Source organism: Streptomyces sp. NBC_01264, assembly GCF_026340675.1.
Taxonomy (GTDB): domain Bacteria; phylum Actinomycetota; class Actinomycetes; order Streptomycetales; family Streptomycetaceae; genus Streptomyces.
The window spans coordinates 3,135,072-3,192,476 of record NZ_JAPEOX010000001.1; the positions used below are offsets into that span (position 1 = coordinate 3,135,072).

Genomic DNA, 57,405 nt, shown 5'->3' on the forward strand with positions numbered 1-57,405 from the left:
GGCGCTGGTGGTGCAGGACGGCCTTCGTGGTGTCCTGCGGCGGGTAGGCGGGGCGGTCGGTGCGGGCGGGCTCCTTGCCCTGTTCCAGCCAGATCTCGCCGGTCTTCGTCACGTCGATGGTGCGGTCGGCGGCGACGTCCTTGGTGCCGTCCTTGTCGATGACGAGGTAGCCGACGCTGCTCGCGCCGGGCTTCAGCTTGACGTACGCGAAGGCGCCGTAGGCGTCGCGGCCGGTGAAGTCGTGGCCGGCGGGCCAGGGGGTGGTCTCGCCCTCGGCCAAGTCGCCCCAGGCAAAGAGGCGCCAGTTGGTGTAGTCGCCGTCGGGGCGGTTGTAGTGGACGATCGCGTAGTCGCGCTGGGTGGCGGTGGGGACCTCGGCGGGCGGGGTCTGCCCGGTCACGGACGCGGCGAGGGCGCTCGTGGTGCGGCCGGCGGAGTCGACGACCACGGCCTTGTAGCGCAGCGGGGTGCCGGCGGCGGTGGCCGGGTCGATGAACTGGGTGACCTTGTACGGGGCGTGGTCGGCGGAGCCGAGGACCTGCCACTTCTCCGTGCCGGTCTGGGCGGCGAAGACGACCCGGCTCAGGGGGTCGCCGGTGACCTCGGCCGCGAGCTCGACGGTGCCGGTGGCGCCGGGGGCCGGGGCCTTGAGGGTGAGGGCGGGCTTGGTGGTGGGCTTGGCGGCGGGGGTGGTGGCCCGGAGGACCACGGAGCCGAGGGCCGGGAGGGGGACGGTCAGCTTGCCGGTGGCGGAGGAGCGGATCAGTGTGGCCGTGCCGCCGTAGAGGAGGGTGTACTGGACGCCGGCCGGGGCGTCGAGGTCGATGGTGCGGGGCGCGGTGGCGTTGTTGGCCGCGACCAGGTACTCGGTGCGCGTACGGGTGTCGGTGCGGGCGAAGGCATAGGCCGAACCATCGGAGAAACGTTCACTCTGGACGCCGTCCCGGAGGGCCGGGTGCTCCTTCGTCAGCTTCGCGAGAGCACTGATCTGCTTGTAGAGCGGGTGCTCCGGATCGTAAGCATCGTTCGCATGTGTGCGCACTGTTCCGAGCTGGTCGTCGTCCAGGTAGTCGGCCGCCTTGGAGGCGAAGAGGGGCTGTCGGGCGTCCTTGTCCCCGCCCGCGCCGGTGAAGCCCTGCTCGTCGCCGGAGTAGATCACCGGGTTGCCCCGGGAGAGGAACATCAGCTCGTTGGCCAGCCGGTACCGGTCCAGCAGTTCCCGCTCCCCCGCCCCCGGCCGGTCCTGCTTCAGGAAGGTCCCGAAGCGGCCCATGTCGTGGTTCCCGAGGAAGGTGACCTGCTCGTAGGCGTTCGCCCTGTCGGTGGTGTACCGGTAGTCGTCGCCGAAGACGGAGGCCAGCCTCCCGGCCTCCGCGCCCTGGGCGGCGTACGAGCGGATCGCCTCCTGGAGCGGGAAGTCGAGGGTGGCGTCCAGGCGTCCGCGGGTCACGTAGGGGGAGGTGATCGCGGTGTCGGCGGAGTAGACCTCGCCGAACATGAAGAAGTCCTTGCGGCCGTGCCGGGCCGCGTAGGCGTCGAGGGCGGTGGCCCACTGGGTCCAGAACCCGGTGTCGACGTGCTTGACGGTGTCGATGCGGAAGCCGTCGACGTCGAACTCCTCGACCCACTTCTCGTAGATCTTCTCCATCCCCTCCACGACCTCGGGACGCTCGGTCCACAGGTCGTCGAGGCCGAAGAAGTCACCCTGGTCGGAGGATTCGCCGGCGAAGGTGGAGTCGCCCCGGTTGTGGTACATCGTCGGGTCGTTGAGCCAGGCCGGGGACTTCAGGTTCTTCTTCGCCGCGGGGACGAAGGGGGTGCGGGGGAACGAGTCGGTGTCGGTCTTCGGGAACTTCCCCTTCCCCTTCCCCTTCCCCGTCCCCCTCCCCGTCCCCTCGCTGTAATCGGCGTCCTCGAAGGGCTCCCCGTCCTTGGTCAGGTACGGGAAGGCGCCCTTCGACAGGTACCCGTAGGACGCCTCCCGGTAGTCGACGACGTCGGCGGTGTGGTTGGTGATGACGTCGAAGAAGACCTTCATCCCCTTCCCGTGCGCCTTGTCGATCAGCCGCTCCAGATCGGCGTTGGTCCCGAAGTGCGGGTCGACCTGGGTGAAGTCGGTGATCCAGTACCCGTGGTAGCCGGCCGAGGCGTCCTTGCCCGTCCCCTGCACCGGCTGGTTCTTGAAGATCGGCGCCATCCAGATGGCCGTGGTGCCGAGCCCCTTGATGTAGTCCAGCCGGTCGGTGATCCCCTTGAGGTCCCCGCCCTGGTAGAAGCCCTTGTCCGTCGGGTCCAGCCCGGTCTCCAGCCGGGAACCGGTCAGGCCGCCCCGGTCGTTGCGCGGATCGCCGTTCGCGAACCGGTCCGGGAGCACGAAGTAGAACTGCTCCCGGGTCAGGTCGTGCCGCGCGGACTCGGCCGCCAGTCGGGCGTCCGAGGGCGGTGCCGGTGGCGCCTTGGCGGCGTCCGCCGCGGCGGCGGGCAGGGCGGGCAGGAGCGTCACGGCCAGGGTGGCGGCGAGCACTCCCGCGGCGCCGGCGAGGGCGGGGCGTATCAAGGCGGATCTCCTCGGGTACGGGACGGGGTGGGGCGGGTGGGTCAGTTGCGCCAGGTGTCGGTCAGCGTGACCTTGCCGTTGGCGGGGACCGCGGCGGAGCGGTTGGCTCCGCTCTCCCAGGCGACGTTCCCGGCGGCGTCCTTGCGGACGTACTTGTACGCGAAGACCGTGCCGGGCGGGAGCGTGACGTCGAGCTTCCAGACGGGGTAGGCGGCCGGGTCGAGCTTGAGCGCGGCGCCGGTGTTCCAGCTGCCGAGCTCGGCGCGGTCACCGGTGACGTAGATGTTCTGGCCGACGACGGTGGTGGCGTTGACGGCGAAGGAGGCCCCGGCGGTGGCGGTGGGCGTGGGCGTCGGGCTCGGGCTCGGGGTGGAGGTGGCGCCGCAGCCGCGGGCGCCCACGTGCAGGGCGACGGCCGTTCCGGCCGCGAGGGTGGCGGTGAACCGCCCGCCGGAGTCCACGGTCACGGCCCGCCCGCTCTGCACGTCGCAGTAGTCGCCGCCCGCGAGGGAGGTCTGGAACGTCCGGGTCAGGGCCGAGCCCTCGTGGTTGATCGCCACGTACGCCTTGGCGCCGCGCCCGAAGGCGATCTGGTCGCCGCCGTTGTCCCACCAGTCGGTGACGGCCTGGCCGCGCGCGGAGTTGCGGAAGCCGACCATGGAGGAGATCTCCCGCCAGGCGTGCTGGCACTTCCAGCCGTCGGTGTAACAGGAGTTCACGGTGCCGCCGTTGGGCGGTCCGGCGTCGCGGTCGGTCCACTCGTAGCCGGAATGCACGTCCGGGGAGCCGTAGGGCCAGGCGAGCATGAAGACATTGGCGAGCGTGTAGGCGGACCCGTTCTTGTAGCTGAGGGTGTCACCGCCGCGCTCGGTGTCGTGGTTGTCGACGAAGACGGCGGACTGCCCGGCGGGCATGTACCCCCACGCCTCCCCGAAGTTCCTCAGGTTGGCGAGGTTCTCGTTCTGGAAGACCCGCTTGAGGTCCCGCGCGTAGCGGAACTCCTGCACGTCCCCGCTCCCGAGGTACTCGCTCGGCGAGACCGCCTCGCCCGCGCCGTGGATCGCCTCCTGCTTCCAGTAGGCGTTCGGGTTCGTCATCCGGGACTTGATGGTGGCGAGGTCGGCGGCCGGCATGTGCTTGGCGGCGTCGATCCGGAACCCGTCGACGCCGAGCGAGAGCAGGTCGTTGAGGTAGGCGGCGATCCGGCCGCGCACGTAGTCCTCGCCGGTGTCCAGGTCGGCGAGCTGGACGAGCTCGCAGTTCTGCACGTTCCCGCGGTCCTGGTAGTTCGCTATCGAGGACCGGCAGTCGTCCATGTCGGCGCCGGAGTAGATGCCGGGGTAGTTGTACTTCGTGTACGAACTCCCGCCCGTTCCGGTGCCGTCCCCGGCCGCCATGTGGTTGATGACGGAGTCGGCGACGACCTTCACGCCGGCCGCGTGACAGGCATCGACCATGGCCTTGAAGGCGGTACGGTCACCGAGCCGGCCGGCGATCTTGTAGCTGACGGGCTGGTACGAGGTCCACCACTGGCTCCCCTGGATGTGCTCCCGCGGGGGCGACACCTGGACGTAGCCGTACCCGGCGGGCCCGAGGCTCTCCCCGCAGGCCTTCCCGACGGAGTCGAACCGCCACTCGAACATGACGGCGGTGACGTCCTTCTCACCTGGGGCGGCGGCCAGCGCCGGCGGAGCGGTCCCCCCGACGACGGCGAGGGCGGCCACGGCGGTGACGGCGGATACGGACAGCAGCGCGACGGCGGCTCTGACGGCGCGGGTACGGGTTGGCATGCGGGCGTTCCTCCTGGCGGAGAGGCGCAGGACCGGGTGGGGACCGGTCACGGCCGAGTTGGGGATTGCAGCGACCGTAGGTGCCAGGAGGAACGGCTGCAAGACCTTGCGCAAGAGATTGCAGAATTGTTTCGCGGAGGTACCGGCCCCACGCGACCGCGCGCGGGCCGGTCCTGTCGGAGACGGGGCCCGGTCCGGCACGTGGGGTGCCGGACCGGGCCGGTGTTCAGAAGTCCCAGCTCTGGCTGCGTGCGCCGTTGCAGGCCCAGCTGACCAGGAGCTGGCCGTTCTCGGGCCTGCCGGCCAGGATGTCGAGGCACTTTACGTTCACCCGGTTACGGATCTCGCCGCCGTTGCGGAACCACTTCTGGTGGCTGCCGCCGTTGCAGTCCCACAGGCTCACCGAGCCCTGGTCGCCCAGGTGGGGGCCGTAGATCTCCAGGCACTTTCCGTTCAGGCTGGAACGGATCTGCTCCCCGTCCCGGTACCACTGCTGGTTGGTGCCGCCGTGGCAGTCCCACGTCACGGTGGAGGCGCCGTTCTCCTGGTGGAACATGAAGACGTCGGCGCACCGTCTGTTCAAGTTGGACTTGAGGAGGGGCGCCGCGGCCTGCGCGGGTGTGCCCGTCAAGGTGGCGCCGGCCAGCAGCCCGGTGGTCGCCAGCAGAAGCATCAGTCGCCGTAGAGACCGCATGGATTCTCCTTCGTGTTGCCCTTGCGCGGGTTGCGCCGACCCCTTGTCTAGCCACCTGTCGATGTCCGGCGCCGGAACCTGGATTCCGGACATCAACAGCTGGACAAACACCACCCATCACGACTGCGGAAGGCGCAGGAAGGAAAGCCATGCCCCGCCCCGAACGCCCGCTCGACCCGGACACCGGCCCGCTGGCGCGGTTCGCCGCCGACCTTCGAAAACTGCGCGAGAAGGCGGGGCGGCCGCCCTATCGGGCCCTGGCCAAAAGGGCGCACTATTCGTCCACGACACTGTCGGACGCCGCGGGCGGGCACACCTTTCCGAGCCTTGCCGTCACGCTCGCGTACGTCGAGGCGTGCCGGGGCGACCCCCGCGCCTGGGAAGCCCGATGGCACGAGGTCGCCGCCGAGACCGCCGCGAGCGCCCAGGGCGGCGAGTCCGCGGAAGCCGGCCGGCAGGGCGCACCGTACGCGGGGCTGTCGGCGTTCCAACCGGAGGACGCCGACCGGTTCTTCGGGCGCGAGCGGCTGACCGGCGAGGTGGTCGCGAAGGTGCGTGAGCGCCGCTTCCTGGCGGTCTTCGGACCGTCCGGATCGGGAAAGTCCTCGTTGCTGCGGGCGGGGCTCGTCGCCCGCGCGCGGGCGTCGGGGTGGCCGGTGATGCTGTTCACGCCGGGCTCGCGTCCCGTGGAGGAGTGCGCCGTCCAGCTGGCCGCGCGGACGGGCGCCGCTCCCGGCGAGCTCGTCGCCGAGCTGCTCGCCGACCCGGCGGCGCTGCACCTGCGGATCAGGCAGACCGTCATCGACCGCGCACCGGACGTCGACGCGCTGATCGTGGTCGACCAGTTCGAGGAGGTCTTCACCCTCTGCGGGGAGCGGGACGAACGGGACGCGTTCATCGGCATGCTGATCGCGGCCACCACGGCGGCGACCAGCCGGACCCGGGTGGTGCTCGGCGTGCGCGCCGACTTCTACGGACACTGCGTCCAGGACTCCCGGCTGGTCGAGGCGGTGCGCGACGCGCAGATCGCGGTCGGTCCGATGAGCGGCCAGGAGCTACGGGAGGCCGTCACCCGGCCGGCGATGCTCGCCGACTGCACGGTGACCGGCCCGCTGCTGGCCGCCGTGGTCGCGGACGCGACCGGGCAGCCGGGTGCGCTGCCGCTGGTCTCGCACGCGATGGTCGAGACCTGGCGCCGCCGCAGCGGCAACCGCCTGACGCTGGACGGGTATCTGGCGGCCGGCGGCATCCAGCACGCCCTCGCACAGACCGCCGAGGCCGCCTACCGGGAGCTGTCCCCCGTCCAGCAGGACCTCGCCCGGTCACTGTTCCTGCGGCTGACCGCGCTGGGCGACGGTACGGAGGACACCAGGCGCCGCATCACCAGGGACGAGCTGGACCCGACCCCCGACACGCAATCCGTGCTCGAATCGCTCGCCCGGCAGCGGCTGGTGACGCTGGACCAGGGGTGCGTCGAGATCACCCACGAGGCGATCATCCGGTGCTGGCCGAGGCTGCGCGGCTGGCTGACCGAGGACCGGGACCGGCTGCTCCTGCACCGGCAGCTCACCGACGCGACCGCCGGCTGGGAGGCGCACGGCCACGACCCGCACGCCCTCTACCCGGGGGCCCGGCTGGCCGCGGCGCTGGACCTGGACGCCGCGGACGGCAGCCGGCTGACCTCCAGGGAGCGGCGCTTCCTCGACGCCGGCCGGGCGGCGCAGGCCGGCGAGATGGCGGCGGTCCGCAGGCGGACGGTCCGCCTGCGGCAACTCGCCACGCTCCTCACGGTCCTGGTGGTCATCGCGGCGACCTCGGGCGGGCTGGCCGTCGACTCGCGCGACTCGGCCCTCCGGCAGCGCAACGTGGCCATCGCCCGCAAGGCCGCCGCCGACGCGGCCGAGGTGCGGCCGCGGGATCCCGCCCTCTCGGCGCAGCTGCATCTGGCCGCGTACCGGCTGGCGGCCACCGGAGACGTCCGCGATCAGCTCATGAGCGCGTTCCCGACGCCGTACACGAGCCGGCTCACCGGCCACACCTCCGACGTGGTCTCGGTCTCCTTCGCCCCCGGGAGCCCGGTCCTGGCCACCGCGAGCTGGGACCGCACGGCCCGGCTGTGGGACGTACGGGAGCCCCATCACCCCGTACAACTGGCCGTCGTGAACCAGCCGGAGCGGCTGATGTCGGTGGCGTTCGGTGCGGGCGGCCGGGTCCTGGCCACGGCGAGCGAACGCTCGGTGCGGCTGTGGGACGTGACGGACCGGCGGGCGCCCGCCGAGCTGAGCCTGCTGCCGGACCAGGGGTCCGGGCCGACCTGGGTGGCGTACGGCCCGGACGGCATCCTGGCCACCGGCCACGCCGACGGCACGGCGCGCCTGTGGAAGGCGGACGACCCCCGCCACCCCCACCTCCTGGCCACCTTGCCGGGCCACACCCACACGGTCACCTCGGTGACGTTCGGCCCGGACGGCCGCACGCTGGCGACCACCGGCGACACCACCGTCAGGCTGTGGGACGTCACCGACCCCGCGGATCCCCTCCCCCTGGACGTCCTGCGCGGGCACACGGACACGGTGACCTCGGCCGCGTTCAGCCCGGACGGCCGCACCCTGGCCACCGGGAGCTGGGACCGCACCGCGCGGGTATGGGACCTCGCGCGCAAGCAGCCGCGGGCCGTTCTGCCCGTCCATCCGGCGATCGTCTGGTCGGTGGCCTTCGCCCCGGACGGCTCCACCCTCGTCACGGTCGGCGGGGCCACGCAGTTCTGGGACGTCGCCGGCCCGGCGACCCCGAAGCGGACCAGCACGATCCAGGGCGGTTTCTACCAGGCCGCGTTCAGCCCGGACGGGCGCATCCTCGTCACTACCGGCGAGGACGCCGCCGTCCGCGTCTGGGACGTGACCGATCCCCGCACACCGCGCCTGACATCGGTCCTCTCCCCCGGCGGCGGCGAAGTCGGCGGCGCCGGTTTCGCCGCGAACGGCCGCCTGCTGGCCGTCTGGGCCCTGGGCACGGCCGGACTCTGGGATCTGACCGACCCCGCCCGTCCCCGTCGGCTGAGCAGGATCGCCGAGGACGGCCCGGACGTCACCATGGCCTCGTTCCGTCCGGACGGCCGCACGCTGATGACGAGCAGCGGCGACTCCGGCTCCCTGCGCCTGTGGGACATCAGCGATCCGCACAGCCCCCGGGAACGACCGTCCCCGTACCGCTCCGACCCCCTGACCGGCGGCGTGTTCAGCCCCGACAACCGGAGACTGGCCGCCTTCCACCGCACGGACAGAACGGTATGGCTGATGGACATCGACACCGCCGGCCACCCGACCAGGGTGAAGCGGCTGCGCGCATCCGGCTCCTGGCTCTACCGCCTGGCATTCGACGCGGACGGCCGCCGACTGGCCGCCGGCGCCGGGGACGGCAAGGCCCTGCTGTGGGAGGTGAACGGTACGGCCACGCCCACGGTCCTCACCGGTCACGCGAACCCCGTACCGGCGGTGGCCTTCAGCCCGGACGGCGCCACCCTGTCCACCGGCGGCAACGACTTCACGATCCGCCAGTGGGACACCACCCCGGACCGGGTCACCGCCCGCGTCTGCGCCACCGCGTACCCCCGCATCACCAGAGCCCAGTGGACCCACCACTTCACGGCGCTCGCCTTCGCCCCGCCCTGCGGCGCCCACCCGTGAGCCCGGACCCCGGGCCCGGTCAGCTCCGGCGCGTCGCGCGGGTCACGCGGTCGGCCAGGGCGGCCGCGCCGGCCCCGGTGAGGTTGCCGTGGAGGCGCAGGCGGGCCAGGCCGCCGTCGGGGTAGACGTCCAGGCGGGCGTGGGTGGCGGTGGCGGGGACCGCCAGGGGGAGGCGGTGCAGGGCGTCGGGCTGGAGGGCGGTCCGGGGCAGCACCTCGGTCCACTCGGCGGCCTCGCCGTCCTTGACCGACAGGGACACCCAGCCTGCGGCGTTGCCCTTGAGGTTGGCGGTGTCGACCTCCACCGCGCGGATCTCGCTCTGCGCGGCGAGCCGGTACTCGATCCAGTCGTTGCCCTTGTCACGGCGGCGCCTGGTCTCCCAGCCGTCGTCCTGCTTCTGCGAGAGGCCCGGCATGATCGTGTTGCCGGGCGAGGAGTAGAAGCCGTCCGACGCGTCCGTCACGCTGCCGCCGTTCGCGACGCAGGCCACGTCGAAGGTGCCGAGCAGCTCCAGCCACTGCGGGTCGGGGACGACCTCGCCGTGCACACGGAGCCGGGCGATGCCGCCGTCGGGGTGCTGGTTGATCCGCAGGTGCGTCCAGCGCCGGTCCGAGTCGACGGGGAGCGCGTTGGCGGCGTGGCCGCGGACGGGGGTGCGGGGCAGGATGACCTCCCACGCGCCGTCGTCCGCCAGGAGTTCGGCGACGGAGGGCGCGCCCTCGAACGCGGCGGCCTCGACACTGACCTGCTGGGGGAAGTTGCCCCGGAAGTGGGCGGTGTCCACGACGATGCCGCGGATGACTCCGGGGACGCCGAGGCGGACCAGGGCCCAGTCGTGGTCGGCGTCCGTGGGGAAGGGGTGGCCGGCGTCGGCCCCGCGGCGGCGACGGGTCTCCCAGCCGTCCATGACCTTGCCCTTGTTCCCGTAGTCGTGGACGTCGAAGACGGCGGGGGTGCGGGAGAGGAGGTTCTCCCGGTCGGCGAAGAACTCGTCGTTGGCCGCGACGACGCCGGCGCCGAGCCGGCGGTCGGCGAGGTCGGTCAGCCGGGTGAAGGCGGCGTCGGTGCCGCGGTAGTCGGCGTACGGGTCACCGGAGACGTACGGAGCGGCGTAGGCGGACTCGGCGGGAACGGAGTGTTCGGCGGGGGAAGGACGCATGGGTGGGTGACGCCTTTCAGCTGTGTGTGCAAGGGAGTTGGGGTGACTTCGACAACTCTCACAGCTCGTGATCACTCACGTCCATCGACGCTTTTCGATCGTTCCTTTCAGTAATTCCGAACGGTTCCCTTGCTAGCCCGGCCCCTGCCCCGTGGACCCCCGGACCACCAGTTCCGGCTGGAAGACGTACTCCGTGCGCTGGACCGGGGTGCCGGCGACCGCCTCCAGGAGGGCGCCCACCGCGGCCGTGGCCATGGCGCGCACGGGCTGGCGGACCGTGGTCAGCGGGGGGGCCGTGAAGGCGATCAGCGGGGAGTCGTCGAAGCCGACCACCGAGATGTCCTCGGGGACGCGCAGGCCCCGCTCGCGGGCCGCCCGTATGACGCCCAGCGCCATCGGATCGCTGCCGCAGACGATGCCCGTGCAGCCCCGGTCCAGCAGGGCTCCGCCCGCCGCGTGGCCGCCCTCGACGGTGAACAGGGTGCGCTGGATCAGGCCGTCGGCCGCCGCCGAAGGGAGGGCGGCGACGAAGCCCGCCTCCTTGCGGGCCGACGGCACGTAGCGCGTCGGCCCGATGGCCAGGCCGATCCTGCGGTGGCCCAGGTCCTCCAGGTGGCGGACCGCCATCTCCGCCGCCGCGCGGTCGTCCGGGGAGATGAAGGGGGCCTGCACCCGCTCGTTGAACCCGTTGATGAGGACGAAGGGGACCCCCCGGGCCGCGAGCCGCTGGTAGCGGGACGGGTCGGCCGAGGAGTCCGCGTGCAGACCGGACAGGAACACGATGCCGGTGACCCCGCGCTCCTCCAGCTGCTCCACCAGCTCGTCCTCGGTGGCCCCGCCCGGGGTCTGCGTGCACAGCACCGGGGTGTAGCCGTGGCCCGCGAGGGTCTGCTCGATGACCTGCGCGAACGCCGGGAAGATGGGGTTGGTGAGCTCCGGGGTCAGCAGGCCGACCAGGCCGTTGCTGCGCCGGCGCAGCCGGACCGGGCGTTCGTAGCCCAGCAGGTCCATGGCGGCCAGCACCTTGTGCCGGGTGCCGGACGCCACGCCCGCCTTGCCGTTGAGGACGCGGCTGACGGTCGCCTCGCTGACCGCGGCCTGCGCGGCGATGTCCGTCAGCCGCAGCGGGGAGGTCATCCCCGCCACCACACCGCCGTGTCGGCCGGCAGCTCCGACGGGTCGGGCAGGGGCCCGCTCGCCAGCAGTACGGTGCCCGACGCGGGGATCCCTACCGGCGCGTCCGTGGTGTTGACCGTGCAGGTGAAGTCCCCCCGGCGGAAGGCCAGGACGCCCGCCGGGGCCTCCAGCCACTGGACCGCGTCGCCCGCGCCCAGCTCCGGCTGCGAGCGGCGCAGGCGCAGCGCGGCGCGGTAGAGCTCCAGGGTGGAGGCCGGGTCGCCGGTCTGCGCGGCCACGCTCAGACCCGCCCACTCGGCCGGCTGCGGGAGCCAGCTGCCGCCGTCGCCGAAGCCGTACGGGGCTTCGCCGCCCGACCACGGGATCGGCACCCGGCAGCCGTCGCGCAGCCCGTCCTGCCCGGCGCCGCGGGCGAAGGCCGGGTCCTGGCGGGCGGAGTCCGGGAGGTCGGTGACCTCGGGCAGGCCGAGCTCCTCGCCCTGGTAGACGTAGGCCGATCCGGGCAGCGCCAGCATCAGCAGCGCGGCCGCCCGCGCCCGGGCCAGGCCCTGGGCCCCGCCGCCGTAGCGCGTGACGTGGCGCACCACGTCGTGGTTCGACAGCACCCAGGTGGTCGGCGCGCCCACCGGGCGCATCGCGTCCAGGGACTCGTCGATGGTGGCGCGCAGTGCCCGGGCGTCCCATCCGGTGTTCAGGTAGTGGAAGTTGAAGGCCTGGTGCAGTTCGTCGGGCCGCAGGTACATGGCCGTCCGGTCGGCGCTGGGCGTCCAGGCCTCGGCGACGCCGATGCGGTCGCCGGCGTACTCGTCGAGGACCCGGCGCCAGGAGCGGTAGATCTCGTGGACGCCGTCCTGGTCGAAGAAGGGCAGCACCTGGTTGCCGAGCAGCTTGAGCTGTTCGCCGCGGCCGAGGTCGGGCAGGCCGGGGGCCTTGACCAGGCCGTGGGCCACGTCGATGCGGAAGCCGTCGGCGCCTAGGTCGAGCCAGAACCGCAGGATCGAGCGGAACTCGTCCTGGACGGCCGGGTGTTCCCAGTTGAAGTCGGGCTGCTCGGGCGCGAAGAGGTGCAGGTACCACTCCCCGTCGGCGACCCGGGTCCAGGCGGGTCCGCCGAAGATGGACTCCCAGTCGTTGGGGGGCTGCGTGCCGTCCGCACCCCGCCCCGCGCGGAAGTGGAACCGTTCGCGCAGCGGCGTACCGGGTCCTTCGCGCAGCGCCTGCTTGAACCATTCGTGCTGGTCGGAGCAGTGGTTGGGGACCAGGTCCACGATGATCCGCAGGCCCAGCCCGTGCGCCTCGCGGATCACGGCGTCGGCGTCGTGGAGGCTGCCGAACATCGGGTCGATGGCGCGGTAGTCGGCGACGTCGTAGCCCGCGTCGGCCTGCGGGGAGGCGTAGAAGGGGCTGAGCCACACGGCGTCGACGCCGAGGTCCTTGAGGTAGGGCAGCCGGCTGCGAATGCCTTCGAGGTCCCCCATGCCGTCCCCGTTGGAGTCGGCGAAACTGCGCGGATAGACCTGGTAGATCACCGCTTCTCTCCACCAGCCGGGCAGGGTGCCGGTGGAGGTGGGGAGGCCGTCCCACGAGGTTTCGGCGGCGAGGTGCTGGGTCATGTCGTCCTTGAAGAGGTCGGGCCGGGTGGTACGAGGGCGGGGGGCGGGGTGGTCAGCCCTTGGTCGCGCCCGCCGTCATCCCGGCGACGAGGTGACGCTGGGCGAAGAGGAAGAAGAACGCCGCGGGGATGGCGATGAGGATGGAAGCGGCGCTCATCGCACCCCAGTTGGAGGTGTACTGCGTGACGAAGGTCTGCAGGCCGCCGGCCAGCGTGAGGTGCTCGTCGCCGACCATGAAGGCGGAGGCGTAGGCGACCTCGCCCCAGGCGGTGATGAAGGCGTAGAAGCCGGTGACGGCGAGGCCGGGCTTGGCGAGCGGCAGGATCAGGCGCCAGAAGGTGCCGAAGGGGTTGAGCCCGTCGACGCGGCCGGATTCGTCGATCTCGACCGGGATGGTGTCGAAGAAGCCCTTCATCATCCAGGCGCAGAACGGCACGGCGATGGTGAGGTAGGTGATCACCAGGCCGAGCGGCTGGTTCAGCAGCCCCAGGTCTCCCATGAGGTCGTAGAGCGGGACGATGAGGATGGCCATCGGGAACATCTGCGTGATGAGCAGGGTCCACATCAGCGGCTTCATTCCGGGGAACTTGAAGCGGCTGACGGCGTATCCGGTGGTGGCGGCGATGAACACCCCGAGGACGGTGGTGATGCCGGCGACCAGGACGGAGTTGCCGAACCAGGTGAGGAAGGAGGTCGACTCCACCAGGTAGCGGTAGTTGTCGAGGGTCGGTTCCTTGACGAAGTCCGTGGAGATGGCGTGCTTCGCGGGCTTCAGCGAGGTCAGCAGGATCCACAGCACCGGGAACACGGCGATCACGGCGGCGACGGCCAGGGTGCCGTGCAGGCCGGCGGAGGCGAGCCGGGAGCGCTTGCCGCGGGGGCGCCCGGAGGGCACCTTCTCAGAGATCACAGAGTGGGTCGTCACGGTCACCACACCTCTCCCTGCTTGCGCAGCGAGCGCCGGTAGACCAGCGCGAACATCGTGAGCAGCAGGAGGATCAGTACGCCCCAGGTCGCCGAGACGGCGAAGTCGCGCGGGCTGGTCACGAACGCCTCGCGGAAGGCCTGGGTCACCAGGATCTCGGTGGAGTCGCCCGGGCCGCCCCGGGTGAGCAGGAAGATCACCGGGAACATGTTGAAGGTCCAGATGGTGGAGAGCAGGATCACGGTCATGCTGACCGTGCGCAGTCCCGGCAGGGTGATGTGGCGGAACCGCTGCCAGGGGCTCGCCCCGTCCATCTCGGCGGCCTCGTAGAGCTCGCCGGGGATCGACTGCATGCCGCCGAGCAGGGCCACCATCATGAAGGGGACGCCGAGCCAGACGTTGACGGTGATGACCGCGATCTTGGCCCAGGTGGGGTCGTCGAGCCACGGGACGGCGGAGATGCCGCCGCCTTCGAGGATCTTGTTGAGGATGCCGTTGTCGCGGTTGAAGAGGAACCGCCAGGCGAAGACGGAGACGAATCCGGGGACGGCCCAGGGCAGGATGAGCGCCATCCGGTAGGCGGCGCGTCCCTTGAACTCGCGGTTGAGCACGGTGGCGAGGCCGAGGCCCAGCGCGAAGGTGACCGATACGCAGGCGACGGTCCACGTCACCGTCCACACCAGCCGCTGCAGGAACACCGGGTCGGCGAGGACGTCGGCGTAGTTGTCGAGGCCGATGAACTGGTACGTGGCCTCGATGTGGTTCGCGCCGATGGTGCGGCCGACGTTGCGCTCGGTGGCGTCGGTCAGCGACAGGTAGACGCCGCGGACGAGCGGCCAGCCGATGATGACGCCGAGCACGAGCACCACGGGGGTGATCATGGCCCAGGCGTACCAGTGGGTGGCCAGGGCCCGCTTCAGCCCCGGGCGGTTCCTGCTGTCAGTCCTGCGGCTCCGGCCGCGGGCGGCGGGGCCGGCGTCAGGACCGGCCTCGCTGCCCGCGGCCTTCGCCACCGACTGGCTGGTGTGAGCAGCCATGGTTTCTCTACTTCCAGCCCTTGAGGATCTTGCGGAATTCGACGCCGGCCGCCTTGGCCGCGTCCTCCGGGCTCGACGCCCCGGTGATCGCCTTGGTGTATTCGACCTTGAGCGGCTCGAAGAGGGATCCGTTCTCCGGGATCCAGGCGCGCTCGACGGCCTTGTCCACGGCCGGCTTGAAGAACTGCACCATCTCGCTGGACTTGACCTCGGGCTGCTCGTAGGCGGCCGTGCGGGTCGGGAGCAGGCTCAGCTCCTTGGCGGACTGGACCTGCACCTCCTGCGAGGTCATGTAGTCGACGAAGGCGTTCGCGGCGGCGATGTTCTTGGAGCCCGCGTACACGGCGAGGTCGTGGCCGCCCTGCGGGGCGCCCGCCTTGACGGAGCCGGCCGGGACCGCGGCGATGCCGAGGTTGGCCTTGTCCTTGAACTGGTCGCCCGCGTAGCTGTCGGCCACGGCCCAGGGGCCGTTGATCATCATCGCGGCCTCGCCCGACTTGAAGGCGGTCTGCATGTTGGTCCAGCCGTCGGTGGCGTTGGTGATCGCCGCACCCGAGGTGACCAGGTCGCGGGCGGCCTTGAAGGCCTTGACGCCCGCGGCGTTGTCGACGGTGACCGTCTTGGTCTTCGCGTCGACGAGGTCGCCGCCCTCTCCGTAGATGAGGGGGAGGAACCAGTAGGAGTCGTCGCCGCGCAGGTAGAGGCCGGCCTTGCCGGTCTTGGCCTTGATGGCCGCGGCAGCGGTCTTCACCTCTTCCAGCGTCTTGGGGGGCTGGACTCCGGCGTCGGCGAGCATCTTCTTGTTGTAGAAGAGGCCCATGGTGTCGATGACCTGCGGGACGGCGTAGGTCTTGCCCTCGTACTTGCCGCTGGCGGCGGCCTGGGGCAGGAACTCGGCGTCGACCTTCTTGGCCGTGTCGGCGGGGACCTCGGCGAGGTAGCCGAGGGAGGCGAAGTCGGCCACCCAGCCCACGTCGGCGCGGATCACGTCGGGGGCCTCGGAACCGCTGCTGAAGGCGTTCTTGACCTTGTTCTGCGCGTCGCCGTACGGGACGTTGACGTACTTGACGGTCACCTTGGGGTGCTTGGCTGTGAACGCCTCGGCGAGCTTCTGGAAGGACGCCTTCTCGGCGTCGTTCGAGGTGTCCCACCACGTGACCGTGCCGGAGAGCTCCCCGTCGGCCTTGGCGCCTTCGCTGCCGTCCTTGGTGTCACCGCCGCAAGCCGTCGCCGCGAGCGCCAGAGCCGCGACCAGCGCGGTGGCCGCTATGCCACGCCGCATATGAACTCCTTCGATGATCCCGGCCGCGCCTCGCGGTCCCGAGTTGCCGAGAACGTAACAAGCCTGAAAGCCGACCGAAAGACCTTGCGGGAACTTTCTGCAAGAAGGGGTGATCGTTACATCCGTGTGTCCGGACGGTTGCCGCAGCTTGCTGTTAGTTCGAACCCTCTTCGAGTGTCCGGGCCCGCAACCAGGGGGTGCGCACACGCGTTGACCCGATATGACCCACGAGTTGACCGCCTCCCGGCTTGCAAGCGCTTCCAGCAACGCCACCGCGAGCGGCGGCTGGTGGCGCGATGCCGTCATCTACCAGGTGTACGTGCGCTCCTTCGCGGACAGCGACGGCGACGGCATCGGGGACCTGCGCGGGGTCCGCGAGCACCTGCCCCACCTGGCCCGGCTCGGGGTCGACGCGGTGTGGCTGACCCCCTTCTACGTCTCCCCGCAGGCGGACGGCGGCTACGACGTCGCCGACTACCGGGCCGTCGACCCCCTCTTCGGGGACCTCTCCGACGCCGACGACCTCATCCGCGCCGCGCACGCGCTGGGGCTGCGGGTCATCGTGGACGTGGTCCCGAACCACACCTCCGAGCAGCACGTCTGGTTCCGGGCGGCGCTGGCCGGGGAGCCCGGAGCCCGCGAGCGCTACCACTTCCGCTCCGGCCGGGGGCCCGGCGGGGAGCTCCCGCCCAACGACTGGGAGTCGGTCTTCGGCGGACCCGCCTGGACCCGGACCCCGGACGGCGCCTGGTACCTGCACCTCTTCGCCCCCGAGCAGCCCGACCTGAACTGGGAGAACCCGGAGGTCGCCGAGGAGTTCTCCGCCGTCCTGCGGTTCTGGCTCGACCTCGGCGTCGACGGGTTCCGGGTGGACGTCGCCCACGGCATGGTCAAGGCCCCGGGCATGCCGGACATCGGCCGCGGGGCGCAGGCCACCCTGATCGGCACCGAGCCGCTCCCCTTCTTCGACCAGGACGGGGTCCACGAGATCCACCGCTCCTGGCGGCGGCTGCTCGATTCCTACGAGGTCCCGCGCATCGGTGTCGCCGAGGCCTGGGCGCCCAGCTCCGAGCGGCTCGCGCTGTACGTCCGCCCCGACGAACTGCACCAGGCCTTCAACTTCCGCTTCCTGGAATGCCCCTGGGACACCCGGGCGCTGCGCACCGTCATCGACGAGTCCCTGGCCGCCACCGCCTCCGTCGGCGCCCCGACCACCTGGGTGCTGTCCAACCACGACGTCGTACGCCACCGCACCCGCTACGGCAGCCTGGACCGGGCGCGGGCGGCCGCGCTGCTGATGCTGGCCCTGCCCGGATCGGCCTACGTCTACCAGGGCGAGGAGCTCGGCCTGCCCGAGGTCACCGACCTCCCGGACTCCGCCCGCCAGGACCCGGCCTTCGCCCGGAGCGCCGGGCAGGACGGGCTGCGCGACGGCTGCCGGGTGCCGATCCCGTGGTCCGGCCAGGAGCCCCCGTACGACTTCGGGCCGGCCGGGAGCTGGCTCCCGCAGCCGGCGGGCTGGGGCGGGCTCAGCGTCGCCGCGCAGACCGGCGACCCCCACTCCACCCTGGAGCTCTACCGCGCCGCCCTCGAACTGCGCCGCGCGATGCCGGGTCTCGGGGCCGCGGAGGCCGGGGCGGGAACGGGGGTGGAAACGGCCGGGGAGACGGGGGCGGAGACCAGGGCGGAGACGGGGGCCGCGGCGGGGGCCGACGCCTCCCCCGGGGACACCGGGATGCAGTGGCTGCCCGCGCCCGAGGGGGTGCTGCTCTTCACCCGCCCCGGCTTCGCGTGCACGCTCAACACCCGCCCGGTCCCGCTCGAAATGCCCTCGCCCGGACGGCCCGTCCTGTCCAGCGCCCCGGTGGAGACGGACGGCCGCACCGTCCGGCTTCCCCCGGATTCGTGCACGTGGTGGTCATGGTGAACGCGCGACCGGTACAGTCCAATCTCGTGACCGCACGGCTAGCCGACATCGCAGCCCAGGCGGGGGTCAGCGAAGCCACAGTCAGCCGCGTGCTCAACGGCAAGCCCGGTGTGGCCGCAGGCACCCGTGAATCCGTGCTGGCCGCGCTCGACGTGCTCGGGTACGAACGCCCCGTACGGTTGCGCCAGCGCAGCGCGGGACTCGTCGGCCTGATAACCCCCGAGCTCGACAACCCCATCTTCCCGGCGCTCGCCCAGGTCATCGGCCAGGCGCTGACCCGGCAGGGCTACACCCCGGTACTGGCCACGCAGACGCCCGGCGGGTCCACGGAGGACGAGCTGACGGAGATGCTGGTCGACCGCGGGGTCTCCGGGATCATCTTCGTCTCCGGGCTGCACGCGGACACCACGGCCGACATGGGCCGCTACGACCAACTCCGCGGGCAGGGCGTCCCGTACGTCCTCATCAACGGCTTCTCCGACAAGGTGCAGGCCCCCTTCGTCTCCCCCGACGACCGGGCCGCGATGCAGCTCGCCGTGACCCACCTGACCGCGCTCGGGCACACCCGGATCGGGCTGGCCGTCGGACCCAAGCGGTTCGTGCCGGTGCTCCGCAAGATCGAGGGCTTCCGCCTCGGCATGAAGGAGCGGCTCGGACTCGGCGAGGAAGAGGTCGAGGAGCTGATCCAGCACTCCCTCTACACGCTGGAGGGCGGGCAGGCCGCCGCGTCGGCGCTGATCTCGCGCGGCTGCACGGCGGTGGTGTGCGCGAGCGACATGATGGCGCTCGGCGCGATCCGGGCGGCCCGGCAGCAGGGCCTGAAGGTCCCGCAGGACGTGTCGGTGGTCGGCTTCGACGACTCCCCGCTCATAGCGTTCACGGACCCGCCGCTGACGACCATCCGCCAGCCCGTGCAGGCCATGGGCCAGGCCGCGGTACGGACCCTGCTGGAGGAGATCGGCGGTACGCCGGCCCCGCACAGCGAGTTCGTCTTCCTGCCCGAACTGGTCGTCCGCGGCTCGACCGCCTCGGGCCCCCAACAGGGCCGCGGGGCCGCACGCCCCTGAGGGCCGCCCCTGCCGTTCCCCCTAGGGACGCAAGGCCTCCGGTCCTCCCGAAGACGGAGAGGCTGCGGCCAAGACCGTCCCAAGGGATGATCGAAGGCGAGTACGCCATCTGGCAGACTCTTTTCCTATGGGTGAAGCGAGCGTGAAGACACTGGATACCCGGACGGACGTCTCGTCATCCCCCGTGACCGAGAGCCAGGACCGCCCGGAGTCGTCCCAGGGCGCCGGGCTCTCCAAGCTCCGCGTCCCCCGACGACCCCGGATCTGGTTCGAGGTCCTGCTGATCGCGGTCAGCTACTGGACGTACTCGCTGATCCGCAACGCCGTACCCGAGCAGAAGGCGGCCGCGCTCGCGAACGCCGACTGGATCTGGAACGTGGAGCGGTCGCTCGGCATCGCCGTCGAGGAGAGGGTCAACCACGCCGTCAATTCGGTGACCTGGCTCGTGGTGGGCATGAACTACTACTACGCCACGCTCCACTTCGTCCTGACCATCTGCGTGCTGGTCTGGATCTACCGCTTTCATCCCGGGCGTTACGCGGCCACCCGGCTGGTCCTCTTCGCCACCACGGGCGTGGCCCTGGTCGGCTACTACTTCTACCCGCTCGCGCCGCCCCGGCTGATGAACGGGCAGAACTTCATCGACACGGTGCTGGTCCACCACACCTGGGGCTCCATGGCCTCGGGCAACCTCAAGCACATGTCGAACCAGTACGCCGCGATGCCCTCCATGCACATAGGGTGGTCGCTCTGGTGCGGGCTGACGATCTTCGCGGTCGCCTCCGCCCCCTGGGCCCGGATCCTGGGCCTGCTCTACCCGACGGCGACGCTGATCGTGATCGTGTCCACCGCCAACCACTTCTGGCTCGACGCCGTCGGCGGCATGCTCTGCCTGGCCTTCGGCTACGCCGTCTCCCGCGCCTGGTACGGATCGCTCCCGCACCGGCTGCCGCGCCGGCCCGTGGAGACCGGCCGCCACCCGGTGGCGGCGGCCGTCCTGAACCATCCGGCACTGGCCCGCTTCCAGCGCTGAGCCGAACGGCGGATTCCGGCCCCGCTCAGCGGGCCCACCACCTGCGGAGTCCACCCCCCAAGGCCGGTCCCGGATCCACGACGCCCGGCAGCCGCGACGCCACGGTCGAGCCATCCGGATCGATGCGCTCCAGCGCTCCCGTGAGGGTCCTCACGTAGGTCTCGTCAGCAAGGATGCGGACCCCGGCGAAGGGGTGGACCAGCCGTTCTCCCCCGGCCAGGATCCGGCGCAGCAGGGGCGCCACCGAGGCGGCCGGGGCCCCGATCTCCCCGAGGCGAAGGACTGCCTCCTCCGTCGGCAGGGCGGGCCGCCCCGTCCAGGTCGGGTCCACCTCCGCCGACAGCACGGCAATGGCGGGCTCCGGGTCCCCGGTGATCCTCCAGTACGCGTACGCCGCGGCGACCCGGGTCCACGCACCGGGCGATTCCATCAGCTCGCGCACGGTGTCCGCGTGTGCCGTGGCCGCCGGGCCGAGATCGGCGAGGAAGGGCAGGCCGTGGCCACTGCCCCCGGACCTCACGGCGGCTCCGCACACGTCCAGGGCGAGGGTGTCATCGCCCGTGACCCTCCAGTGCGCCCAGGCGGCCAGCCTCGGGTGGTGACGCCCGGCCCCGGGGGCGCGGCCGGTGGCGTACGCGGCCAGCCGGTCCGCGGCGCCGAAGGCCGGGGGGCCGATCCGGCCGAGGACGCGCAGGGCGTCGTAGGTGTGAGGGCTCCCCAGGTACCCGGTCACCTCGGGCACGGCGGGTGCCGCGGCCGGCCCCCAGGCTGCGAGGAGTTCCAGGGCGAAGGTGCTCGCGTGGGACCGCGCGGGCTCCTCCCGCAGGCCGGGCAGCAGCGCGGGGAGCAGCTCCTCGGCGGGCAGCGCGGCCACGATGCGGGCGCGGGCGCGGTCGTGGGGAAGCCCGCCGTCCTTCGCGAGGCGCCGCAGAGCGGGCAGCGCCCGGACGTCGCCCATCCCCGCAAGGGCGAGGGCGAGCACTGCGATGGAGTGCCCGGAAGCCCGTACGAAACCATCGAGCAGCCCGCCGAGCGACTCGGCGATCAGATCGGCGTGCCCCGAGACGGCGGGGCCGGCCTGGGCCGTCGCGGCGTTCGCATCCCAGTTCGCCTCCCCGTCGCAGACGGCCGTGACCACGGCTTCCCAGCACCACGCTGCCGGGCGGCGCTCGTGGAGCACGGCCCGGGCGGCGGAGTTCAGGGTTCTCACGCGCGGATCATGCCATGCGCATGCCCGTGCCCGGCCGGCCGGTGCGGTGGCGGGGGTCCGTCAGCCCGACACCGCCCGGTGGGTGATCCGGCCGCCCGACATCGTGAGCCGGACCGGTGCCCCGGCCAGTTCGTCCGCCGGGGCGGAGACCGGGTCCAGGCCGAAGGCCGTCAGGTCCGCGCGGAAGCCCGGTGCGATCCGGCCCGCTACCGCTCCTTCCCCGGCCGCCAGGGCGGCGTGCGAGGTCATGCCCTCCAGGGCCATCAGCCCGCTCAGGGCCGCCCCGGTCCAGGCTCCCGTACCGGCCGAGGCCGCGCCGCGCGGGTCACGGGCGGTGGCCAGGACCTGGCGGGCGTCGTAGTGGGCGATGGGCCAGTCCGAGCCCAGGGCCAGGATCGCGCCGGCCTCGCGCAGGTCCCGGCAGCGCCAGGCGCGGCCGGCCCGCTCCTCCCCCAGCCGCTTGGACCACTCGTCGCTGTGGTCGGCCCGGGTGTACGCGGTGTGCGGCGGCTGCATCGAGGCGATCACCCCGAGCTCCGCGAACCGCTTCAGCTGGCCGTCCGGGATCGTCTCGATGTGCTCGATCCGGTGCTTCGTCCGGCCCCGCGGGCCCAGGGACTCCACGGTGTCCAGGACGTGCCGGACCGCCGCGTCCCCGATGGCGTGGGTCGCGGTGCGCACCCCGGCCGCGTCGAGGACCCGTACCGCCTCGGCGTAGGCCTGCGGATCGGGCCAGAAGGCGTCGGTGCCCCGGCCGTGGCAGTCGGCGTGCTCCAGCCAGGCCGTGCCGCCCTCGACGGTGCCGTCCATGAAGAACTTCACCCCGCCGACCTTCCAGTGCCGGCCCGCGAGCCGCTGGAGCTCGATCAGTTCCGCCAGGTCCTCGCCGGTGGCGCCGGGCATGCACCAGGGCGAGAGGTTCAGCCGCAGCGGCAGGTCGCCCTCGTACTCGACGGTCGCCAGCAGGGCCGGTACGTCCCCGCCGCCGAGGTCCATGACGTGGGCGCCGGTCAGACCGGTGGCCGCCATGTCGGAGAGCAGCCCGGTGAGGCGTTCCCGGCGCTCGCCGTACGCGGGCTTCGGCGCGAGCGAGCCGACCAGGTCCATCGCGGCGTGTTCGACGAGGTGGCCGGTGGGCCGCCCGTCGGAGTCGCAGACGATCTCGGAACGCTGGGCGAAGGCGCGCGGGCCAGTGATCCCGGCGGCGGCCAGGGCCGCGCCGGAGGCGAGCGCGGAGTGGCCGTCGTAGAGGCGCAGGAAGGCGGGGGCCCCGGCGAGGACCTCCTCGATCAGGGCCTTGTCGACGGGGCGGCCGCCGAAGGCGTTGTGGTCGAGGCCGAAGCCGGTGACCCAGCCGCCGGGGCCCCGGTCGGCGGTGCGCAGCGCTGCGCGGAGCTGGTCGAGGTCGGTGACGGCGGAGAGGTCGGTGCCGGTGGCCATCTCGATGCCCCAGACGGGGTGGCTGTGGGCGTCGGTGAGGCCGGGGGTGAGGGTGGCGCCGCCGAGGTCGACGGTCTCGGTGCCGGGGCCGCGCCAGTCGCGGACGTCGGCCTCGTCGCCGACGGCGACGATCTCGCCGCCGAGGACGGCCACCGCGCGGGCCTCGGGGCGGGCGGGGTCGAGGGTGCGGACGCGGGCTCCGGTGAGGACGGTGTCGGCAGCGGGCACGGCTCTGCTCCTTGCGGGGGTTCGGGCTGGTCGGGCGGGGGGGCGGGTCGGGCTGGTCGGGCAGAAGGGGCTTTACGGTGCTGCGGGCTCTGCGGACGCTACGGGCGCCGCGGACTCCCCGTGCGCCGCGGGTGCCGCGGGTGTCGCGGGTGACGCGGGTGTCGCGGGCGCCGCGGGTGTCGCGGGCGCCGCCGGTGCCGCCGGTGACGCGGGTGTCGCCGGCGCTGAGGCCGCGGCTGCCCCGGTCGGCTCCTCCGCGAAGCGGGCGTAGACCTCGGGCCGACGGGTCTTCAGGCGCTGGGCGAGGGCCAGCCCGGCGAGGAAGACGGCGGGTACGAGGGCCACGAGGACGGTGTTGACGGTGGTGGAGGCCGCGGTGAAGAGGGCCACCTTGGAGACGACCAGGCAGATCGCGACGGCCAGCAGCACCGCGGCGACGACGGGCGCGATCAGGGTCCGCCAGGGCCCCTCGTCGTGCCGGACGCGGCGGAAGTAGACGGGTACGGCGACGGCGGCGAGCAGCATCAGGGCCATGAGGCCGATCATGCCGGGGGTGTTCACCCAGAGCAGCAGCTGCTGGTACGGGTCGGCTCCGGCGAGGGCGAAGCCGAGGACGACCACGGCGCCGAGGGCGGTCTGCGCGGCGCCGGCGAGGTACGGGGAGCCGTGGCGCGGGTGGATCCGGCCGAGGGCGGCGGGCAGGACGCCCTCCTCGGCGAGGGCGAGCGCGTACCGGTTGATGGCGTTGTGGAAGGCGAGGAGGGAGGCGATGACGCTGGTGACGATGAAGACGTGCATCAGGTCGGCCGCCCAGGGGCCCACGTAAGTGGTGATGGCGGTGAAGAAGAGGCCGGCGGGGTCCTCGGAGGCCGCGGCGAGGACTTCCTCGGATCCGAAGGCCTGGATGACGGTCCAGACGATGAAGGCGTAGAAGAGGCCGAGGAAGGCGACGGCGATGTAGGTGGCGCGCGGGATGGTGCGGTCCGGGTCGCGGGCCTCGCGCCGGTAGATGACGGTCGATTCGAAGCCGGTGAACGCGGCGAAGGCGAAGGCCAGGACCGCCGCGGTGCCGGGGACGAGGACCGCGCCGGGGGTGAAGGAGCCGAGGGAGAGGCCGTGGGCGCCGCCCTCCAGCAGGACGCCGCCCGCGAGCAGGACGAGGATTCCGGTCTCGGCGACGAGCAGGACGCCGAGCAGCTTGGCGCCGAAGTCGATGGAGCGGAAGCCGCCGTACCAGATGAGGAGGAGGCCGGCGAGGGAGACGGGCAGCCAGGGGATGTCCAGGCCGGCGAGGGCCCGCCCGGTGTCGGCGGTGGTGGTGCCGAGGAGCCCGTAGACGCCGATCTCCATGCCGTTGTAGCCGATGAGGGCGAGCAGGGCGGCGCCGATGCCGACGCGCTTGCCGAGGCCGCGGGCGATGTAGGCGTAGAAGGCGCCGCCGCTGCGGACGTGGCGGCTCATGGTGGTGAAGCCGACGGCGAAGACCGCGAGGGTGAGGCCGGCGAGGAGGTAGCCGGCGGGGGCGCCGATGCCGCCGAGGAGGATCGCGACGGGGGCGACGCCGGCCATGACGGTGAGCGGGGCCGCGGCGGAGACCACGAAGAAGTTTTGACGTACGGGAAGACCTGACGGCGGGAGAAATACGATGGCGCGGCCGCGCACTCCACTGCTCGACCGGGAGCGGATCGGCGCTGCCGCCCTGCAACTGCTGGCCGAGCAGGGCGAGTTCAGCGTCCCCCAGATCGCCCGGGTGCTCGGGGTGCAAACGGGATCGCTGTATCACCATGTGGACGGCCGGGCCGGGGTGATCGAGCTGATCCGGGAGCGGGTGTGCGCCGGGATCGACGGCGGCCCGCTGTCCTCGGCGGAGCCCTGGGACCGGTCCCTGGAGGCCTGGGCCCGCTCGTACCGGGCCGCCTTCGCCGCCTACCCGCGGGCGATCCCGCTGCTGATGACCACCCCGGTACGGGCCCCCGCGGTGCTCGCGCAGTACGAACGGGCGGTGGCCCTCCTGCTGCGGGCCGGCTTCGCCGCGGAGCGGGTGATGCCGCTGCTCACGGGGCTGGAGAACCTGGTCCTGGGCTCGGCCCTGGACCTCGCGGCCCCGGACGCCATGTGGGAGCCGACCCCGGGCACCCCGCTCCTCGCCCGGGCCCTGGCCGCCCAGGGCCCGGGACGCGCGGAGGCCGCCTTCGAGGTGGGCCTGACGGCGTTCCTCGCGTACGCGCGGGCGCTGCGTACGGCTTGAGCAAGTGCCCCCCGCCCAGGTGAGTATGCGTACTCACGCGCCGGGCCCGGCATGATCAGAGACTGTCCGCATGACCCGAACGCATGGCTCCACCAGCACCTTCGCCCGCTCCTCCCGTCGGCCGCTGCTCCCCGTCGCCCTGACGGCCCTCGCCGTACTGGCACTCGGCGCGTGCGGCACCGCGAAGGCGACCGAGGGCGGCGGCGAGCCGGCGGCGCAGGCCACGGCGTCCGCACCCCCCGCGCCGGCGGCAACCATGGGAAGCCTGTCCTCCCCGGCCCTCGCCGAGATCCAGGCGCACATCGCGCAGTCGTGCCCGGCTGCCGGCACCCGCCAGGAGGGGCCGCCGAGCCCGCAGCCGGCACCGCCCGGCGAGGAGGCGCAGGGCCCGGGAATCGTGCCGATCGCGCCCACGGCGGGGCCCATGGTGGAGTTGGACACCCGCGACTGGTGCGCGGGCGTCAGCCACGAGCAGCAGGTCTACCTGGCCGTCGAGAAGATCGCGAAGCCCACCCCGGTCAAGGTCAGGGCGGCCCTGAACGCCGCCGGCTACCCCGACGAGCGCATCCACGACCTCAAGCAGGCCGGTGCGACCACGCACTTCTCCCTCGACCTCCGCGAGAACGGCGGACGGCTCTGCGTGCGGGGTGCGGTGGGCGGCGGCGAGGAGGCAGTCGTGGACAAGTGCGTCGCCCCGGCGACCGGACCGTTCGCGGCCGGGGGCACGCAGTACTGACCTGCGGGGGCGCGGACACGCGCCGCTCGCCCGGTGGCGGGACAATGGGGGCGGGAAAGGAACGCGTCTGCCCTCGTGGAGAGGCGGGACCCTCGTGGTGGAGTACATAGCCGTGACCGCCCTGAGCCATGTCGGGCTGGTCCGTGCGCACAACGAGGACAGCCTGGTCATCGGACCGTGGACGTTGTGCGGGACCACGACCCGCAGCCCCCAGACGCTGATGTTCCCCCTCGGCCGACCACTGCTGGTCGCGGTCGCGGACGGGCTCGGCGGGCAGCCGGCCGGTGAGGTCGCCAGCGAGCTGGTCGTCCGGGAACTCGCCCTGCTCGGCCCCACGCTGGACGGCGCCGAGGCGGTCGAGGACGCGCTCAACCTCTGCAATCGCGCGGTGCACTCCGCCGCCGAAGGCCGTCCGGAGCTGACCTCGATGGGGACCACGGTCGCCGGGACCCTGGTCATGCCGGAGTCGCTGCTGTCCTTCAACGTCGGCGACAGCAAGGTGTTCCAGGTGACCGCCGACGGACTGCGCCAGGTCAGCGTGGACGACAGCCCGCCGCCACTGCCCGGGCACCGCACGACGTCGGCCGTCACCCAGACCCTCGGCGGAAGCCGCGCCGAACACGTCCTGACCCCGCACGTGGCGACCTTCCCGCTGGCGACGGGCGACCGCTACCTGGTGTGCACCGACGGCCTGACCGACCCGGTGCCCGACGAGGCCATCGACGAGGTGCTGCGGGCGCACGACGACGGCAAGGCCGCCTTCGAGCTGTGGCGGGCCGCCATCGAGGCGGGCGGCCCCGACAACATCACGCTCGCACTGGTGCGCATCGGCGCCTGAGTCGGCCTAGTTCAGGGCGGCCGCGGCCGCCTCCCGGCGCTTCGCCTCGTCGTACGCCTCGCGCGCCCGCTGCACGTCGTCCATCCGCACCCCGGTCCAGTGGGCGAGGGCGCGGACCCGCTCGGCGGCCTCGCGGCCCAGCGGGGTGAGCGAGTAGTCGACGCGGGGCGGGATGACGGGCTTGGCGTCGCGGTGCACGAAACCGTCGCGCTCCAGCGTCTGCAGGGTCTGGGTCAGCATCTTCTCGCTGACCTTGGCGACCGACCCGATCTCCCGGCGCAGTTCGCTGAACCGGTACGAGCGGTCGAGGAGGGCGTCCAGGACCAGGACGCCCCAGCGGCTGGTGACGTGCTCCAGGACGAGCCGGTGCGGGCACAAGGCCTCGGCCTGGACCCACTTCTCGCGCATCTCACTTACTCCCATGCCAGTACCTTACTTCAAAGTGGGTACTGCCGTTTGGTTAGTGTCCCCCGTACGGTGAGTACACAGCCCGGAAAACGGGGAGCAAGGTCCAGATCCAGGAGTGAAGCCGCCATGAGCATCGTCGTCACCGGAGCCACCGGAGCCCTCGGCCGTCTCGTCATCGACGAGCTGCTCGCCCGAGGCGTCCCCGCCGGGGAGATCGCCGCCGTCGTCCGCGACAAGGAGAAGGCCGCCCCGCTCGCCGCGCTGGGCGTCGAACTGCGCATCGCCGACTACAGCGCGCCCGAGACCCTCGCCGGGGCGTTCCGCTCCGGCGACCGCGTCCTGATGATCTCCGGGAGCGAGGTCGGACAGCGGGTGCCCCAGCACGCCGCCGCGATCGACGCGGCGAAGGCGGCCGGGGTGGCGCAGTTCGCGTACACCGGCATCCTGGGCGGTCCCGACGCGGACTTCGACCTGGCCGCCGAGCACCGGGCGACCGAGGAGCTGATCCTCGCCTCCGGCCTGCCGTACACCTTCCTGCGCAACGGCTGGTACACCGAGAACCACACCGGCAACCTGGCCCCGGTGCTCGCGCACGGGGCGGTCCTCTCCAACGCGGGCGAGGGCCGGGTGGCCTCGGCGGCGCGGGCCGACTATGCGGCGGCCGCCGCGGCCGTGGTGACCGGGGAGGGCCACCTCGGCCGGGCGTACGAGCTGAGCGGCGACGTCGCGTGGTCCTTCGCGGAGTACGCGGCGGCGGTGGCGGAGGCCACCGGCCGGGAGATCGCGTACAACGCCGTGACCCCCGAGGCCCACCACGCGGTCCTCACCGGCGCGGGCGTCCCGGCGCCGTTCGCCGCGATCCTGGTCGACGTGGACCTCGCCATCGAGCGCGGCCGCCTGGCCGGCACCTCCGGCGACCTGTCCCGCCTGATCGGCCGCCCGACGACCCCGCTGGCGGTGACGGTCGCGGAGGCGGTGACCGGCGCGCGCAGCGCGGGCTGAAAACTCGCGAGACGCAACGGCTCGCCTCGCGTTACCCTGGCCTCATGGGTTCGTACGCGTACTACTTCTTCCGCTGATCCGCGGCGCGGACGCGGCGTGAGGGGCCTCGGCCCCCGCGCCGCGCGTCCGCGCTGCCCGCATCCAGAAGGAGAACGTGGAAGAAGCGGTACGAGTACCCCGAGGGGATCCCCATGCGCTCGCGCGCCCATCAGCAGTCCCAGCTCACGCTGTCCGGAGTCACCAAGGCCTACGGTGACCGGGTCGTGCTCGACCAGGTGTCGCTGATCGTCCGGCCCGGCGAGAAGGCCGCCGTCATCGGCGAGAACGGCTCCGGCAAGTCCACCCTGCTCCGGCTGCTCGCCGGGGCCGAGGCGCCGGACGGCGGGGAGGTCACCGCCGTCTTCCCCGGCGGCACCGGACACCTCGCCCAGACCCTCGACCTCGCGCCCGGGCTGACCGTCCAGGACGCCGTCGACCTCGCCCTCGCCGATCTGAGGGAGCTGGAGGCCCGCATCCGCGCCGCCGAAACCGCCCTCGGCGGCGTCGTCGGCGAGGGCGGTTCCGGCGGCGAAGGCCGTTCCGGCGGCGGGCCCGACCCCGCGCTCCTCGACGCGTACGGCGACCTCCTGACCGCCTACGAGGAACGCGGCGGCTATCAGGCCGACGCCCGCACCGACGCCGCGCTGCACGGGCTCGGCCTCGGCCACGTCACCCGGGACCGCACCCTCGGCTCGCTCTCCGGCGGCGAGTGCTCCCGGCTCGCGCTGGCCTGCGTACTGGCCGCCGCGCCCGAACTCCTGCTCCTGGACGAGCCGACCAACCACCTCGACCGGCGGGCCGTCGACTGGCTCGCGGAGCGGTTGCGCGCCCACCGGGGCACGCTCGTCGTCGTCACCCACGACCGGGACTTCCTGGAGCGGATCACCAGCACGGTCCTGGAGGTCGACCGGGACCGGCGCACGGTCGTGCGGTACGGGGACGGCTGGGCGGGATACCTCGCGGCGAAGGCCGCCGCGCGCGGCCGCTGGGCGCAGCGGTACGCGGAGTGGCGCGGGGACCTGGCACGCACCGAGGCCCTGGTCTCGGCGGCGGGCCAGCGGCTGGACCGCACCGGCGGGGACCCCGGGCAGGGCTTCGGGAAGCACCGCCGTTCCTCCGAGGCCAAGCTGTCCGGGCAGGTCAGGGCGGCCCGGACGCACCTCGAACAGCTGCGCGCGCAGCCGGTGGCACCGCCACCGGTGCCGCTGCGCTTCGGCGTCGGGATCGCCACTCCCGAAGCCGGCCCCGAAGCCGGCCCGGAAACCGCCCCCGGGCCCGCCCCCGCGGGGCCGCTGCTCCAGCTCTCCGGGATCCGGGTCGGCGACCGGCTCCGGATCGCCGCCCTCACCGTACGGCCGGGGCAGCGGCTGCTGGTGTCGGGGCCGAACGGGGCCGGGAAGACCACCCTGCTGCGCGTCCTGGCCGGCGACCTGACCCCGGACGCGGGCACAGTGCACCGCGCAGCCCACGTACGACTCGGCTATCTGGCACAGGAGTTGCCCCACGCCCCCGTCCGGCTCCCGCTGCTCTCCGCGTTCGCGGCGGGGCTCCCCGGCCTGCCCGAGGAGCACGCGGAGGCCCTGCTGACGCTCGGGCTGTTCCGCGAGGAGGACCTGCCGGTACCGGTCGCGGCCCTGTCCGCCGGGCAGCGGCGGCGCCTCGAACTGGCCCGCCTGGTGACCCGGCCCGCCGACGTGCTCGTGTTGGACGAGCCGACCAACCACGTGTCCCTCGCGCTGGTCGAGGAGGTGGAGCAGGCGCTCGCCGGCTACCCCGGAGCGGTGGTCGCGGTCTCCCACGACCCGCGCTTCCGGGCCGCCTTCGCCGGTGATCGGCTCGAACTGCGGCACGGAACACCGCAGTTCCGGCTGGTCGGCACCGCATGAGGGGCTGACCGGCCGCCCGCCCCCTCGGACACCGGCGCCGGCGGCGCCACCGTACCCGCGAAGATTCGTTCGCCCTCCGGGCAACCGAATCGGGGCGGGTGGTGGTCAAGGGGGCGAGGAGGTGCCGATGCAGGCCGAGGAAGAAGCTCAGTTCGAGTCGTTCGTTGCCGCGCGCTGGGTCCATCTGGTCCGAACCGCCTACCTGTTGACGGGTGATCCGCACGACGCGGAGGACGTGACCCAGGCCGCGCTGGCGAAGGCGTACCGGTCGTGGCGGCGGGTGTCGCGCATGGACAGTCCGGAGGCGTACGTCCGCCGGATGCTGGTCACGTGCAACAGCGACCGGTTCCGCAAGCGCCGGGTCGCCGAGCGACTGACGGACCGGGTGCCGGACACGTCGACGGGCGACCACGCGGGTGCGTGGGCCGAGGAACGTGGCGCGCTGATGGAGGCGCTGGCCCAACTGCCCGCCCGTCAGCGGGCGGTGGTGGTGATGCGGTACTGGGAGGACCTCTCCGAGGCCGAGACCGCCGATGTCCTCGGGTGCTCCCAGGGCACCGTCAAGAGCCAGGCCTCCAAGGCGCTGGCGAAGCTTCGCGCCTGGCCCGGACTGGGCCGGGTCGCGACGAGGAACGAGGGGGCGGTCCTGTGAACGGGCAGGACGACGGCAGGCAGGGCGAGGAGTTCGAGCTGGACCTGCGGGAGTTGATGGCCCGGGGCGCCGAGGCCGTGCGGCCCGCCGCCGTGCCGTATCCGGAGATCGTCCGGCAGGGCCGGGCGGAGCAGCGCCATCGCAGGCTGGCGGCGGCGGGGGCGGCCCTGGTCGCGCTGGCCGTCGTCCCGGTGACGGCCCTGGTCCTCGCCGGGAACGGGCCCGGCGGCGGTCCGGCGGTCGTGCCGGTGGCGGGCGGCGGCGGCCCGAAGCCGAGCGCCGCGCCGCCCACCCCCCAGGCGCCCCCGGGACCGGCGGCGCCCGCGACGCCCGGGCAGCTCGCCGACGGGATCACCTTCGAGGAGGCGGCCGCCGGGCTCGGACTGTGCCTCGCCTACGACCGGGAGCACGCCTCCTCCGATCCGGCGGGATTCCAGCGGACGGACCTGGGCAAGGCTTCCGACTACCGGATCCTGCTCGCGCACCGCAGCACCGGCAACCGCAACTCCCCCGGGGACGGCCGGTACATCGTCGCCGTCAAGGAGGCCCCGCAGCAGATCCGGCTCATCTGCCTCATCAAGAACGGCAGGGCCGAGGGCCTCAACACCTCCAGTGGCGGAGGCGTGGACCCCGAGAGCGGACCCGTCCGGCCCGACATCAACGGGGGCAAGCTCTTCCTCCAGAGGCTGAGCTCCGAGGGCTCCTGGAAGCTGCCCTACCGCTGGGGCAGCATCGGCACGGTCGACCCCGCTGTCACCCGGGTCACCGTCGGCTACGGCGGTGCCACCTTCGAAGGCGCCGTGGACCACGGCTGGTTCGCGGCCACCGGGATCCTGGAGCGGTCCGTCACCAAGGCCCCGCGGGTCAAGGGCTACGACGCCCAGGGCAAGCAGGTCTACGACTCCGACCAGGACAAGGGGTACGAGAAGTCCCTCCCGTAACCGGGAAGGGACGCCGGAAGCGTGGAACCCCGCCGCCGTACAGGGGTCGGCGGCGGGGGTCCCGCCACGCACCGGCCGACGGGCCCGCGGTGTCAGTGGGTCCCTTTACGGTGCCGGTATGACGAGGCACTGGATAGACCGCGCGCTCCCCCACCACCAGGAGACCAACGTCGTCTTCTTCCGTGGCCAGTCCCTGGACGCGCTCACGCGGGGACTGCTCGGCCAGAAGCGGCTGCCGCTCGCGTACGGCAAGGAGACCGGCGGCTGGGGGCTGATGATGCACGACATGTTCAGCTGGGACGGCGGCGACTACCACCTCACCCACTACGAGCTGCTGTGCCCGCAGGGCGGTGAGCTCGTCGTCTTCGTGACGGAGCCCTGTCTGGGGAAGGCCCACGGGCCCTGGTTCGAGTACTACCGCGACGGGAAACTGACCACCGCCTTCAGCTTCGAGGGTCCGGACGACCCGGTGGGCGCGGAGCCCGAGCTGCTGCTGCCCGCCCTCACCGCGGCGCGCCTGGCCGGGCCGGAGGAGGACTTCGACGGTGACGACACCGAGGAACGGATCGTGGCCGCGGTCGCCGGCTTCTTCTCCCTGCCGGAACTCGACCTGTCCTGACGCCGGGCACCGACTCCGGGAGAACTGACGCCGGGAACCGACCGACTGCGGCCCCGGCCGACCGCGGCACCGGCCGGCGGCCGGTCAGCCCGCGTAGAACAGCTCGTCCACCACGCCCCGCGCCCGTCGGGTGATGCGCCGGTAGTCCTCCAGCATGTCGCCGACCGTGCCCTCCGCGTAGCCGAGGTAGCGGCCGACCGCGGCCAGTTCGCGGGCCTCCGAGGGGAAGGTGTCGCCCGCGCGGCCGCGGACCAGCATCACGGCGTTGCGGACCCGGGTGGCCAGGACCCAGGCCTCGTCGAGGATCTGCGCCTCCTCGGTGGGGATCAGGCCGGCCGCGTGCGCGGCGGCCAGGGCCTCGCGGGTCCGGGTGGTGCGCAGGCCCGGTTCCGCCCAGGCGTGCCGCATCTGGATCAGCTGGACGGTCCACTCGACGTCGCTGAGGCCGCCGCGGCCGAGCTTGGTGTGCAGGGTCGGGTCGGCGCCCCTGGGCAGGCGTTCGGATTCCATCCGGGCCTTGAGGCGCCGGATCTCGCGGACGGCGTCCTCGCCGAGGCCTTCCATCGGGTAGCGCAGCGGGTCGATCAGGTCGATGAAGCGCCGGCCCAGGTCGAGGTCGCCGGCCACCGGTTCGGCGCGCAGCAGGGCCTGGGACTCCCAGGTCAGGGACCAGCGGCGGTAGTAGGCGGCGTAGGAGGGCAGGGTGCGGACCAGCGGGCCGGAGCGGCCTTCGGGGCGCAGGTCGGCGTCGATGAGCAGCGGCGGGTCCGCGGTGGGGAGTTGGAGGAGCCTGCGCATTTCGGAGACGACGTGCTGGGCGGCCTTGGCGGCCTCCTGTTCGTCGACGCCCTCGCGCGGCTCGTGGACGAAGAGGACGTCGGCGTCGGAGCCGTAGCCGAGCTCGTGGCCTCCGAAGCGGCCGACGCCGATGACGGCGAAGCGGGTGGGCAGGGTGTCGCCCCAGTGGCCCTGGACGGCAGCGCGCAGGGCTCCGGCGACGGTGGCGGCGGTGAGTTCGGAGACGGCGCGGCCGACCCGGTCGACCAGGGCTCCGTGGTCCTCCTCGGCCGGGTTGTCCTCCGTACCGTAGGAGCCGATGATGTCGGCGGCCGTCGTACGGAACAGCTCGCGGCGGCGGACTCCGCGGGCGGCGGCGACCGCGGCCTCCGGGGTCCCGGCGCGGCCGACGGCGGCGAGCACCTCCTGCTCCAGGGCCTCGTGGGTACGGGGAACCAGGCCTTCGGGGTCGCCCAGCAGGGCCACCGCTTCGGGGGCGCGCATGAGCAGGTCGGGGGCGAGGCGTCCGGCGGAGAGCACGCGGGCGAGGTTCTCCGCGGCGGCGCCTTCGTCGCGCAGCAGGCGCAGGTACCAGGGGGTCTTGCCGAGGGCGTCGGAGACCTTGCGGAAGTTCAGCAGGCCCGCGTCCGGGTCGGCGGAGTCGGCGAACCAGCCGAGGAGCACGGGCAGCAGGGTCCGCTGGATGGCGGCGGCGCGGGTGACGCCGGAGGCCAGGGCTTCGAGGTGGCGCAGGGCGGCGGCCGGATCGGCGTACCCGAGGGCTTCGAGGCGCTGGCCGGCGGCGCGCGGGGAGAGCCGGGTCTCGCCGGGGGCGAGCTGGGCCACGGCGTCGAGCAGCGGCCGGTAGAAGATCTTCTCGTGCAGGCGGCGGACCACGGAGGCGTGCCGGCGCCAGGCCTTGTTGAGTTCGGCGACGGGTTCGGTGCGCAGGCCCAGCGAGCGGCCCAGGCGGCGCAGGTCGGCCTCGTCCTCGGGGACGAGGTGGGTGCGGCGCAGCCGGTAGAGCTGGATGCGGTGCTCCATGGCCCGCAGGAAGCGGTACGCGTCGTGCAGTTGGGCGGCGTCGGCGCGCCCGACGTAGCCGCCGGCGGCGAGGGCGGTGAGCGCGTCGAGGGTGGTGCCGGAGTGCAGGGTGGCGTCGGAGCGGCCGTGCACGAGCTGGAGGAGCTGGACGGCGAACTCGACGTCGCGCAGGCCCCCGGGGCCGAGTTTCAGCTCGCGCTCCACCTGGGCGGCGGGGATGTTGTCCACGACGCGGCGGCGCATCTTCTGCACGTCGGGGACGAAGTTCTCGCGCTCTGCGGCCTGCCAGACGAGGGGAGTTATGGCGGCGATGTACTCGGCGCCGAGCGCCTCGTCGCCGGCGACGGCGCGGGCCTTGAGGAGGGCCTGGAACTCCCAGGTCTTGGCCCAGCGCTGGTAGTAGGCGAGGTGGGAGGCGAGGGTGCGGACGAGCGGACCGTTTCGGCCCTCGGGCCGGAGGTTGGCGTCGACGGGCCAGATGGTGCCTTCGACGGTGGTCTCGGAGCAGATCCGCATGAGGTGGGAGGCGAGCCGGGCGGCGGCCTGGACGGCCTTGCCCTCGTCCGCGCCGGGGGCGGCGTCGCCGACGAAGATGACGTCCACGTCGGAGACGTAGTTCAGCTCGTTGCCGCCGCACTTGCCCATGGCGATGACGGCGAGCCGGCAGAGCGCCACGTCCTCGGGGGCGGCGGCGCTCGCGATGCGCAGGGCCGCGCGGAGGGTGGCAGTGGCCAGGTCGGCGAGCTCGGCGGCGGTCTGGGCCACGTCTATGGTCCCGCAGACGTCGCGGGCGGCGATGGACAGCAGGCAGCGGCGGTAGGCGACGCGCAGCTCGACGGGGTCGTGGGCGCCGGCCAGGCCCTGCTCGAACTCGGGCAGCCCGGGGTGCAGGTCGGCGGCCTCGTAGGTGACGAGGGCCTGCCAGTCCCGGGGGTGGCGGGCGAGGTGGTCGCCGAGGGCTTCGGAGGCGCCGAGCACGCCGAGGAGCCGGTCGCGCAGGGGTTTGGCGCTGACGAGGGTGTCGAGGAGGACGGGCAGCTCCTCGGGGGCCTGCGCCTCGGCGATGCGGACCAGCCCGAGGAGGGCCAGGTCGGGATCGGCGGTGGCCCCGAGGGCGTCGATGAGCACCGGATCGGTGCGTACGGCGGCCAGCACGTCGGTGTCGAGCAGCCGGGCGGCGGCCGAGGGGTCGGTGAACCCGCTGCGCACCAGCCGGCTGAAGGTACTGCTCCTGCGTCCCGGGACTGTCATCCCGCCGCCTCCCGCGTACGTGGGCCTGCCCTTGCCCTGGCCGGGCGGCCGCGCGGGATGCCGCCTCCGGCAGGTGTCTGTCGGCTTCGGCAGGGTCCGCGGTTCCGCCCGGGGAGAGCCTAACCGGAGCGGGCGTTCGACTCACCGCATCCCCGGTGGGGCGTATTGTCGGATTTTTGGCACACTTGTGCCGCAATGGGGCCCGTTCCCCGCCGACCGGCCCGGAGGACCCCGATGCACGACCCCGAACGTCCTGGCGAGGAACCTTCCGCGCGGCGGAACGACGGCCCCGGCGGCGGCCCCGCCGACGGCCTCGGCGCCGGCACCCCGGGCGGCCCTGCCGGAGGCTCGTCCGGAGCCCCCGCCGGAGACCCGTCCGGAGTCCCCGCCGGCCCGGGTGTCCGTACTCGGGGTACCCGCGCCGAGGCCCGTACCCGCCGGGCCCGCGCGGTCGCCGGCAGGCGGCCCGGGCGGCCCGGGCGGCGCGGGCGGGCCGGCAGGGCCGGCAAGGCCCTCGTGGCCGGTGCGGTGGCCGCCGTCGTCGCCGCCGCCGTCGGGGGGACGCTGCTCTGGGGGAACGGGGCCCTCGACGCCCTCACCCACCCCGGCGCCGCCGACCGCAAGGCGGCGGGCTCCACCTCCGGGGACGCCGACCCGGCGGCCCTCACGGGCGCCGGCCGGGTGCTGCAGGTGCTGGCGCACCCCGACGACGACCTCTACTTCATGAACCCGGACCTGCGCTATTCCATAGCGGCGGGCCATCCCGTCACCTCGGTCTACCTCACCTCCGGCGAGGCCGACGGGATCAACGCGCGCGCGGCCGAGGTGGCCGTCACCCCGCCCGACAAGGCCGCCTACGCCGAGGCCCGCCAGAACGGCATCCGCTCCGCCTACGCGCAGATGGCCACCGGCGACAAGGACAGCCCCTGGAAGCGCACCGTCACGGAGACCGCGGGCGGCGGCCACGCCGAGATCGACGTCCTCACGGCGAAGCCGCAGGTCAATCTGGTCTGGCTGCAGATGCGCGAGGCCGGCAACGTCTGGGCGCCCCGGCCCGACAGCCTGCACGGCCTCTGGGACGGCACGGTCCCCCGGCTGGAGTCGATGCTCGCCTCCGGAAGCCCGGTCAAGCAGCCGTTCACGTACACGAAGGACCAGGTCGTACGGACCCTCGTCGACGTCCTGAAGCGGTACGAGCCCACCACCGTCCGCTCCCAGGACCCGACGCCCGGCCGCTACCCCGACGGCGGCAGGCACTACACGGACCATCAGGACCATTTCTACGGGGCCCGCTTCGTCCAGGTCGCGCTCGGCGCCTACGCGAAGGAGGTCAAGGACCGTCCGCACTTCTCCGTGCAGAACTACCTCGGCTACTTCAACGGCTGGCTCCCCAACGCCCTCGCCCCGGACGAGGCCAAGGCCAAACTGGACATCCTGGACACGTACGCCTGGACCGACCGGCAGAACCACTGCGGCAGCGCCGCCGGCTGCGGGGACCTGAAGGTCGCCGACCGCCCGACCGGCAACCACTGGAGCTCGACCATCAACTACGCCCGCGGCACCGCCACCTCCTGGCTGGCCGCCGACAAGGAGCACGGCCTGTGGGCGTTCAGGGTGCTCGACGGGCAGCTCGCCCTCTGGCACCGCACCGGCCTGCTCGGCGCCTGGAGCGGCCCCCGGCTGCTGCCCGAACCCGACGGCACCGTCATGGACCAGGGCATCACCACCGTGACGCTGGCCGACGGCAGGATCGCCGCCTTCGGCACCCGCACCTCCTTCGGCGCCCGGCCCGCCGACTACCGGCGCGAGGTCGTCTACGCCGTGCAGCGGGCGCCCGGCTCCGAGGAGTTCGGGGAGTGGGCGGTGCTCGGCACCCCGGAGACCTCCGACGACAACTGGACCTCCGACATCAGCGCGCCCGCGGTGGCCCTCGACGGCTCCGGGCAGCTCGCGGTCTACGTGCGCGACGGCGCGTACACGCTGCGCGGGCGGGTGCAGTCCCCGACCGGCGCCTGGGGGCCGTGGAACCGGTACGGCGGCTCCGACCTGCACGGCAGCCCGGTCGCCGCGACCGACGCCACCGGCCGGCGCGTGGTCCTCGCCGCGACCACCAAGACCGTGCTGGGCTGGGCCCAGCCGAAGGCCGGCGCCCCGCTCGGCCCCGCCACCGCGACCGGGCTGCCGGCGCCGGCGCTGCCCATCACGGCGCAGAGCCGGGAGGACGGCGTACGGCTGTGGTTCCGCAAGCCGGACTCGGGCGGGATCGGCACCGCCCTGTTCACCGGCGCCGGCGGGCTGCGGATGACCGGGCTCACCGACCTGGGCGGGCGGTCGGGCTTCGGCGCGGTGACGGCGAGCGGCCGCCTGCTGGCCGGGCGGGCCGCGGGCGGCCGGCTGGGCTCCGACATCGGCCCGGGCCGGCCCTGGGAGCGGACGCCACTGATGTTCGTCGGGGCGCCCTCCTCGACGCTCAACGGCAAGAGCACGGTGAACCTGGCGGTCATGGGGCTGGACGGGCGGCTGTACGTGACCTCGGCGGCGGACGACCCGAACGCGCACCTGGCCCCGTGGCAGCCGGTGGGACCGCCGAACGGCGCGCCCTGACCCTCCTCTGACCACGCCCTGACCGTGCTCTGGCCACGCCTTGGCCGCGCCGCACGCGAACCGATCAACGCCCCCCCACGGGGGCGTTTTTTGGTGGGCGCGCACCGGCGGCGGCCGGCCTCCGCGCACGTGATCTCGGACACAGAGGAACCGCCCGCGCGCCGGATATCCGGGCGGTCCTTTCGACAAATCGGAATTCATCGGCGATCGGGTGAACCAACTTGCGCGAATTGGACTCTCACTGACTGTCCGATAGCTTCACCCGGTTCTTCCTGCCGAACGACCTCAAGGCGACGCCACCCATGCCTGTATCCCGTCGACGTTTCCTCCTCGCGACCGTGGTCCCGATGCTGACCATCGGGGTCACCGGCGCGCTCGCCGTCGCCTCCGGCCAGCAGACCGCGGCCGAGGCCGTCCCCGGAACCGGCTCCTCGACCGCCGCCCCCGTGAGCGCCACCAGCGGCTCGATCGTCCAGATCGTCGCCCACCCGGACGACGACCTGTTCTTCATGAACCCGGACATCAGCCGCTCCCTGCTGGCCGGTACCCCGCTGACCACCCTGTACCTCACCTCCGGCGAGGCCGACGGCCGCAACCAGGCCAACGGCGGCGCGGCCAAGGACCCGGCGCAGCCCGCCGACCGCCCCCACTACGCGGAAGCCCGGCAGAACGGCATACGCGCGGCCTACGCGCAGATGGCCACCGGCGACCGCACCAGCCCGTGGCGCCGTACGGTCGTCACCACCGCCGGCGGCGGCAACGCCGAGCTCGACGTCCTCATAGCGAAGCCGCAGATCAATCTGGTCTGGCTGCAGATGCGCGAGGCCCGCGCCCCGCTCGCCGACAGCCCGGACAGCCTGCGCGGCCTGTGGAACGGCCGGATACCGGCGATCACCCCGCAGCTCACCGCGGGCACTCCGGTCAAGATGCCGCCCGCGTACACCAAGGACCAGGTGATAGCGGCGATATCGGGGTTCCTCGAGCGGTACAAGCCGACGACGATACGGATGCAGGACCCGTCACCGGGCCGGTACCCCGGCACCGGCAAGCTCACCGACCATCAGGACCACATGTACGGGGCGCGGTTCGCGCAGGCCGCGGCCGCCTCGTACGCCGCGCGGGTCCCGGTCGGGCAGCGCCCCCGCTTCACCGTGCAGAACTACGTCGGCTACCACAACGGCGCCCTGCCGCACTCCCTGGACCCGCAGACGGTCCAGGCGAAGCTCGGCTTCCTGAAGACGTACGCGTGGCAGGACCGGCAGAACTACTGCGGCTCGCCCTCCGGCTGCGGCGACCGCAAGGTCGCGGGCAGTCCGACCGGCCACAACTGGGCCCAGTCGCTGCGGTACGCGCGCGGCGACCACTCCTCCTGGCTGGTGCAGGGCACGACCGGCCGGCTGTACGCCTTCGGCGTCCTCGACGGACAGATGGCCGTCTGGAACCGCGGGGCCGGCACCGGCGCCGGCGCCGCCTGGCAGGGCCCGGTGCTGCTGCCGGGCACCGGCATCGACCCGGGCGCGACCACCGCGCGGCTCCCCGACGGGCGCGTCGCCGTCTTCGCCACCCGGACCAGCTTCGGCACCCGGCCGCAGGACTACCGGCGCGAGATCGTCTACGCCGCCCAGTCCACGCCCGGCGGTCCGTTCGGGGCGTGGGTCGCGCTCGGCACCCCGGAGCCCCAGGACGACGGCGGCACCTCCTCGATCAGCGCGCCCGCGGTGGTCGCCGGCCCGGACGGGCTGCTGACGGTGTACGTCCGCGACTCCAAGCGCACCCTGCGCGCCCGCGCCCAGGAGCCCTCGGGCGCCTTCGGCGCCTGGCAGCAGCTGGGCGGCGCCGACCTCCAGTCCGACCCGGTGACCGCCACCGACTCCGCCGGGCGCCGCCACCTCTACGCCGCGACCACCCAGTCGGTGCTGGCCTGGATCCAGCCCGCCCCGGGCGCCCCGCTCGCCGGCCCCTTCCCGACCGGGCTCCCGGCCACCACCGTCCCCCTCACCGCCGCCCCGGAAGCGGCGGGCGTCCGCCTGTACTTCCGGCGCCCCGACTCGGGCGTCGTACGCACCGCCCTGGTCACGGCAGCGGCCGGCGCCGCGAAGCCCACCGTCTCCAGCGTCACGGAGGCCGGCGGCCGGGCGGGCTACGGCGCGGTGGCCGTGGCGGGCCGCCTCATATCGGGCCGGGCCGACCTGGGCACCGTGGGCACGACGGGCCTCGGCGGCCCGCCGGCGTGGACGGAGTCCCGGATGCTCTACGCGGGCGCCCCGGCGGGCATCCAGGAACCGGGCGGCCCGACGACCGTCGCGGTCCTCGGCCTGGACGCCGAACTCCACGTCACCACCCCCTCCTCCACCCCGAACCGCACCACCTGGCACCGCGCGGTACCGCCCGCGTAAGCGACCACCCGGCACCGGGCGGGAACCCCGGTGCGAAGATGACCCCTCCGGTCGCCCGCACACGCCCCCGTGCGGGTACGCCAAGCCAAGGAGGGAGCACCCATGTCACACACGTCGCTGCTCCGTCGCCCGGCGGCGGCCCCGCTGGCTTCGCTCGCGGTGCTGGGCGCGGGAGCCGCGTACCTCTGGGGCACCGATCCGCACCGGCCCGGCCAGTGGCTCCCCCGCTGCCCCTTCAACTGGCTGACGGGCCTGGACTGCCCGGCCTGCGGCGGCACGCGGATGGCTTACGACATCCTGCACGGCGACTTCGTCGCGGCCTTCCACGACAACGCGGCGCTGTTGCTGCTGGGGCTGCCGCTGGCCCTCTTCCTCTACGGCCGCTGGGTCACCGAAGGCCTGCGCGGGCGGAAGTACCACCCGGTGATCGGGATCCCGGGGCGGGCTGTCATCGTGGGGGTCGCCCTGACCTGGACGATTGTTCGAAATGCGGTCATGTGATCACGGGTTGATCACGTTGCGAACCGCAGCGCAACCATCGACAACCGTCGCAGGTCAGTAGTTCCGCCGAGGCCCAACGGGTCGCGGCACACGTCCCCATACAGCAGTTCGCAAGGAGCTTTCGCATGTCCCAGAACATCGCCCCGAACGGTCAGCAGTACTCCGACAAGTCCAAGGTGACGGCCGGTCTGCTGCAGATCTTCCTCGGCGGCTTCGGCATCGGCCGCTTCTACACCGGCCACACCGGCATGGCCATCGCCCAGCTGCTCACCTGCGGCGGCCTCGGCTTCTGGGCCCTGATCGACGGCATCCTGTTCTTCGTGAAGAACGACCGCACCGACAGCCAGGGCCGCGTGCTGCGCGGCTGACGTGCCCCGTCACGTCGTACGGCCGGCCCCCTCGAGACGGAGGGGGCCGGCCGTAGGCGTATCCGCGCGGGTTACAGCACCGGCATCATCTTGCGTAGCTCGAAGGCCGTGACCTCGCTCCGGTACTCCTCCCACTCCTGCTTCTTGTTGCGGAGGAAGAAGTCGAAGACGTGCTCGCCGAGGGTTTCGGCGACCAGTTCGCTCTTCTCCATCAGGGCGATGGCCTCGCCGAGGTTCTGCGGGAGGGGCTCGATGCCCATCGCGCGGCGTTCCGCGTCGGACAGGGCCCAGACGTCGTCGTCGGCGCCGGCCGGGAGCTCGTAGCCCTCCTCGATGCCCTTGAGGCCCGCGGCCAGGAGGACGGCGTACGTCAGGTACGGGTTGGCGCCCGAGTCGATCGAGCGGACCTCCACGCGGGAGGAGCCCGTCTTGCCCGGCTTGTACATCGGGACGCGGATCAGGGCCGAACGGTTGTTGTGGCCCCAGCAGATGTACGAGGGGGCCTCGCCGCCGGAGCCGGCGGTGCGCGAGGAGCCGCCCCAGATGCGCTTGTAGGAGTTCACCCACTGGTTGGTCACGGCCGCCGTTTCGGCGGCGTGCTTGAGCAGGCCCGCGATGAAGGAGCGGCCGACCTTGGAGAGCTGGTACTCGGCGCCCGACTCGTAGAAGGCGTTGCGGTCGCCCTCGAAGAGGGACAGGTGGGTGTGCATGCCCGAACCGGGGTACTCCGAGAAGGGCTTCGGCATGAAGGTGGCCTGGACGCCCTGCTCCAGGGCGACCTGCTTCATGACCAGGCGGAAGGTCATGATGTTGTCGGCCGTCGAGAGGGCGTCGGCGTAGCGCAGGTCGATCTCCTGCTGGCCGGGGGCGCCCTCGTGGTGGCTGAACTCGACCGAGATGCCCATGGATTCGAGCATCGTGATCGCCTGGCGGCGGAAGTCCATGCCGACGTTCTGCGGGGTGTGGTCGAAGTAGCCCGAGTTGTCGGCCGGGGTGGGCCGGGTGCCGTCCAGCGGCTTGTCCTTCAGCAGGAAGAACTCGATCTCCGGGTGGGTGTAGAAGGTGAAGCCCAGGTCGGAGGTCTTGTTCAGGATGCGCTTGAGGACGTACCGCGGGTCCGCGTAGGAGGGCGAGCCGTCCGGCATCAGGATGTCGCAGAACATCCGCGCCGTTCCGGGGGCCTCCGCGCGCCACGGCAGTATCTGGAAGGTGCTCGGGTCCGGCTTGGCGATCATGTCGGACTCGTAGACCCGCGCGAACCCCTCGATCGCCGAGCCGTCGAACCCGATGCCCTCGTCAAAGGCCTGCTCCAGCTCCGCCGGCGCGACCGCTACGGACTTCAGGAAGCCCAGTACGTCGGTGAACCACAGGCGCACGAAGCGGATGTCGCGCTCCTCGAGCGTCCGGAGGACGAATTCCTGCTGCTTGTCCATGGCTTCATCCTCGCAGTTCAGGCGGCCTGTGCACCACTGCCGCGAGGGCACGGGCACAGTCGGGCCGGCCCAGTATCGCCAGCGGTGGTTTCCGCCAGATTACGCACCCCGGAAAGCCGGTGGCACCCCCGCACTGACCTTGAGCCGGTCATGAGCATTACCATCGGCGCCCATGGGGGGCCATGCGCGGGACGAGCAGGGACGTCGGAGACGTCCGCTCCTCCGGCGCGCCGTCCTCCTGATGGCCTTCGGGGTGCTGGCCGGTACGGCGTTCCTGTGCCGGACGGCCGGGGCCGGGGCCGGGGCCGGGGATCCGGCCGCCGCGGGCCCGGGTGCGCGCGCCAGGCACGCGGCCCACGCCCCCGGCGCGCACCGCGCCGTCTGCGCGGCGCCGTACGACCGGCCGGGCTGCTCTCCTCTCTCGCACGTTCAGCCCGGACTGCTGCCCCCGGCGCCGCCCGCGGTCCTGATGGCCGGCGGGGCGCCGACCGCGCCCGCCGTGCTCCCCGGGCCCGCGCAGGGGATCCGTCCCCCTGCGGCGCTCGCGCGCGGCCCCGACCTGTACGCCCTCCAGGTGCTGCGGACCTGACCGGTCCGGTTCGACGGCGCTCAGGCAGCGCGCTCTCAAAGCAGCGCGTTCTCCCCTCCACCCCCCTCAGCACAAAGGATTCAGGGCCATGGCCAGCAGGAAGTCCGAAACCAACAACTCCCGCCAGGCGCGGATAGCCGAGATGCGCCGCGCCGACCAGTCGCGCGACCGGCGCAACAAGGCCATCGCGATCACCACCTCGGCCGCCATCGTCACCGGGCTCATCGGCTTCGGCGCGTGGGTGATGATCAACCAGCAGAACGAGGAAGACGCCAAGAAGGCCCTCGCCAAGGCGCCGGTCGCGGGCGAGCAGACCTGGGACGCCAAGAAGCTCGGCCGCAATCACGTCGAGACCCCGGTGAAGTACGAGATGACCCCGCCGGTCGGCGGGGACCACAACCCCCGCTGGATGAACTGCAACGGCGATGTCTACAAGAACCCGATCCCCGAGATCAACGCCGTGCACTCGCTGGAGCACGGCGCCGTGTGGGTGACGTACAACGAGAAGGCCGCCCCGGCCGACGTGGAGAAGCTCGCGGGCACGGTGTCCAAGCGCCCGTACACGCTGATGAGCCCCGTCAAGGAGCAGTCCGGCACGATCATGCTCAGCGCGTGGGGCAAGCAGCTGACCGTGGACAAGGCCGACGACGCCCGCGTGGCGGCGTTCCTCACCAAGTACGTGCAGGGCGCGCAGACCCCCGAGCCGGGCGCGGCCTGCACGAACGGGCTGGCCGACAAGTGACCCGTACGGCCGGCAAGGGCTCCGTGGCCCGTACGTACTGGGCCGCGGGCTCGGCCGTCGGCCTGGCGCTGCTCTTCGCGGTGGGGGCCACGGTCGCCACCGCGGGGGGAGCCGATTCCGCTCCCGAGGCCTCCCGTACGCCGGGGCTCTACTCCGCCGACGCGGGCTTCGCCCGGGACATGGCGGTCCACCACCAGCAGGCGGTGGAGATGTCCTTCATCGTGCGCGACCGTACGAAGGACGAGCCGGTGCGCACCCTCGCCTACGACATCGCCAACACCCAGGCCAACCAGCGCGGCATGCTGCTGGGCTGGCTGGACATGTGGGGCCTGCCGAAGGTCGTGGCCGACGAGCCGCCGATGTCCTGGATGGGCACCGACGGCGCGGAGCACGGCATGGCCGGCCACGATATGGCCGGGGCCGTCACCAAGCCCGGCGCGCTGATGCCCGGCATGGCCACCAAGGAGGACCTCGCGCAGCTCGGCTCCGCCGAGGGCCGGGACGCCGAGGTGCTCTACCTGCGCCTGATGACCGACCATCACAAGGGCGGCGTCGTGATGGCCCAGGGGTGTGCCACCCAGTGCGAGAACCCGGCCGAGCGGGCACTGGCCCAGGGCATGGTCGAGGCCCAGCAGTCGGAGCTCCAGCTGATGGCCGACATGCTGAAACAGCGCGGAGCGGAGCCCCCGGCGACAGGGTGACCCGGCGGGGCTGGGAAATCCAGCCCCGCCGGCGTTTGAGGCGCGGGGTCCGGGGCGGAGCCCCAGGGGGGTCCGGGGCGGAGCCCCAGGGGGGTCCGGGGCGGAGCCCCAGGGGGGTCCGGGGCGGAGCCCCAGGGGGGTCCGGGGCGGAGCCCCGGGCCTCACCCGTACGGCCCACCCTCACCCGTCTGGAGTCGCGGGACCCGAACGGCCGAACGAGGATGAGGACGCCGAGGCGGGCGCACCCGCGCCCGGCCGCTACGGCGTGCTCAGGAGGTTGACGCGATGACCACCGCCGGCGAGATCATGCACCCCGGGGCCCAGTGGATCCCCGCCACCGAAACCCTGGACCGGGCCGCTCAGCTGATGAGCCGGCTCAATGTGGGTGCGCTGCCCATCAGCGACTCCAACGAACGTCTCTGCGGCATCCTGACCGACCGTGACATCGTCGTCGGCTGTGTGGCCAAGGGCCACGACCCGTCGAAGATCACGGCCGGCGACATGGCCCAGGGCACCCCGCGCTGGATCGACGCGGGCGCCGACGTCTCCGAGGTGCTGGAGGAGATGCAGAGCCACCAGATCCGCCGGCTCCCGGTCATCGACAACAAGCGCCTGGTCGGGATGATCAGCGAGGCCGATCTGGCCAAGCACCTGTCGGAGGAGCAGATAGCCGGCTGGGCGGAGAAGGTCTACGCCGGAGCCAGGCCGAAGAAGACGGCCTAGGCCTCCGCATCCAGGACCGCCCGCGCCACTTGGTGCGGGCGGTCCAGCATGACCAGGTGTCCGGCCGGCTCCGCGACCACGAACCGGGCGCCCAGCGCGTCGGCCAGCGCTGCCTGGCGGCCCAGCCAGCCCAGGTCCGGGCGGCGCGCGCCGGAGTCGTGGCCGGCCAGGACGGTGACGGGCGCGGTCAGCGGCAGCTCCGCGCGCAGCGCCAGTACCTCGGCGGCCGTGTCGGGGTAGCGGGAGTTCTCCAGCAGGGCTCCGCGCCAGACCCGGCCGGTCCGGTAGCAGCGGCGTACGAGCTCCCGCGGGGCCGGGTCCGCGCCGCCCGCGCGTGCTGCCCGTACGGCGGCCCGCCGGGCCGGGGGGCCCAGCACGGCCGGCAGCCCGACGGCGGTCACGGCCCGGCCGAGCAGCCGGGCGGCGCCGGTGCGCACCCCTGCGGGCAGGGCCGTACGGGGCGGCCGCTCTTCCACGCTGCTGTCGACCAGCACCAGGGCGGCGGTGCGCCCGGGGTACAGCCGGGCGAAGGCCTCGGTGTGGAACCCGGCGAGGGAGTGCCCGGCCACGGTGACCCGCTCGGCGCCCAGACCCAGCGCGTCCAGCAGCCCGGCGATCCGGTGCGCCTCCCCGGCGGCGCTCGGCGGCCTCACGGCGGGCCCGCTGAGCCCGTGCCCGGGCCGGTCGAAGCGGACGACGGTACGGCCCGCGGCGACGAGCAGCTCCGCCACGGAGTCCCAGTCGAACCAGGCCATGGCGAGCCCGGCGCTGAGGACGACCGGCGGTCCGCAGCCCTCCACGAGGACGTGCAGCGGCGCCCCGTCGGCGCGGAGGCGTACGAACCTCCCGGGGGCGGGCGAGGCCTGGCGTCCGCTCACGTACGGCGTTCGCGGTGGACGGAGTGGGCGAGCAGGCCCAGCCAGACGGCCACGAACAGCACCTGGAGCCGCTGCCCGGCGCCGAGCGCCCAGGTGCCGTGCCCGGCGGTGAACAGGGCGATGGAGACCAGGGTCCAGACGGTGGCGAGCAGTTCGAGTACGACGAGTACGGGCCCGAAGCGCGCGAGCGGGGCGAGGATGCCGTAGCGGCGGGCCGCGAGCGTCAGGGCCACGATGCCGACGAGCGCACCCGTCATGGCGAGGCTGCTGCTGACGGCGTGCGCCTGATGCGTGGCGGGGACCAGCCCGGCGGTCTCCCGCGCCGCGCATTCGGGGTCCACGGTGGGCGTGCAGCTCAGCGGCAGCCAGGCGTCGGCCGCGGTGGCGGCGCCGAAGAGGGTGATCCCGGACCAGCCGGCGACGGACCACAGGCGGCGGGGTTCCACGCGCCGGGCGAGGCGAAGCAGGGCCAGGAGGCCGCCGAGGAGGACGAGGAGGCCGGCGGTGAAGTCGGTGGCCCGGAACAGGCCGCCGAGCGGCTGGCCCTGGGCCGCGAGCTCGCTGACGTAGGTCTCGATGGGGTTGAGGCCCGTGGAGAGGACGACTTCGAGGACCCACGCGGTGTAGGCGGCGGCGCCGAGCCCGATGAGGAGGGCCACGGCGCGGGCGCCGGTCCGGGGCGTGAAGGAGGGACCCGGCGCGGCGGAGGAGCTGTTCACGGACCTCCGGGACTTCACGGGCTTCAGGTGCTTGAGCGGATTCAGCGACTTCAGCGGACTCACCGGCGGGTCTTTTGTGGACATAGTGTGACTAATCCTAAACGCGGCCGGTCCCGGTCCGACGATCGGATACCCACCCCGGGTAGGGTTCCGCCCATGACCCGCCCAGCTCCGCGCACTCGGCGAGCAGCAGTCCGGTGGCCCCGGCTGCTGCTCTTCGCCGCGCTGCTGCTGGGCATCGCGGGCATGCACACGCTGGGCCATCCGACACCGGCCCACGCCATGGATGACGTGCCGTCGCTCCGTTTCGTTCCCCCGGCCGGCCATACGCCGTCCGGGTCGGCGCACGGCGGCCGACCGGACACCGCCCCAGACCTGACGGCCTCGATGGCCTCGATGGCCTCGATGGCCTCGATGGCCTCGGCAGAGTCGCCGGCCCGGTCCCACTCGGCAGCCCCTGCCGCCACCACCCCGGCCTCCGCCGCCGTCACCACCTTCGGGGCCCCGAGCCCGCGGCACACCGGCATGGACCCCATGTCCGTGTGTCTCGCCGTGCTCGGCGCCCTCACCCTGCTGGTCCTCGGAGCCGGACTGGCCGGCCCGCGCCGTGCCGCGCCGCTCGGGGGTGCGGCACGCGCGCCGGGCCGGTCCGGCGGTCCCGACCCGCCACCACCCCGCGAACTCCTCGACCTGCTGACGGTGCTGCGCGTATAGGCCGGGCTCCGTCGTCGCCCCCGCATGCCTCCGGGGCGGCGGCAGACGGTGCCCACCTGCCCGCCTCACACCATCACGAGGTGTTCCGCCATGCGCTCCTCTTCCCCGCGCACGTCACTTTCCGCTTCCTCCCCCTCCCGCCGCGCCGTCCTCGGCGCCGGCGCCGCCCTCGCCGGCTCCGGGCTGCTCGCCGCCTGTTCGGGCTCCGGCATGGCCGACAGGGACCACGGCTCCGGTTCCACGGGCGAGGGGTCCTCGCCCGCCCCCGGCGGCTACGTGGACCCGGCCGGCGCCGAGGTGCGGGCCGCCGAGACCGCCCGCAAGGCCACCGGCCCGCGCACCGAGGTCCGGCTGACGGCCACCGCCACCCCGCTCGACCTCGGCGCCGGCCGCACCGTCCGCTCCTGGGCGTACGGGGACCAGCTCCCGGGCCGGGAGGTACGGGTCACCGCGGGCGGCACCCTCGCCCTGACCCTGGCCAACCACCTCCCCGAAGCCACCTCCCTGCACTGGCACGGCCTGGCCCTGCGCAACGACATGGACGGGGTACCGGGGCTGACCCAGCGGGACATCGCGCCGGGCGGCTCCTTCGCGTACGAGTTCGCCGTCCCGCACCCCGGGACGTACTGGTTCCACCCGCACTCCGGGGTCCAGCAGGACCGCGGCCTGTACGCGCCACTGATCGTCGAGGACCCCAAGGAGCCCCTCTCCTACGACAAGGAGTGGGTGGTCGTGCTCGACGACTGGCTCGACGGGGTCGACGGCTCCACCCCCGACGCCGTGCTCGGCGAGCTCCGCAAGGGCATGGACCCGAGCTCGGGCGGCGGCGGCCACTCGGGCCACGGCTCCGGCTCCGGCTCCATGGGCACGCCCGCGCCCGCCGCGAGCGGCGGCCCGTCCCGGGTCCTCATGGGCGGGGTCAGCGAGGTCCTCGGCAAGGACCCGGGCGACGTCGCGTACCCCCACTACCTGGTCAACGGCCGCACCCCCGAGGACCCCTCGGTCTTCACCGCCCGCCCCGGCGACCGGATCCGGCTCCGGATCGTCAACGCGGGCGGGGACACCGCCTTCCGGATCGCCCTGGGCGGCCACGAGTTCACGGTCACCCACACCGACGGCTTCCCCGTCGAGCACGCGGCCGCGCGCTCGCTGCTGCTGGGCATGGGCGAGCGCTACGACGTCCTGGTGACGGCGGGCGACGGGGTGTTCCCGCTGACCGCGCTCGCCGAGGGCAAGGGTGACGCGGCGTCGGCGCTCGCGGTGCTGCGCACCGGTTCGGGGGCGGCGCCGACCGCCGCGACCCGGCCCGCCGAGCTGTCCGGGCGGCCGCTGACGGCGGACACCCTGAAGGCCGCCGAGCCGGTGGCCCTGGCCGCGCGCGCACCGGACCGTACGGTGCGGATCAAGCTGACCGGCGGGATGGCGAAGTACGACTGGGCCTTCGACGGCAAGCCGTACGCTCCCGACCAGCGGCACCCGGTGAAGGCGGGGGAACGCGTCCGGCTGGAGTTCGACAATTCCACAACGATGTGGCATCCGCTCCACCTGCACGGGCACACCTTCGCCCTCGGCGGCCGGCCCGGCGGGGCCCGCAAGGACACGGCGGTGGTCCTGCCCAACGGGAGGCTGACGGTGGACTTCGACGCCGACAACCCCGGGTTGTGGATGGTGCATTGCCACAACGTCTACCACTCGGAGGCCGGGATGATGACAGTGATCGGCTACCAGCGCTAGGCCGTCCTCTCCGGATCCCGTACCGCAGCCGGGCCGCCGGCGCGCCGTCGCGCGCGCCGGCGGCCCGGCCGGGAGGGGTCCCAGGGGGCCGAAATGCCCGGCAGGGAGCTCGGATTCCATGACAGGCTGGTGATCGTCACGCGCCGAATTTGCGATCCGAAGGACTTCCCACCGGTATGAGCACCCCGCCGAACCCGCCCAGCACCCCGTCCGGTCCGCCGACGGAGCCCGCGGGCACGCCCGTACCCGAGACGGCTCGCATACCGGCGCCCGCGCAGCCCTTGTCCCTCGAGAAGCCCCCGGCCGAACCTGCGGACGCCGTCCCCGCCGAACCGGCAGACGCCGTCCCGGGCCCGGCCCCGGTGGCCGTAGCGGCTGAACCCACGAACGCCGTCCCCGCCGAGCCCGCGGACGCCGTCCCGGCCCCGGCCCCGGCCGCCATCCCGGCTGAACCCACGAACGCCGTCCCCGCCGCCCCCGCCCCTGCCCCCGGTTCCTTCGCCCCGGTCACCCCCGCCCCGGCGGCCGCGACCACTCCCCCGGCGCCCGTGTGGGGAGCTCCGTACGGCGCCCCGGGCGCCCCCGGAGGCCCCGCGCCCGCCTCCGGGAACCCCTGGGCCGCGCCCGGCTACGGCGCCGGTTACCCCGGCGGCCCGCACGCGCCCGGCTTCCCGCCTCCCCCGCCCGCCACGAACGGCCCGGCCGTCGCCGCCCTGCTCCTCGGGCTGTTCGGCATCTTCGTCGGCCTCGTCCCCTTCTTCTTCTGGGCCGGCGCCCTCCTCGCGCTGACCGGCGTCGGCCTGGGCATCGCGGCCGTCGTCAAGTCCCGCCGGGGAGCTCCCCGCGCCACGATGGCCGCGGTCGGCACCGCGCTGGCCGTCCTCGGCCTCGGCGCTTCCGTCGGCGGCTGGTTCATCACCGCGCACGTCATCCACAAGATCGACGAGACCGTCGCCGACAACCGCGCGCGCTACGACTACGACGACGACTACGACTACGACTACGACTACGCCGAGCCCTCGGCCCCCGCCCCCAAGCCCTCGCCCTCGCCGACCGACACCCCGGGCATCACCTCGGCCCTGGCCTGGGGCACGCCCTACACCTACAAGAACGGGGTCCAGGTCACCGTGCAGAGCGCGGTCCCGTACACGCCGTCCTCGACGGCCGCCCCGAAAGAGGCCCGCAACGGCAACGCGGTCAAGGTCAAGGTGAAGATCGTCAACAACTCGGGCACCGCGCTCGACGTCAGCCTCTCCCTGCCGCACGCCCGCGACGACCAGGGCACGGAGGCCGAGATGGTCTTCGACGGATCCGTGCCGAAGCTGTTCGACGGCTCGGTCCTGGCCGGCGAGTCCATGACCGGCACCTTCGCCTTCCTCGTCCCCGAGGGCACCAAGAGCCTGCACTTCGAGATCGCGCCCGGCATCGACTACGACGACGCGATCTGGTCCGGCCCGATCGGCCGCTGAACCGGCGCGGCTCCGGCGACTGCGGCGACCGCGGCGACTCACAGGACATCGCGTCAGAAAGACGATTAGACTGGGCCGCGTGCCTCAACTACGCCTCGCTCTGAATCAGATCGACTCGCAGGTCGGCAACATCGCCGCCAACGCCGACTCGGTCGTCCACTGGACCCGGCACTCCGCCGAACAGGGCGCCCACCTGGTGGCGTTTCCGGAAATGGTGCTGACCGGGTACCCCGTCGAGGACCTCGCCCTGCGCGGCTCCTTCGTCGAGGCCTCCCGCCAGGCGCTGCTCGAACTCGCGCGGCGCCTGGCGGCCGAGGGGTTCGGGGACCTCCCGGTCGTCGTCGGCTACCTCGACCGTACGGAGAAGGCCGCGCCCCGGCTCGGCCGCCCGGCGGGGTCCCCGGAGAACGCGGCCGCCGTGCTGTACGGCGGGCAGGTCGTCCTGCGCTTCGCCAAGCACCACCTCCCCAACTACGGCGTCTTCGACGAGTTCCGGTACTTCGTGCCGGGCGACACCCAGCCGGTGATCCGGGTGCGGGGCGTGGACGTGGCCCTGGCCATCTGCGAGGACCTCTGGCAGGAGGGCGGGCGCGTCCCCGCCACCCGCTCCGCCGGGGCCGGGCTGCTGATCTCGGTCAACGCGTCCCCGTACGAGCGCAACAAGGACGACCTGCGCCTGGAACTGGTGCAGAAGCGCGCCCAGGAGGCCGGCTGCACGCTCGCCTACCTGGCGATGATCGGCGGTCAGGACGAGCTGGTCTTCGACGGGGACTCGATCGTCGTCGACTCCGCGGGCGAGGTCATCGCGCGCGCCCCGCAGTTCTCCGAGGGCTGCGTCCTGGTCGACCTGGACCTGCCGGCCGCCTCGACCACCCCCGTCGAGGGCGTCGTGGACGACGGCCTGCGCATCGACCGCGTGATCCTCACCGAGGAGCCGGTGGAGCCGTACGAGCCGGTCGTGACGGGCGGTTACGCCGACCGGCTGGAGGACGACGAGGAAATCTACGACGCGCTGGTCGTGGGTCTGCGCGCGTACGTACGGAAGAACGGGTTCCGTTCGGTCCTGATCGGCCTCTCCGGCGGCATCGACTCCGCGCTCGTCGCCGCGATCGCCTGCGACGCGATCGGCGCGCAGAACGTGTACGGCGTCTCGATGCCGTCCAAGTACTCCTCGGAGCACTCCCGGGGCGACGCGGCCGAGCTGGCCTCGCGGACCGGCCTGAACTTCCGGACCGTGTCGATCGAGCCGATGTTCGACGCGTACATGGGCGCGCTGGGCCTGACCGGCCTCGCCGAGGAGAACCTCCAGTCCCGGCTGCGCGGCACCCTGCTGATGGCGCTCTCCAACCAGGAGGGCCACATCGTGCTGGCCCCGGGCAACAAGTCGGAGCTGGCCGTCGGCTACTCCACCCTGTATGGGGACTCGGTGGGCGCGTACGGCCCCATCAAGGACGTGTACAAGACGGACGTCTTCCGCCTCGCCGAGTACCGCAACCGGGCGGCGGCCGAGCGCGGCGAGACTCCGCCGATCCCGGAGAACTCCATCGTCAAGCCGCCGAGCGCCGAACTGCGCCCGGGGCAGGTGGACACGGACTCGCTGCCGGACTACCCCGTGCTGGACGGGATCCTGGCGCTGTACGTGGACCGCGACCAGGGCCTGGAGGCGATCGTCGCGGCGGGCTACGACCCGGAGCTGGTCGCGAAGACCCTGCGGATGGTGGACACCGCCGAGTACAAGCGCCGGCAGTACCCGCCGGGCACGAAGATCTCTGCGAAGGGCTTCGGCAAAGACCGCCGGCTGCCCATCACGAACGGCTGGCGCGAGCGGGCCTGACCCCCGCGACGCGGTGCCCTACGGCCCTACGGCGACCCGGGCGGCGATCGGCAGGTGGTCGCTGCCCGTGCGGGGCAGGGTCCAGGAGGCCTTCGGGGTGACCCCGCGGACCAGGATCTGGTCGATGCGGGCCATCGGGAACTGCGCGGGCCAGCTGAAGCCGAAGCCGTCGCCGGACGCGCCCTGGGTGGAACGCAGCTGCGAGGTGACCTCGGACAGGGCCCGGTCGTTGACCGTTCCGTTGAGGTCGCCGAGCAGGATGACCCGCTGCAGCGGTTCGGCGGCGAGCGCGGCGCCGAGGGCGTCGGCGCTGTTGTCGCGCTGGTTGGCGGTGAAGCCCGCCTTGAGCTTGACGCGGACCGAGGGGAGGTGCGCCACGAAGGCCGCCACGTCTCCGTAGGGGGTCTTGACGGTGGCGCGCATGGCCCGGGTCCAGCCCATCTTGATGTCCACGGGCTGACTGGAGACCAGCGGGTACTTGCTCCACAGCCCGACGGTGCCTTCGACCGAGTGGTACTTGTACGCACTCGCGAGGGCCTTCTCGTAGACGGGGACGGCGCTGCCCTTGAGCTCGGTCAGGGCCAGGACGTCGGCTCCGGCCCCGGCGACCGAGGCGGCCGTGCCGGCCGGGTCGGCGTTGTCGGCGTCGACGTTGTGGGTGGCGACCGTGAGGTTGCCGCCGGTCTGCGCCTTGTCGGTGACCAGGCCGCCGAAGAGGTTCACCCAGACCGCGGCGGTCAGCAGTATCGCGATCAGCGCGGTCGCGGACTTGCGGAAGAGCGCGGCGGCGAACAGCAGCGGGACGGCCAGGCCCAGCCAGGGAAGGAAGGTCTCGGTGAGGCTGCCGAGGTTCCCGATGTCGTTGGGCAGCTCGGCGTGGAAGATCATGACGAGCGAGATCAGCGCGGCCAGCGCGGCGAGCACGATCCCGCGGCGCCAGATGCCCGGATCCCGCCGCAGTTCGGCCAGCCGGCGCCGGAGACCCGTTCGGGAGGGCTCGGGCTCCGAGCCGTCGCTCCCCGTCTCCGTCATGTACGCCTGTGCCATGCCACTGCCCTCGCTGCCGTGCTCGCGCTCCGTCCCCGCCTCTTGACCCTAGGCGATGGACGGACGGTTCCGCGCCGATTGTCTCGGCCGTACGTCCGGGAGGACGAACGGCCGAGCGGCACGGGTTCCGCTTGTCACCAAACGCGCACATTGCCCCGCGGCGCGGCCGCCCCCGGCGGACCGCTCCTCGTGCCCGCCTCGTGCCACTTCCCGCCCGGGCCCCGAGAGTGCCACCATGGTGGTGAGTCCGGGGACGCCGTAAGGGTGCCTCGAGATGAACATCAAGGAGCAGTTGCAATGACGCATGCCGTTTCGCCTGCCCGCGAAGCCTCCTCCCCCACCCTGTACGGAGGCTCGGGCACCCGGCGCATCACCGTCCGCGACCTCACCCTCGCCAAGGAACGCGGCGAGAAGTGGCCCATGCTCACCGCCTACGACGCCATGACGGCATCCGTGTTCGACGAGGCCGGCATCCCGGTCATGCTCGTCGGCGACTCGATGGGCAACTGTCACCTTGGCTACGAGACCACCGTCCCGGTGACGATGGACGAGATGACCATGCTGTCGGCGGCCGTCGTACGCGGCACCAGCCGGGCCCTGATCGTCGGAGACCTCCCCTTCGGTTCCTACCAGGAGGGCCCGGTACAGGCGCTGCGCAGCGCCACCCGGCTCGTCAAGGACGCCGGGGTCGGAGCGGTGAAGCTGGAGGGCGGGGAGCGCTCCCTGGCCCAGACCGAGCTGATCGTGCAGGCCGGCATCCCGGTCATGTCCCACCTGGGCCTGACCCCGCAGTCCGTGAACGCCATGGGCTACCGGGTGCAGGGCCGCGGAGACGAGGCCGCGCACCGGCTGCTGCGCGACGCGAAGGCGGCGCAGGACGCGGGCGCCTTCGCGGTGGTCCTGGAGCTGGTCCCGGCCGAGCTGGCCGCCGAGGTCACCCGGTCCCTGCACATTCCGACGGTCGGCATCGGCGCGGGCTCGGAGTGCGACGCGCAGGTGCTGGTGTGGACGGACATGATGGGGCTGACCGGCGGGAAGATGCCGAAGTTCGTCAAGCAGTACGCGAACCTGCGGGCGACCATGGGCGACGCGGCGAAGGCCTTCGCGGAGGACGTGGTCGGCGGAACGTTCCCGCAGGAGCAGCACGCCTTCCACTGATCGGATTCCGACAGCCCGCCCACGGGACCCGCGGGCGGGCTGTCGGCGGTCTGTAGGTGGCCTGTAGGTGCTTTGTCAGTGGCGTCTGCTCCCATGGTGGGCATGACGCGAAACGACACGACTCCCCTGAACGGCTCGCACGCCGTAGAGGTCCGGGGGCTGGTCAAGCACTACGGCGAGACCAAGGCCCTCGACGGTGTGGACCTCGATGTCCGCGAGGGAACCGTCCTCGGGGTCCTCGGCCCCAACGGCGCGGGCAAGACCACCCTGGTCCGCATCCTCTCCACCCTGATCACCCCCGACGCCGGCACCGCCCGGGTCGCGGGCTTCGACGTGGTCCGCCAGCCGCGGCAGCTGCGCCGGACCATAGGCCTGACCGGCCAGTACGCCTCGGTCGACGAGAAGCTCTCCGGCTGGGAGAACCTCTACATGATCGGCCGGCTGCTGGACCTGTCCCGCAAGGACTCCCGCGGCCGCGCCGACGAGCTGCTGGAGCGCTTCTCCCTCACGGACGCCGCCAAGAAGGCCGTGATGACCTACTCCGGCGGCATGCGGCGCCGGCTCGACCTGGCCGCCTCGATGATCGGCAGCCCGGCCGTGCTGTACCTGGACGAGCCGACCACCGGTCTGGACCCGCGTACCCGCAACGAGGTCTGGGACGAGGTGCAGCGGATGGTCGCCGAGGGGGCCACCGTCCTGCTCACCACCCAGTACATGGAGGAGGCCGAGCAGCTCGCCAGCGAGCTGACGGTCATCGACAAGGGCAAGGTCATCGCCAACGGCAAGGTCGACGAGCTGAAGGCCCGCGTCGGCGGCCGCACCCTGCGGATCCGCCCGACCGACCCGGCCGACCTGCCGGGCATGGCCCGCTCCCTGGCCGAAGCCGGTCTGGACGGGGTCGCCGGTTCCCAGGCCGTCCCGGACGAGGGCGCCCTGCTGGTCCCGATCCTGGCCGACGAGCAGCTGACCGCCGTGGTGGGCCTGCTGGCCGCCCGCGGGTACGGGATATCCGACATCAGCACCTACCTGCCCAGCCTGGACGAGGTGTTCCTGTCCATCACCGGACAGAAGCCCACCGTCCAGGACTCCGTCCCCCACCAGCAGACCGAGGAGGTCGCGGCATGAGCACCGTAACCACGACGAAGCCCAGCCCCACCGCGGCCGCCCCGGCCGGCGGGCCCGTCCTCGCGGACGAGGGCCGGATCGGCCTGCGGGGCAACCTGCGCCACATCGGCGCCCTGGCCCGGCGCAACGTCCTGCAGATCAAGCAGGACCCGGAGTCGATGTTCGACGTCCTGTTCATGCCGATCATCTTCACGCTGCTGTTCGTCTTCGTCTTCGGCGGCGCGATCTCCGGCAAGGGCAACCAGGGCGAGTACGTCAACTACGTGGTCCCGGGCCTGATGGCGATGATGGGCATGAACATCGCCATGGGTGTGGGCACCGGGGTCAACGACGACTTCAAGAAGGGCGTCATGGACCGCTTCCGGTCCATGCCCATCGCCCGCTCCTCGGTGCTCATCGCCAAGATCGTGGTCGAGCTCGGCCGCATGATGGTCGCCATCGCGATCCTGCTCGGCATGGGCTTCCTGCTCGGCCTGTCCATCAAGGGCTCGATCCTGGACCTGTTCCTGTCCATCGGGCTGTCGGCCGTCTTCGGCGCCTCGCTGATGTGGATCTTCATCCTGCTGGGTCTCACCATGAAGACCCCCCAGGCGGTCCAGGGCGTGGCCATGCTGGTCCTGATGCCGCTGCAGTTCGGCAGCTCGATCTTCGCCCCGCCGACGACGATGCCCGGCTGGCTGCAGAGCTTCACCGACGTCAATCCGCTGTCCAACCTGGCCGACGCGGCCCGCGCCCTCATCAACGGGACCCCGCTCGGCAACTCCGTCTGGATCACGCTGGCCTGGTCGGTCGGCATCACGCTGGTGACGATGCCGCTCGCCGTGCGGAAGTTCCGCCAGAAGACCTGATCCGCGGGCGGGTCCGTTCCGGATCGCGTCCCGGGCGGACCCCACGGGGAGAACCGGATCAGATGAGGGCGGTGGCCTCCTCCAGGGTGAGGCCGCCGCCTTCGGCGTACGCCGCCTCGTACGCGGCGGTGCCGAGCTCGGCCCGGCACCGGTGCTCGACGAACTCGGCGTCCGCACGCTCGATGACGACCGGGTGGTGACCCGGCGGCACCAGCGCGCGGTAGGCACCGAGCAGCCGGGCGGCATCGCGCTCCCGCCTCGGACCGCCCAGGCCGGTGAGCGCTCGGGCGGCCGTCACCAAATAGGTGATCCGCATGTGCGGGGCGATCATCAAGGCCAGCGGGTCCTGGACGTTCTCCATGGCCGCCCGGGTCATGCCGAGTGCGTCCTCGTACTTGCCCTCCTCGTTGTCCAGCCAGGCCAGAATGCCCAGGAGGAAGCCGTCGAATATGGCGAAGGCGCCGGAGGCGAAGTCATCGCGCAGCGACTGGAGCTGGGCGCGCGCCTCGGCGACCCGACCGGTACGGCCGTAGACGGTGGCGAGGAACATCCGCCCGGCCGGCACGGCCTCGTCGCCGAACTGGGCGAGGCTGCCG

46 protein-coding genes (2 of these 46 running past the window's edge) are annotated in these 57,405 nt (G+C 72.9%); 27 read left to right on the forward strand and 19 right to left on the reverse strand.

Annotated features, from left to right (window positions below; translation table 11 throughout):
- The 3 genes from pulA to OG435_RS14345 form a co-directional block, all read right to left on the reverse strand.
- Positions 1-2,557, reverse strand: the start of a protein-coding gene (gene pulA, locus OG435_RS14335; RefSeq protein ID WP_266877208.1) for a pullulanase-type alpha-1,6-glucosidase. The gene continues 2,855 nt to the left of window position 1, outside the view; only the first 2,557 of its 5,412 coding nucleotides appear in the window; the start codon lies at positions 2,555-2,557; the stop codon falls past the left edge of the window.
- Positions 2,558-2,598: 41 nt separating this feature from the next.
- Entirely contained in the window at positions 2,599-4,347 is a 1,749-nt protein-coding gene (locus OG435_RS14340) for a carbohydrate-binding module family 20 domain-containing protein (RefSeq protein WP_266877209.1), read from the reverse strand.
- 226 nt (positions 4,348-4,573) lie between these two features.
- Positions 4,574-5,041, reverse strand: coding sequence for an RICIN domain-containing protein (locus tag OG435_RS14345; protein ID WP_266877210.1), 468 nt, complete (start codon positions 5,039-5,041; stop codon positions 4,574-4,576).
- A gap of 149 nt (positions 5,042-5,190) precedes the next feature.
- Here OG435_RS14345 and OG435_RS14350 point away from each other — a divergent pair, with 149 nt between their 5' ends.
- Entirely contained in the window at positions 5,191-8,727 is a 3,537-nt protein-coding gene (locus OG435_RS14350) for a hypothetical protein (RefSeq protein ID WP_266877211.1), read from the forward strand.
- 19 nt (positions 8,728-8,746) lie between these two features.
- Here OG435_RS14350 and alc read toward each other — a convergent pair whose 3' ends face one another.
- The 6 genes from alc to OG435_RS14380 all read right to left on the reverse strand — a co-directional run bounded on the left by alc (position 8,747) and on the right by OG435_RS14380 (position 15,880).
- The gene (gene alc, locus OG435_RS14355) at positions 8,747-9,886 is read right to left on the reverse strand and encodes an allantoicase (protein WP_266877212.1); all 1,140 of its coding nucleotides are present in this window, start codon (positions 9,884-9,886) and stop codon (positions 8,747-8,749) included.
- 132 nt (positions 9,887-10,018) lie between these two features.
- Entirely contained in the window at positions 10,019-11,023 is a 1,005-nt protein-coding gene (locus tag OG435_RS14360) for a LacI family DNA-binding transcriptional regulator (RefSeq protein WP_266877213.1), read from the reverse strand.
- Positions 11,020-12,636, reverse strand: a complete 1,617-nt coding sequence (locus tag OG435_RS14365; RefSeq protein WP_266877214.1) for a glycoside hydrolase family 13 protein — start codon at positions 12,634-12,636, stop codon at positions 11,020-11,022. The genes OG435_RS14360 and OG435_RS14365 overlap by 4 nt, the downstream gene beginning before the upstream one ends.
- A 52-nt stretch (positions 12,637-12,688) precedes the next feature.
- Positions 12,689-13,567, reverse strand: a complete 879-nt coding sequence (locus OG435_RS14370) for a sugar ABC transporter permease (protein ID WP_430625631.1) — start codon at positions 13,565-13,567, stop codon at positions 12,689-12,691.
- Positions 13,564-14,598: a carbohydrate ABC transporter permease gene (locus OG435_RS14375; protein WP_266877216.1), complete on the reverse strand. Its 1,035-nt coding sequence runs from the start codon at positions 14,596-14,598 to the stop codon at positions 13,564-13,566. The genes OG435_RS14370 and OG435_RS14375 overlap by 4 nt, the downstream gene beginning before the upstream one ends.
- A gap of 7 nt (positions 14,599-14,605) precedes the next feature.
- Complete coding sequence (locus OG435_RS14380) at positions 14,606-15,880, reverse strand: extracellular solute-binding protein (protein ID WP_266877217.1); 1,275 nt, start codon at positions 15,878-15,880, stop codon at positions 14,606-14,608.
- A gap of 220 nt (positions 15,881-16,100) precedes the next feature.
- Here OG435_RS14380 and OG435_RS14385 point away from each other — a divergent pair, with 220 nt between their 5' ends.
- From OG435_RS14385 to OG435_RS14395, 3 genes are all read left to right on the forward strand, one after another.
- The gene (locus tag OG435_RS14385) at positions 16,101-17,807 is read left to right on the forward strand and encodes a glycoside hydrolase family 13 protein (protein WP_266877218.1); all 1,707 of its coding nucleotides are present in this window, start codon (positions 16,101-16,103) and stop codon (positions 17,805-17,807) included.
- Positions 17,808-17,833: 26 nt separating this feature from the next.
- Entirely contained in the window at positions 17,834-18,874 is a 1,041-nt protein-coding gene (locus OG435_RS14390) for a LacI family DNA-binding transcriptional regulator (protein ID WP_266877219.1), read from the forward strand.
- Between the two features lie 127 nt (positions 18,875-19,001).
- Complete coding sequence (locus OG435_RS14395; protein ID WP_266877220.1) at positions 19,002-19,907, forward strand: phosphatase PAP2 family protein; 906 nt, start codon at positions 19,002-19,004, stop codon at positions 19,905-19,907.
- A gap of 25 nt (positions 19,908-19,932) precedes the next feature.
- Here OG435_RS14395 and OG435_RS14400 read toward each other — a convergent pair whose 3' ends face one another.
- The 3 genes from OG435_RS14400 to OG435_RS14410 form a co-directional block, all read right to left on the reverse strand.
- Positions 19,933-21,117, reverse strand: coding sequence for a hypothetical protein (locus OG435_RS14400; RefSeq protein ID WP_266877221.1), 1,185 nt, complete (start codon positions 21,115-21,117; stop codon positions 19,933-19,935).
- Between the two features lie 60 nt (positions 21,118-21,177).
- Positions 21,178-22,785 carry an amidohydrolase gene (locus tag OG435_RS14405; protein ID WP_266877222.1) on the reverse strand — a complete coding sequence of 536 codons (1,608 nt, stop codon included), beginning with the start codon at positions 22,783-22,785 and terminating at the stop codon, positions 21,178-21,180.
- 72 nt (positions 22,786-22,857) lie between these two features.
- A complete protein-coding gene (locus OG435_RS14410) occupies positions 22,858-24,447 on the reverse strand; it encodes an APC family permease (protein WP_266877223.1) in 1,590 nt (529 codons plus the stop codon).
- Between OG435_RS14410 and OG435_RS14415 the strand changes: the two genes are divergently transcribed.
- From OG435_RS14415 to OG435_RS14425, 3 genes are all read left to right on the forward strand, one after another.
- Complete coding sequence (locus tag OG435_RS14415) at positions 24,431-25,033, forward strand: TetR/AcrR family transcriptional regulator (protein ID WP_266877224.1); 603 nt, start codon at positions 24,431-24,433, stop codon at positions 25,031-25,033. The two genes, OG435_RS14410 and OG435_RS14415, sit on opposite strands and share 17 nt — an antisense overlap.
- Before the next feature lie 70 nt (positions 25,034-25,103).
- Positions 25,104-25,769: a hypothetical protein gene (locus OG435_RS14420; RefSeq protein WP_266877225.1), complete on the forward strand. Its 666-nt coding sequence runs from the start codon at positions 25,104-25,106 to the stop codon at positions 25,767-25,769.
- Between the two features lie 97 nt (positions 25,770-25,866).
- On the forward strand, positions 25,867-26,607 hold the full coding sequence (locus OG435_RS14425) for a PP2C family protein-serine/threonine phosphatase (RefSeq protein WP_266881739.1): 741 nt from the start codon (positions 25,867-25,869) through the stop codon (positions 26,605-26,607).
- A 6-nt stretch (positions 26,608-26,613) separates the two neighbouring features.
- On the opposite strand, the gene OG435_RS14430 is transcribed toward OG435_RS14425, so the two are convergent.
- Positions 26,614-27,030, reverse strand: coding sequence for a winged helix-turn-helix transcriptional regulator (locus tag OG435_RS14430; protein ID WP_266877226.1), 417 nt, complete (start codon positions 27,028-27,030; stop codon positions 26,614-26,616).
- Positions 27,031-27,141: 111 nt separating this feature from the next.
- On the opposite strand from OG435_RS14430, the gene OG435_RS14435 reads away from it, so the two are divergent.
- The 5 genes from OG435_RS14435 (at position 27,142) to OG435_RS14455 (ending at position 32,154) form a co-directional block, all read left to right on the forward strand.
- Positions 27,142-28,017: an NAD(P)H-binding protein gene (locus OG435_RS14435; protein ID WP_266877227.1), complete on the forward strand. Its 876-nt coding sequence runs from the start codon at positions 27,142-27,144 to the stop codon at positions 28,015-28,017.
- Positions 28,018-28,208: 191 nt separating this feature from the next.
- Positions 28,209-29,942 (forward strand): ABC-F family ATP-binding cassette domain-containing protein, encoded by a 1,734-nt coding sequence (locus tag OG435_RS14440; protein WP_266877228.1) that lies wholly within the window; start codon positions 28,209-28,211, stop codon positions 29,940-29,942.
- Between the two features lie 127 nt (positions 29,943-30,069).
- Positions 30,070-30,594 (forward strand): SigE family RNA polymerase sigma factor, encoded by a 525-nt coding sequence (locus tag OG435_RS14445; protein ID WP_266877229.1) that lies wholly within the window; start codon positions 30,070-30,072, stop codon positions 30,592-30,594.
- Complete coding sequence (locus OG435_RS14450; protein ID WP_266877230.1) at positions 30,591-31,535, forward strand: hypothetical protein; 945 nt, start codon at positions 30,591-30,593, stop codon at positions 31,533-31,535. Before OG435_RS14445 ends, OG435_RS14450 begins: the two co-directional genes overlap by 4 nt.
- 118 nt (positions 31,536-31,653) lie before the next feature.
- The gene (locus OG435_RS14455; RefSeq protein ID WP_266877231.1) at positions 31,654-32,154 is read left to right on the forward strand and encodes a hypothetical protein; all 501 of its coding nucleotides are present in this window, start codon (positions 31,654-31,656) and stop codon (positions 32,152-32,154) included.
- 84 nt (positions 32,155-32,238) lie between these two features.
- Here OG435_RS14455 and OG435_RS14460 read toward each other — a convergent pair whose 3' ends face one another.
- The gene (locus OG435_RS14460; RefSeq protein ID WP_266877232.1) at positions 32,239-35,226 is read right to left on the reverse strand and encodes a bifunctional [glutamine synthetase] adenylyltransferase/[glutamine synthetase]-adenylyl-L-tyrosine phosphorylase; all 2,988 of its coding nucleotides are present in this window, start codon (positions 35,224-35,226) and stop codon (positions 32,239-32,241) included.
- A 234-nt stretch (positions 35,227-35,460) separates the two neighbouring features.
- Here OG435_RS14460 and OG435_RS14465 point away from each other — a divergent pair, with 234 nt between their 5' ends.
- The 4 genes from OG435_RS14465 to OG435_RS14480 all read left to right on the forward strand — a co-directional run bounded on the left by OG435_RS14465 (position 35,461) and on the right by OG435_RS14480 (position 41,095).
- Complete coding sequence (locus OG435_RS14465; protein ID WP_266877233.1) at positions 35,461-37,830, forward strand: PIG-L family deacetylase; 2,370 nt, start codon at positions 35,461-35,463, stop codon at positions 37,828-37,830.
- A 302-nt stretch (positions 37,831-38,132) separates the two neighbouring features.
- On the forward strand, positions 38,133-40,226 hold the full coding sequence (locus tag OG435_RS14470; protein ID WP_266877234.1) for a PIG-L family deacetylase: 2,094 nt from the start codon (positions 38,133-38,135) through the stop codon (positions 40,224-40,226).
- Positions 40,227-40,328: 102 nt separating this feature from the next.
- Positions 40,329-40,727: a DUF2752 domain-containing protein gene (locus tag OG435_RS14475; RefSeq protein ID WP_266877235.1), complete on the forward strand. Its 399-nt coding sequence runs from the start codon at positions 40,329-40,331 to the stop codon at positions 40,725-40,727.
- Positions 40,728-40,852: 125 nt separating this feature from the next.
- A complete protein-coding gene (locus OG435_RS14480) occupies positions 40,853-41,095 on the forward strand; it encodes a TM2 domain-containing protein (RefSeq protein ID WP_266877236.1) in 243 nt (80 codons plus the stop codon).
- Positions 41,096-41,166: 71 nt separating this feature from the next.
- On the opposite strand, the gene glnA is transcribed toward OG435_RS14480, so the two are convergent.
- The gene (gene glnA / locus OG435_RS14485; RefSeq protein ID WP_266877237.1) at positions 41,167-42,528 is read right to left on the reverse strand and encodes a type I glutamate--ammonia ligase; all 1,362 of its coding nucleotides are present in this window, start codon (positions 42,526-42,528) and stop codon (positions 41,167-41,169) included.
- A gap of 172 nt (positions 42,529-42,700) precedes the next feature.
- Between glnA and OG435_RS14490 the strand changes: the two genes are divergently transcribed.
- From OG435_RS14490 to OG435_RS14505, 4 genes are all read left to right on the forward strand, one after another.
- Positions 42,701-43,117 carry a hypothetical protein gene (locus OG435_RS14490; RefSeq protein WP_266877238.1) on the forward strand — a complete coding sequence of 139 codons (417 nt, stop codon included), beginning with the start codon at positions 42,701-42,703 and terminating at the stop codon, positions 43,115-43,117.
- A gap of 88 nt (positions 43,118-43,205) precedes the next feature.
- Complete coding sequence (locus tag OG435_RS14495) at positions 43,206-43,859, forward strand: DUF3105 domain-containing protein (protein WP_266877239.1); 654 nt, start codon at positions 43,206-43,208, stop codon at positions 43,857-43,859.
- Positions 43,856-44,560 carry a DUF305 domain-containing protein gene (locus OG435_RS14500; protein ID WP_266877240.1) on the forward strand — a complete coding sequence of 235 codons (705 nt, stop codon included), beginning with the start codon at positions 43,856-43,858 and terminating at the stop codon, positions 44,558-44,560. Before OG435_RS14495 ends, OG435_RS14500 begins: the two co-directional genes overlap by 4 nt.
- Positions 44,561-44,845: 285 nt before the next feature.
- Positions 44,846-45,283, forward strand: coding sequence for a CBS domain-containing protein (locus OG435_RS14505; RefSeq protein ID WP_266877241.1), 438 nt, complete (start codon positions 44,846-44,848; stop codon positions 45,281-45,283).
- Here OG435_RS14505 and OG435_RS14510 read toward each other — a convergent pair.
- Positions 45,280-46,161: an alpha/beta fold hydrolase gene (locus OG435_RS14510; protein ID WP_266877242.1), complete on the reverse strand. Its 882-nt coding sequence runs from the start codon at positions 46,159-46,161 to the stop codon at positions 45,280-45,282. The two genes, OG435_RS14505 and OG435_RS14510, sit on opposite strands and share 4 nt — an antisense overlap.
- A complete protein-coding gene (locus OG435_RS14515; RefSeq protein WP_266877243.1) occupies positions 46,158-46,964 on the reverse strand; it encodes a DUF998 domain-containing protein in 807 nt (268 codons plus the stop codon). The genes OG435_RS14510 and OG435_RS14515 overlap by 4 nt, the downstream gene beginning before the upstream one ends.
- 72 nt (positions 46,965-47,036) lie before the next feature.
- On the opposite strand from OG435_RS14515, the gene OG435_RS14520 reads away from it, so the two are divergent.
- The 4 genes from OG435_RS14520 (at position 47,037) to OG435_RS14535 (ending at position 52,631) form a co-directional block, all read left to right on the forward strand.
- Positions 47,037-47,594: a hypothetical protein gene (locus OG435_RS14520; protein ID WP_266877244.1), complete on the forward strand. Its 558-nt coding sequence runs from the start codon at positions 47,037-47,039 to the stop codon at positions 47,592-47,594.
- A 90-nt stretch (positions 47,595-47,684) separates the two neighbouring features.
- Positions 47,685-49,328, forward strand: a complete 1,644-nt coding sequence (locus OG435_RS14525; RefSeq protein ID WP_266877245.1) for a multicopper oxidase family protein — start codon at positions 47,685-47,687, stop codon at positions 49,326-49,328.
- Between the two features lie 176 nt (positions 49,329-49,504).
- Positions 49,505-50,797 (forward strand): DUF4190 domain-containing protein, encoded by a 1,293-nt coding sequence (locus OG435_RS14530; RefSeq protein ID WP_266877246.1) that lies wholly within the window; start codon positions 49,505-49,507, stop codon positions 50,795-50,797.
- A gap of 79 nt (positions 50,798-50,876) precedes the next feature.
- On the forward strand, positions 50,877-52,631 hold the full coding sequence (locus tag OG435_RS14535) for an NAD+ synthase (RefSeq protein ID WP_266877247.1): 1,755 nt from the start codon (positions 50,877-50,879) through the stop codon (positions 52,629-52,631).
- A gap of 18 nt (positions 52,632-52,649) precedes the next feature.
- Here the strand turns inward: OG435_RS14535 and OG435_RS14540 are convergent, their stop codons facing one another.
- Positions 52,650-53,678, reverse strand: coding sequence for an endonuclease/exonuclease/phosphatase family protein (locus OG435_RS14540; RefSeq protein ID WP_266877248.1), 1,029 nt, complete (start codon positions 53,676-53,678; stop codon positions 52,650-52,652).
- Positions 53,679-53,975: 297 nt separating this feature from the next.
- Between OG435_RS14540 and panB the strand changes: the two genes are divergently transcribed.
- The 3 genes from panB to OG435_RS14555 all read left to right on the forward strand — a co-directional run bounded on the left by panB (position 53,976) and on the right by OG435_RS14555 (position 56,809).
- On the forward strand, positions 53,976-54,836 hold the full coding sequence (panB, locus tag OG435_RS14545; protein WP_266877249.1) for a 3-methyl-2-oxobutanoate hydroxymethyltransferase: 861 nt from the start codon (positions 53,976-53,978) through the stop codon (positions 54,834-54,836).
- 93 nt (positions 54,837-54,929) lie between these two features.
- Entirely contained in the window at positions 54,930-55,961 is a 1,032-nt protein-coding gene (locus tag OG435_RS14550) for an ATP-binding cassette domain-containing protein (protein ID WP_266881741.1), read from the forward strand.
- Positions 55,958-56,809 carry an ABC transporter permease gene (locus OG435_RS14555; RefSeq protein ID WP_266877250.1) on the forward strand — a complete coding sequence of 284 codons (852 nt, stop codon included), beginning with the start codon at positions 55,958-55,960 and terminating at the stop codon, positions 56,807-56,809. Before OG435_RS14550 ends, OG435_RS14555 begins: the two co-directional genes overlap by 4 nt.
- 58 nt (positions 56,810-56,867) lie before the next feature.
- Here OG435_RS14555 and OG435_RS14560 read toward each other — a convergent pair whose 3' ends face one another.
- Positions 56,868-57,405, reverse strand: partial view of a BTAD domain-containing putative transcriptional regulator gene (locus OG435_RS14560; RefSeq protein ID WP_266881743.1) — the final stretch only. The gene runs 4,274 nt beyond the window's last position; the window shows 538 of its 4,812 coding nt (coding positions 4,275-4,812); its start codon lies off the right edge, out of view; it ends in the stop codon at positions 56,868-56,870.

What these genes read in the sequence shown, in the direction of transcription:
- OG435_RS14530 (WP_266877246.1), top strand. Translation starts at nt 49,505, where the DNA reads ATGAGCACCCCGCCGAACCCGCCCAGCACCCCGTCCGGTCCGCCGACG.
- OG435_RS14365 (WP_266877214.1), bottom strand. Translation starts at nt 12,636, where the DNA reads ATGACCCAGCACCTCGCCGCCGAAACCTCGTGGGACGGCCTCCCCACC.
- OG435_RS14340 (WP_266877209.1), bottom strand. Translation starts at nt 4,347, where the DNA reads ATGCCAACCCGTACCCGCGCCGTCAGAGCCGCCGTCGCGCTGCTGTCC.
- OG435_RS14385 (WP_266877218.1), top strand. Translation starts at nt 16,101, where the DNA reads ATGACCCACGAGTTGACCGCCTCCCGGCTTGCAAGCGCTTCCAGCAAC.
- OG435_RS14470 (WP_266877234.1), top strand. Translation starts at nt 38,133, where the DNA reads ATGCCTGTATCCCGTCGACGTTTCCTCCTCGCGACCGTGGTCCCGATG.
- OG435_RS14360 (WP_266877213.1), bottom strand. Translation starts at nt 11,023, where the DNA reads ATGACCTCCCCGCTGCGGCTGACGGACATCGCCGCGCAGGCCGCGGTC.
- OG435_RS14435 (WP_266877227.1), top strand. Translation starts at nt 27,142, where the DNA reads ATGAGCATCGTCGTCACCGGAGCCACCGGAGCCCTCGGCCGTCTCGTC.
- OG435_RS14445 (WP_266877229.1), top strand. Translation starts at nt 30,070, where the DNA reads ATGCAGGCCGAGGAAGAAGCTCAGTTCGAGTCGTTCGTTGCCGCGCGC.
- OG435_RS14480 (WP_266877236.1), top strand. Translation starts at nt 40,853, where the DNA reads ATGTCCCAGAACATCGCCCCGAACGGTCAGCAGTACTCCGACAAGTCC.
- OG435_RS14415 (WP_266877224.1), top strand. Translation starts at nt 24,431, where the DNA reads ATGGCGCGGCCGCGCACTCCACTGCTCGACCGGGAGCGGATCGGCGCT.
- OG435_RS14540 (WP_266877248.1), bottom strand. Translation starts at nt 53,678, where the DNA reads ATGGCACAGGCGTACATGACGGAGACGGGGAGCGACGGCTCGGAGCCC.
- OG435_RS14345 (WP_266877210.1), bottom strand. Translation starts at nt 5,041, where the DNA reads ATGCGGTCTCTACGGCGACTGATGCTTCTGCTGGCGACCACCGGGCTG.
- OG435_RS14525 (WP_266877245.1), top strand. Translation starts at nt 47,685, where the DNA reads ATGCGCTCCTCTTCCCCGCGCACGTCACTTTCCGCTTCCTCCCCCTCC.
- OG435_RS14520 (WP_266877244.1), top strand. Translation starts at nt 47,037, where the DNA reads ATGACCCGCCCAGCTCCGCGCACTCGGCGAGCAGCAGTCCGGTGGCCC.
- OG435_RS14430 (WP_266877226.1), bottom strand. Translation starts at nt 27,030, where the DNA reads ATGGGAGTAAGTGAGATGCGCGAGAAGTGGGTCCAGGCCGAGGCCTTG.
- panB (WP_266877249.1), top strand. Translation starts at nt 53,976, where the DNA reads ATGACGCATGCCGTTTCGCCTGCCCGCGAAGCCTCCTCCCCCACCCTG.
- OG435_RS14475 (WP_266877235.1), top strand. Translation starts at nt 40,329, where the DNA reads ATGTCACACACGTCGCTGCTCCGTCGCCCGGCGGCGGCCCCGCTGGCT.
- OG435_RS14350 (WP_266877211.1), top strand. Translation starts at nt 5,191, where the DNA reads ATGCCCCGCCCCGAACGCCCGCTCGACCCGGACACCGGCCCGCTGGCG.
- OG435_RS14465 (WP_266877233.1), top strand. Translation starts at nt 35,461, where the DNA reads ATGCACGACCCCGAACGTCCTGGCGAGGAACCTTCCGCGCGGCGGAAC.
- OG435_RS14460 (WP_266877232.1), bottom strand. Translation starts at nt 35,226, where the DNA reads ATGACAGTCCCGGGACGCAGGAGCAGTACCTTCAGCCGGCTGGTGCGC.
- OG435_RS14455 (WP_266877231.1), top strand. Translation starts at nt 31,654, where the DNA reads ATGACGAGGCACTGGATAGACCGCGCGCTCCCCCACCACCAGGAGACC.
- OG435_RS14420 (WP_266877225.1), top strand. Translation starts at nt 25,104, where the DNA reads ATGACCCGAACGCATGGCTCCACCAGCACCTTCGCCCGCTCCTCCCGT.
- OG435_RS14375 (WP_266877216.1), bottom strand. Translation starts at nt 14,598, where the DNA reads ATGGCTGCTCACACCAGCCAGTCGGTGGCGAAGGCCGCGGGCAGCGAG.
- OG435_RS14505 (WP_266877241.1), top strand. Translation starts at nt 44,846, where the DNA reads ATGACCACCGCCGGCGAGATCATGCACCCCGGGGCCCAGTGGATCCCC.
- alc (WP_266877212.1), bottom strand. Translation starts at nt 9,886, where the DNA reads ATGCGTCCTTCCCCCGCCGAACACTCCGTTCCCGCCGAGTCCGCCTAC.
- OG435_RS14440 (WP_266877228.1), top strand. Translation starts at nt 28,209, where the DNA reads ATGCGCTCGCGCGCCCATCAGCAGTCCCAGCTCACGCTGTCCGGAGTC.
- OG435_RS14490 (WP_266877238.1), top strand. Translation starts at nt 42,701, where the DNA reads ATGGGGGGCCATGCGCGGGACGAGCAGGGACGTCGGAGACGTCCGCTC.
- OG435_RS14550 (WP_266881741.1), top strand. Translation starts at nt 54,930, where the DNA reads ATGGTGGGCATGACGCGAAACGACACGACTCCCCTGAACGGCTCGCAC.
- OG435_RS14515 (WP_266877243.1), bottom strand. Translation starts at nt 46,964, where the DNA reads ATGTCCACAAAAGACCCGCCGGTGAGTCCGCTGAAGTCGCTGAATCCG.
- OG435_RS14395 (WP_266877220.1), top strand. Translation starts at nt 19,002, where the DNA reads ATGGGTGAAGCGAGCGTGAAGACACTGGATACCCGGACGGACGTCTCG.
- OG435_RS14495 (WP_266877239.1), top strand. Translation starts at nt 43,206, where the DNA reads ATGGCCAGCAGGAAGTCCGAAACCAACAACTCCCGCCAGGCGCGGATA.
- OG435_RS14555 (WP_266877250.1), top strand. Translation starts at nt 55,958, where the DNA reads ATGAGCACCGTAACCACGACGAAGCCCAGCCCCACCGCGGCCGCCCCG.
- OG435_RS14380 (WP_266877217.1), bottom strand. Translation starts at nt 15,880, where the DNA reads ATGCGGCGTGGCATAGCGGCCACCGCGCTGGTCGCGGCTCTGGCGCTC.
- glnA (WP_266877237.1), bottom strand. Translation starts at nt 42,528, where the DNA reads ATGGACAAGCAGCAGGAATTCGTCCTCCGGACGCTCGAGGAGCGCGAC.